We start from the raw sequence: 57,671 nt of genomic DNA, 5'->3' as shown, positions 1-57,671 counted from the left end.
AATTATGGTTTCAAAAGGTCAAAGTATTGAGGAAAATAGTCTGATAGCAACTATCTTACCGAAAGATTATACGCTTGAAGCAAATTTATTTATTCCCTCTAATTCTTTAGGATTTATTAAGTTAGGAATGCCCGTATTACTTAGATATCAAGCCTACCCTTATCAAAAATTTGGGCAACATAAAGGTACCATTACAGAAATAAGTAGTAATGCTGTACAAATAAATGAATTAAAATCGTTAGGAATATATTCTCAACAATTTAATAATGAAAAGGATGCTTATTATCGGGTAAAAGTTAAGTTAGAAAAACAAAATATACTAGTTTATGGTCAATATTATCCGCTAAAAATTGGAATGTCTCTTGAGGCAAATATAGTGTTAGAAGATAGAAAAATTTATGAGTGGATACTTGAATCACTATTTAGCATCAACGGCGACTTATGATGAAAGAAAAATTAGATCTTCAGTTTAAATACAGAAATCGATTGCCAATGCATTTACAAAATGAAGGTTCTGAATGCGGATTAGCATGTTTGACAATGATTGTAAATTATTGGGGTTTTAATTTAACTTTAATGGAGATGAGAAATAAGCACTCTTTTTCTTTGAGAGGTGCTTCACTAAAAAATATTATTCATATCGCAAATGAATTAAAATTTAGCAGTCGCCCACTTAGATTAGAATTGGATCAATTAAAAAACTTGAAGTGTCCTTGTATTCTTCATTGGGATCTTAATCATTTTGTTGTTTTAAAGAAGGTCAGAGGTCATTCAGTTTTTATTCATGACCCAGCAGTAGGAAAAGTTAAATTAAAAATTGATGAGGTATCTCACCATTTCACAGGTGTGGCAATAGAATTTACTCCTACCACAGAATTTTTACCCGAGAAAAAGTCACCTAAAATTTCTTTTAAATCTGTTATGGGTAATGTAATAGGTTTAAAAAAAGGATTATTCCAGTTGCTTGTATTAGGGATAATGATTCAAGTTTGTACACTTATATCTCCTTTGTATTTGCGGTGGATTGTTGACGATGTTATAGCCGTTTCAAATAGAGGTTTATTGACTGTATTGGGTATAGGATTTACTTTGCTTGTTTTACTGCGGATATCAGTTGAAGCAGTGAGATCTTGGTTTACTGCAGTATTCTCTACACAACTTAGCTATCAATGGAGAGGGAATGTTTTTAGCCATATTCTAAATTTGCCTTTAGAATGGTTTCAACGTAGACATCTCGCTGATATTGTATCTAGATTTCATTCAATTCAAGAAATACAGGATGGATTAACAACTAAGGTTGTCGCTAGTATAGTTGACGGTCTTTTAGTTATTACGACTTTTGCAATGATGTGTTCATATAATTTTACACTTGCTATGATTTCTGTTTTTTCAATTTTTCTTTATGTAATTTTACGATGGTTTACATTTAGTCAACAACGAAATATAACGTCCCAACATATAATAAGTAGAGCTAATCAAGAAAGTCACTTTCTAGAATCCATTAGAGGTATGCAAAGCATTCGCTTATATAATCATCATAAAGAACGCTATATAAATTGGATGAATTTATCTGCTAAAGAATTTAATGCACATCTACGATTAGAGAAGTTTAATATTTCTTTTCAATTTGCAAACACCTTAATTTTTAGTTTGGATCGAATCATAGTTATCTGGATCGCCGCTTCATTAATTCTAGATAATTTATTTTCTATTGGTATGCTTTTCGCTTTTATGAGCTATAAAGAACAACTGTCCGATAAAATAGTATCTTTAATAGATAAAATTTGTGATATTTCAATGTTAAAACTACATGTTGAGCGTTTAGCTGATATTGTTTTTAGCCCTGTGGAACGTAATGAAACAGGCGCACGAACAGTTGATAAAAGATTAATTTCTGATTTTACCATTGAACTAAAAAATATATCCTTTCGTTATTCAGACAATGACCCCTTTGTTTTGAAAAATATAAATTTAACTATACCTATGGGGCAGTGTCTAGCTATAACAGGTCCATCTGGGTGCGGAAAAACAACACTCTTAAAGATAGTTTTAGGTCTTTTGAAGCCAACCGAAGGGCAAATATTTATTGGTGAAACTCCTCTTTCTAATTTAGATATAAACTATTATAGAGGTTTAATAGGAACAGTAATGCAAGATGATCATTTATTTGCAGGAACAATAGCAGATAATATTTGTTTTTTTGATTCTGAACCTGAACAAGAAAAAATAGAACACTACGCCTTAAAGGCCGCAATTCATGAGGAAATAGTTAAAATGCCAATGAAATATAACACGATTATAGGTGATATAGGCACGGGATTATCAGGTGGCCAGAAGCAAAGAGTTTTATTCGCTAGAGCACTTTATAGAGAACCTAAAATTCTAGCGTTAGATGAAGCAACTAGCCATTTAGATATTGCAAATGAAAAAATAGTAAACACTTCTATAATAGGTTATCATTTTACTAAACTTGTTGTTGCACATAGAGCAGAAACTATTAATATGGCAGATAGAGTGGTATTATTAGACAATGGTTTGATCGTCGAAGACTCCTTAAACACTTGTGTTAAATAAGATTAAATCAAAAAATGCACTTGAGCGATACTTATACAATGAGAAAATTTATTATGAATAAAAGGCTATTATCTTTAATCATATTATTAATAAGTAACTTTGCACAGGGTAATGAAACCGTTTGGGATCTGACTTTTGATAACAAATATAATTTACCCATTGTAATAATAAACCTCGAAGGTGAAAAAATTGCATTAACATTAGATACTGGCACCAAAGAAGCCTTACACCTACCAATAAATTTAATTGATAAAATTCCAAATAAATCTGAAAATTTACAAAAAATAAAAAGTATTGATTTATCTGGTAATGTTTCAGAGGTTAGATCATTTATTATCAATAATTTAAAATTAAATTCCTTTATTTTTAAACGTGTGGGAGTCGTAGAATATAACAGTTGGGGATTAAGATTTTCTAGTGATAATTCTAATAATAACGAAAATGAAAATATAGAAAACCCAGTAATTGGACTAGGTTTGTTTGATGGTTATGTGTTAACTATTAATTATCCTGAAAGTAAAATAATAGTATCGGATGAAACGGATATTTCTGCTGACTTAGATAAAAAATGGATTCCAATTCCCTTTCATCTCAATGATGAAGGTTTAGCCATTGAGATGTCTGATGGCATAAAAGATTATAAAATGATTTTAGATAGTGGGGCCTCCATGTCAGTGATAAAAAAGCAATCCCTGTCCTTTAAAACGATTAAAATAAATGATGATGAAAGTGATTATAAATTTGTTTCACTTAAAGTAAATAATGTTGCTAATGATAATATCAAAGCTGTTATATTGGACTCCCTTCCTGCTGAGTTCCAGTCTGATGGATTGATTGGGTTTGATTTTCTTAGTAAAAATATAGTTAAAATTGATTTCAAAAATAAGAGACTCTGGATTCAAACAGTAGTAAAAAAATAATTTTATAGCGAACTTTAACATATTTAATTGAATTTTCGTATTTGATACCTACTAATAAATAGTTTCATGAACATCCAAAAATTAGAGTAAACATATTTAGCTGTAGAAATTCCTCGATTTGTTTACAGTAATTTGAGAAAATACTGTAAACAAATCGGCGTTTTCCTACAATTAACGCATTAAAATTGTAAATACCCCATTTTTAGCACAAAACTCACATAGAAAATTACGCTGCCTGTTTTAGTGTTTTAAATTCAATCGGCGTCATATTATTTAGTGCCTCATGCGGTCTTTCTGTATTATAAATGGTTAGCCATTCTTCAGTCATTCTCCTTGCTTGCTCTAGGTTGTTAAAAAGATATAAATCTAACACCTCGGTTCGATAAGTTCGGTTAAATCGTTCAATATAACCGTTTTGATATGGGCTACCAGGCTCAATATAATCAATAGTAATACCATGTAATTTTGCCCAATTAGTAAACGTTTTTCCAGTAAATTCTGGCCCATTATCGACCCGTATTTTTAACGGATAACCATGGTATTGAGCCAGTTTATCCAGATAACGAATGATTCTACCTGCAGGTAAACTAACCGCAATATCAATGCCTAATGCTTCTCGGTTAAAGTCATCAATGACGTTGAATGTTCTAAAACGGCGTTGATTTTGGCTACTATCACTCATAAAATCCATTGACCAACATTCACCTTGTTTATTAGGAACCGATAACTTTTTAGGGGTTCGGGGTGGAATACGCTGTTTACGATTCCATTGATAACCGAGCTTTCTAATGCGATGAAAACATTTAGGAAAACCCCAACGTAAATGTCTTTCTGCGATATTGCTCAATATCGCAATAATCATCGAGTCATCCGGCAACTTAGGTTGATAATAATAAGCACTGCGACTTAATCCCATTATTGCGCAACTCATTGCAATTGTAATTGCATGTGTTGCTTGTCGCTTTTCCGCCCACGTTTTACGTTCCTGCGTGGGCATTACAGCTTTTTTATAATTTCTTCCTGAAGTTGGGATTTTAAACTTAACTCAGCAAACATCTGTTTAAGTTTGCGATTTTCTGCCTCAAGCTCTTTTAAGCGTTTGATATCTGAGCTTTCCATTCCGCCATATTTTTCTCGCCACTTATAAAAAGTCGAGTTGCCCATGCCATATTTACGGCACAGTTCTTTAACCGGAATACCCGCTTCAGCTTCTTTTAATATCGATACAATTTGGTGTTCAGTTATTTTTTCATGTTTAAATCCTCTTTTACTTTTATTATGGAGAATTTTCTACTTTTTTGCTGTGCTATTTTAGGGGGGAGTTACAAAATTAATAGACTAAAAATTATTTTTTAAATTTAATTTGCGAAGGATATGCCCAGCTTTGTAACTCCTGTGAAGGAAATCCTCCGGGATCTTTGCCACCATTAATAAGTAGAGCGTGATAGTAAATTTCAGCCATTTCTTCAATATAAGCGGCTTTTAATACAGCTTCATAAGGGTCTTTATCTACAGCAATCGCACCATGTTTTTCCATCAAAATTGCATCAGCTCGTTTTATGGGTTCTATAACGCTATTTGAAAGATCTGGAGTTCCTGGTCGTCCATAGGGTGCAACAGGAATCACACCATCTTTTAAATTAAGAATTGCACATTCATAAACAACCGCTGGAATAGGTCTGGCTAATACGGCAAATGAAGTTGCAAAAATAGAATGAGTATGCGAAATAGCAAAAATATCTGGGCGAGCTTTATAAATCTCAAGATGCATTAAACATTCACTCGTTGGTCTCAATCCAGAATCTGCTTCAATAACATTTGCATCAAGATCCATCACAACAATATCCCGAATTGTTAACAACTTTTTATCAATTGTTGTTGGCGTAACAAGTACATACCCTGTTTCTTTATCACGAACACTAGAATTACCGGCTTTATGTTTACAAAGCCCCCACTCACTCGATTTTTTAGCCATATCCACAACATATTGTTTTTGTATCTCTAACATTTTCAACTCCTATTTTCACAAGATATTTCATTGATAATTGGCAAATAATTCCCAGATTTCATTGCTATTTTTGGCATTTCGTATGCGAGTTGCGCCGTCATTTAATTCTAATAATTCATTTAATTGGGCAAGTGCTTTAAGATGTTTTTGTGGATTATTTGTTGCTAAAACAACAATTAAATCAGCCTTCATATAACCACAAATATTGATTTTTTCAGATAACTTAAGTAGAGACATAGAAACTTTATTCACACCATCATCAATACCTGCATGAGCAATAATTAAGCCATTAACCAACATAATATAAGGTTGTTCGAATTGGATTTTATTAATCATTCTTTCAAGATAATAACTTTCTATGGCTTGGTTATTTAACAGAGGTTGAGCAGCTAATGCCAATGCTTCTTGCCATGCTATATCAACCTTTTCTGTAATATTGATGTGTTCTTTTTGCATTAAGTCAGCTAATGAGGGAACTTCCTGTTGTGTTATTCGCACTGGGTTATCATTTACTTCATCGTTATAAAGATATGCAGTTAATTCCTTTTGTAAGGCTTTTTGATCTTTGATATTGGTGTATTTTTCAATAATTAACATAAGTTCTTCTACTTGAATTATGCTCTGATCAATACCTTGTAAAGCACCAATCACTTGATTTCGAAAAGCATTTTTATGGGAATTATTAAGTAACGAATTGACAATAAATAACAATTTATCGGTAGATAAATATGAAGTAGAAAAAACAATATCGTAATAGTGATTATATTTTTCAAATTCACGTTTAGACATGGCATCAGAAAAATGTAATTCAGGAAGTAATACTTGTAAAGTTAAGTAAAGATAAGTTGAAACAGTTGCACTATTCTCACAAACAAAAATAGCTATCTTTTTAGTTTTAATTTGATTGATCAAACCTTCTCGAGTTAACCAACCACCAAATAATACAGTAATAAAAGCGACTTCTTCATCAGGCATATTACAATGTAAAATTTTTTCAAAAGGATTAATTGCTTTTCGAACCATTTCATGTAAATGACCAAACTCCTGTAATACGATGCTATATACACTATTAATATTGGTAATGTGATAACGAATACGATAATAAGCGGGTTTCCAATGCTGATATATACGTTCAATCAGTTCGCTTTTATCTTGAAAAGCGATACAACTAATCTGTTCAAAATTATTAATAACTTCAACGACACTTTCTAACAATACCGCATCTAAATGAAAATATTTATCAGATATTGTTTGTATATTGGAACTTTGAACTAATACCATTAAAAAAATTTGTTCATTCAGATCTGTAATACCGAATTTTTCGATCAACTTTTTCAATAATTGAAAATCACGACTATTGGCTGCTTCAGCATAATTTTCAGGTAACCGTTTAATTTTTTTATCTGTTTCTATTCGCTGTAGTATAAAACAAATAAAATAAGTCAACTCTTGCAACTGCTCATCAGTAAAAACAATTTTTAATTTTCTTTCTATTTCACTAAAAACCTGTCCTACTTGTTCTAAATGCCCTTGGGTAATAATCTCATTTTCTCTAAAAATCTTATCAGCTATTGGCATACTGATAATTTTACGAATTAATTTTAGTAACAAATAACGTTTGTCGATTTCATCACCGATGATACGATATCCATTCTCACGGTCATAGTTGATTTGTAAATGATATTGAACAATCATTGCTTGTACTTTTTTAATATCATTTATAACTGTATTTTGGCTGACAGTAAGAGACGAAGAAAGATGTATTAATGACAACCTTTCTGTTCTAATTAACAAGAAAAACAGAAGCAAATGAATACGTTCATCTTCTGAATAAATATAACGTCCAATAGCAAGAGATACAGGTTCATCCCTAAATGTTTCGATCACTAATTTTGGAACACTAAATTTACCAGTCTTAAATCGTCTAATTAACCCAAGATTAGATGATTCAAGGAAATCATTAATTTTCTTAACGGTGTAACTAAGCTGTTTACGGGTTAGCCCAAATTCAGATTGAAGTTCAACTCCACTAATGTTTGGATTATGAATTAATGCTTTTAATACAGCATGAACCCGCTTATCGACAACCATATAACAATTACCTTATTGTTCGTTGTCTGATGGTAATTAACATTACCATCAGATTTACTGCAAATTATGTTCAACGAATACTTTAACTTTCATTTATTTATTATTTTTTCTACTACATCTTGTATGACTTCTTTGCGTAGTTCACGTGCATAAAAGAAATAACCCACACACCAATAAACAGTAAAAATCAATGGTACAAAATAGCCTTGCAAACATTGCCAAATAAATGAAAAAGCATAGGTAAAAACAGGTGCATCGATAGAACTATTTGAAATTAACTGATTAGATGGAATGTCAATAGCTTTAGTAGCTAATCCCAAATCGGTAATAATCGGTGCAAATTGAGTTCCAACAAATAAAAAGAATGGCACTCCAATAATGGCCAAAATTACCATCCTCAATGTGTTTCCTTTAGTTAGGATATAAGCAGGAACAATAAGAGCAACATTAATAATACCAGCAAAAGGCAGAATTTTGTTACCAGGTAAAATAACAGCCCAAATTAAGGTAAAAGGAATAGCAACTATTACTGTAAACCAAATCTCGCTTGAACCACCCATAAATGGCCAATCCAAACCAACAAATAATTTACGCCCAGCAAATCGTTTATTCATATAATCACTAATCGCTTCAGAAATTGGCGATAGTGCTTGCATAAATAACTTAGAGATCATTGGAAATAACATAAGTGCAGTAGCAGCTTGCACACCAAGCATTAAGATAGCGGCAACATCATAACCTGCAATAATTCCAAAAGTCACACCTAATAAAAACCCAATAACATGATTTTCAGCAAATACGCCAATCTTTGAGCGTAATGTTGCTGCATCCATTGGTTTATTTAAAATAGGTATTTTGCGTAGTAATAGATCAAAAGGATAATAAATTGCACTAAAAAATAGCATTCTATGAGTACAAGTTACACCTGGAATACCTGTTAATTTTTCAATTCGATGTTGATTAATATCACCGGAATTAAGTTCTAGTATGATCTGCAAAGTAGCAATAATAAAAGCAACAGCTAAAGCCATAACAGAACCTAAAATTGGAGTAGTTACAGCAACAACAATAAAAGCTGTAAAAATTTTCCCCCACACATTCCATAAGTCAGCGTTAAAAGTATCGGTCTTTTTTAAGACTAGCATTAAAATATTAACTCCTACTTGCAAAGGAAACATAAGAAAAGCATACGGCCATGCCCAAGATACATTTGCCATAGTAGTCCAGCCACCATCAACAATGCTAAGTTCAATACCTGTTCGTTCCATCATAGTCTGCGCTGCTGAACCAATAGCGCCAACCATAAATCCAATTAGCATGCTCATACCGACAAATGCAACACCTAAAGTAATGGCAGCGGAAGCCCCATCTCTAAATTTCATGCGTACAATTAAACCAGCAATTAACATAATGAAGGGTACAAAAACAGGGGCACCTAAATTCAAAATATAATTTATAATTGTTCCTAAAAATTCCATATTCGTACTCCTATTTACAGGCATCGATAATTTTTTGTAGTTCCGCTTCCATATTTATCCCTGTTAAAAATGCAATACCATTGATAACAGGAATAGGATACTGTTTTTCAATTTTAGTTATCGCTATATAAGCAGCACTATTTTTAATGTGAGTATCAACAGATTTAAGATCAACAACTTCCACCTTTATCTCATCAAGATTGCGTTCTTTTAGTAAACGAGTAACCTTACTAGCCACAGTTTGTGATGTAGCCACTCCACTGCCACATGCAACAATAACTTTTTTCATAATGCCTCCTTATAAATTGATATTGGATGTCAATAGTGTAAAAATTTCATGTTCGGTTTCTGCGTGATAAAGTGCCTCTAAAAAATGTGAATTCACAAAACAGGTCATCAACTTTTGCAATAAATCAATATGCCCATTTTTTTGATTAAACCCGAGTAAAAAGACAAAATTAGCGCTTAATACATTGTCATTATTTGCCATTTCACACCATGGAATCGTACCTTTAGCTCGAGCAAAATAGATAAAGGGTCTAATAACATGCTCAACATCAGTATGGGGCATTGCAACTACATAAGGTTCTGTTGGTAGTGCGGTTGGGAATAATGATTCTCTTTGTTTAATTGCATCTAAAAAGGAATGATTCACATAACCACCACTTTTTAAAATAGGAAACGTAAAATCAAAAAATTGATTCGTATTTTGAAAGTTTTTATCTAAAAGGATCAAATTTTCAAAAAACATTTGGTCGTTAGATTCATTTCCCATTTCGTCCTCCATCATGATGTGATTTGCAAATTTATAAAAATAATACTCATTTGCTATTGCTTTAATTAAATCAGCGCTAATTCGATAGCGTTAATTTTAGAAAACTAAGGTAAAAGAAACGAATGGATTTGATACCAAATAATATCCATGATATTGCTCATCATAGGGATAATAATGTTTTAGCTTCTTTTTTAACGTTACAGCTAAAAAATGGAAAATTCGCTATGATGAATGGAAGAAATAATTTAAATTTGAAAGTAATGAAGGTTGATTATAGCTATGTGTTATTATTAGTTAGTTCGAAAATCATCCTTGATAAGAATTTAATTTGGTAAAAGCTTTGTGTTGATTGGATGTAAGAATATACATAAAAATTAACGCCCTATCACAGATAAAAAATAGGGCGCTTATATCATAGAAAATAGCTGTCACCTTTAACAGGTAAATAGACAAAACTCAAGATACAGTCCAAAATCCTGTCACATTAACTTTGTTCTGCTGTAACACTGCACGAATCGGCATTTGATTAACATCGTTATCTTTTTCGGCTTGTTCTAACACATGCAATTTACTTTCACCAACTAAATGTAGATAGATATTTTTACTATTTAAAATTGTTGGTAGTGTTAATGTAATACGATCAAGTGGTGCTGTTAATGGTGTCATGCCAATAACTTTTTGACCAGATTTCATATCTAAACCCGCAGCCAAATTAGCAGCGCCAGGAAATAATGAGGCGGTATGACCATCTTCGCCCATGCCTAAAATGACTACATCAAATGGCATTGGAATTTTATCCAACATTTTATTAGTTATTTCTGCACCATCAAATGGATTATTACAACTGTTTTTTAAACCGACAAAATTAGCCAATTTAGCATTATTTTGTAATAGATAAGTGTTCACTAACTTTTCGTTACTAGCATCATCAGTATCATCAACCCATCTATCATCCACCAACGTAATAAAAACTCTACTCCATGCTATATTTTGTTGACTAAGTGAAACAAACAGTGGAATAGGTGTTCTACCACCAGAAACCGCAATTGAAGCATGTCCTTTTTGTACAATGGCTTGTTTTAATTCATTGACGATATGTGAGGTTAAATCTTCGATCAATAATTGACTATTTTGATATTTATTTAACATAAACATAGTTATTTTTCCTTTATTCAAATTCGTGCCATGAATGCCCATCTTTAGTGATTAAGGCAACGGATGCAACTGGTCCCCAAGTTCCGGCTTGATAAGTTTTTGGTGGTTCGTGTTCTGTTTCCCAAGCGCTAATAATTGTATCAACCCATTTCCATGCAGCTTCGACCTCATCACGATGAACAAATAATGCTTGGCGTCCCTTCATAACTTCAAGCAATAAACGCTCATAGGCGTCAGCACTTTGTTGGTGAAAAGTTTCGCTGAAACTTAAATCAAGTTTTGTTGTTTGTAGATTATGAGTGCTATCTAATCCTGGTACTTTATTTAAAATTTCAATATCCATTCCTTCATCAGGTTGTAACCGGATCGTCAATTTGTTTTGTGGTAGTTCTGGATAAAATTCACTAAATAAATTAAGCGGTAATGGTTTGAAATAAACAACGACTTCAGAACATTTACTTGGTAAGCGCTTACCTGTACGTAAGTAAAACGGAACACCTGCCCAACGCCAGTTATCAATGTCAACACGAATCGCAATAAATGTTTCAGTATTACTTTTTTGATTCGCACCATCTTCTTCTAAATAGCCCGGCACTTTAATGCCATTAACAAATCCTGCTGTATATTGCCCTCGAACTACTTTTTCACGAATATTAGTTTTATCAATTGGCCTTAGGGCATTAAGTACGGCTATCTTTTCACTACGTATGCTATCATCTTCAAGGTTAGCTGGTGGTGACATGGCAATCATAGTTAAGATTTGCAATAAATGATTTTGCACCATGTCACGCATTTGACCGGCTTTATCAAAATATCCCCAACGACCTTCAATACCTACTTGTTCGGCTACCGTAATTTCAACATGATCAATAGAATTACGATCCCAAAATGACGCAAACACGGTATTAGCAAAACGTAAGGCTAATAGGTTTAATACTGATTCTTTACCTAGGTAATGATCAATACGATAAACTTGTGATTCGTTAAAGAACTTAGCCACTGAATCATTGATTTCACGAGATGACTTGAGATCTGTTCCAAGTGGTTTTTCCATCACAATACGGTTTTGCGATTGATTTAATCCTGCAGCAGCTAAACCTTGACAAATAGTCCCAAAAGTTCCTGGATGCATTGCAAAGTAAAAAATCGCAGGGTGATTTGAATCAAGTTTATTTTTTAATCCTTCAAAACCTACGCTATCATTGACATCTAATTTATGAAAATCTAATCGTTGAGAGAATCGTTGCCAAATATTATCGTCTAGCGGTTCTGGCATAAATGAAGTTAACGCATCTTTTGCTATCTCACAATAAGCAGCATGATCCCAATCAGCGCGTCCTACACCTAAAATCTTAGTTTTTTCAGGCAGTTTTCCATATTTTTCTAATTGATATAAAGACGGTAATAATTTACGTCTTGTCAAATCCCCTTTAGCACCAAAAATAACTAAATTGCAAGCTGGGATGTCAGACATGGTTCTCTCCTAGGATGGTATAATGTAATTATTCTATTATGTTCGATAGTTGGTGTATACCCTGTTAATAGGATAAATCATAGTAATAGGCATTATCCTTTATTTACTCTAAAACAAAAAGGCCACCTCAGGGTGACCTTTTGTTTGAAACAAATAATTGGATAATTTTCCAATAAATAAATTATGCTCGTACAAAATCCATATGAACTAATTTTGGTTTAAATGCATGACGTTGTACTGCTTGCACTTTTACTTTAACTGCTTTGCCGTCAACTTCAATAGTTAACACTTCAGAATAAAATTCTGGTTTTTCTTGCATATTAAAAACTTGGTTGTGATCAAGCACAACAGAGACTGCAGGTTCAGTTCCACCATAAATAATGGCTGGGAATTTACCAGCGTGACGCAGGCGGCGGCTCGCACCCTTACCATGCTCTTTTCTAACTTCAGCTTTGAATGTAAACATATTAATTTCTCTTAATTATTAAAAATAGAAACCAATTACAGGCGACCCAGTAATTGGCTATCAAACTAGTACTTTAAAAAGCGTTGGAGATTATAAAGTGTTATGCTCGTAAACGCAATCAATTAATCGTATTACAAGCCTGTGTAAATATTGATTGCATAATATAATTCGAACCGAATATTTAAATTAGCTCTATTTTAAAACCATAAGTTGATTTTTTATTCGGTAATAACTTTAATGGTTTTGTGATACAACCTGCTTCGACACAAACCATAGATTTATACTCATCATCACCAAAATCTGCCATTGATTTAGCTTTATTTATCCATGGATTCCAAGTAACAACATCACTTACATTAGTATTGGTTAATTGGATTGTTCGGTTGCCATCAGTTATTGTTATTCGATTACTTGCATTGGTATAAATTCGATCGACCTCTTGATTAAATATCAATTGACCTACAGTCGTTGGTTTGTTTTCAGCAGCAAGCCGTTCTTGATAAGCTTCACCTAAACCTTTGACTACAACACGATCAATATTATCAACTCCAAAATAGGTATGTAGAGCACTCGTTACATCAAAGTCTGCTGAGCAGCTTAAAGAAACTTCACAAGTTTTACCTAGATGAAGATTTAATGATGCCGAGAAAGGTTTGTTACAATAAGACTCTGTCTGCGGATTATTAGTGAGTGATAAAACAAGATCAACGCCATTTTCGTCTTCTTCACAAGAATCTAATTTCCATTCAACAAGACGCGCAAAACCATGAGATGGATTACCTAACTGACCAAACCAAGGCCAACAAACGGGCACTCCGCCTCGAATAGCTACTGTTTTTTTAAAATTAGTTTTGTTACTCAGCCAAACAACTGGTGTTTGTTCAGTAGAGGGGTGCCAAAATAATAAGTGTGCACCTTGTAATGCAACGGCAGCACAACAAGTGCTATGATTAATAACTAAAATTGGCAGTTCACCATAAATTGATTGTTTAACTGATGGGCTTAGGGATACACCTGATAAGCTACTATCTAAAATCTCTTTATATATACTCATACATACTCCTAAATAGCAAATTTGATTGATAATTAATATAGAAATTTATTAAGAATTGTACGCTTTTTAAGTTAATAATAAAAACACAATAGATGCCAAGAGCTTTTTTTTATAAATTGGAGTAAAATGCTACATTATAAAAAAATAAATCAACATACTGTCTGGTTATTTTTGTTAAAAAGTTTCAGGAAAGACCCTCGTTTATGTATAAAATCCCAATGAGTTTGTATATTCATATGCCATGGTGCGTACAAAAATGTCCCTATTGTGATTTTAATTCGCATACTGTAAAAAAAACACCAGATTATCAAGCTTATATAGCGAATTTAATTAAAGATCTACAGCAAGATGCTATTTTCTGTTCAAATCGTTCAATTCATTCAATCTTTATTGGTGGTGGTACACCTAGTCTATTTTCTGCCGAGTTGATTGATAAATTATTATCAAATATAAATAAGATAATACCGATAAATAAAGATGCTGAAATCACGATTGAAGCTAATCCAAACTCTGTTGATATAGAAAGATTTAATGGTTATCAACAAGCTGGCATAAACCGAATATCAATTGGTGTGCAAAGTTTTCAAGCCGATAAACTTGTTAAATTGGGACGGATACACGATCCCAAAGAAGCAATCACAGCCGGAAAACTAGCCAAAACATTAAATTTAAGAAGTTTTAATTTAGATTTAATGCATGGTTTGCCGAATCAAAGTATTGATGATGCCATATATGACCTAAAACAAGCCATTGCTATTGCACCACCGCATTTATCTTGGTATCAATTAACCATTGAGCCCAATACGCTATTTGGTTCAAAACCACCTGTTTTACCTGATGATGATAAACTTTGGGAAATTTATCAACAAGGTCATCAATTATTAACTCAGCATGGTTACCAGCAGTATGAAACCTCGGCTTATGCTAAAGAAGGTTCGCAATGCCAACATAATTTAAATTATTGGCGATTTGGCGACTATTTAGGCATCGGATGTGGTGCTCATGGTAAATTAACGCAACCTGACGGAAAAATTATTCGAACTATAAAAACTCGTCACCCAAAAGGGTATTTAGAAGGGCGTTATTTAGATAAATGTTATGATGTCTCAAAAGAAGAGTTACCTTTTGAGTTTTTTATGAATCGCTTTAGACTTTTTGAACCAACACCTAAACATGAATTTGAACAACGGACTTATTTACCTTTACACTCAGTTGAAAAACAGTTAGCAACTGCTATTGAAAAAAATTATTTAATTGAAAATAAAGAAAGTTGGCAAATAACAGATCATGGTAAACTATTTTTGAATTCGTTATTAGAGGTATTTCTATAGATAATTATTTTAAATATTTTAACTTAATTCAAATGATATTATTATTTACATTTATTTAACATGATAAATACAAACTATTTAATTAATCATTCAGATATCTTTACAGACTTTCTTCATAAAAAAGTACATACTATGTTTCGACAATGTATTATTTCATTGTTTTCCTATTCCTTATGTTTTCCCAATAACTTTGTTATTGGGTTTTTTTTGCCTTAAAATTTTAAATTGAGATAGAATTTACTTTCTTTTCAAGATAACTCGCAAATCATCACCCACCATAGCAATCGATTCAAATTGAAATTGTGGTGCTAATGAAAGCTTTTGCAGATTTGGCAATATACACATATCTAACGCATTATGACCAAGTAATTTTGGGGCATAATAAACAATCAATTCATCTACTAAATTTTGCTCTATCAATGCTCCTGCAAGATGAGCACCAGCTTCAACCCAAACCGAATTTATTTGTTTTTCAGCTAATAGTGCAAACAATTTAGATAAATCTATTTTTTTACAACTAGATGGCTCTATAATTAATTTGGTGTTTTGCTTTGCAATAAAGCTATTTTTTTTTCGTACTACCCATGTATCACCTGGCTGATTGAAAATATTTTCGCTACCCATTAACCGATCTTGACTGTCAATAATGACACGAATAGGTTGTCGGATTTTTTCTGGTAGGTAGATTTTTTTTATTTCATCAGGTAACTGATGATATCTAACTGTTAAACTTGCATTATCAGCTTGCACAGTCGCACGAGTACTTAAAATACAACTTGCTTGTGCTCTAAATTGTTGTACATCTTGCCTTGCCACGCTTGAGGTTATCCATTTGCTTTCACCTGATGCCATGGCAACTTTACCATCAAGAGACGTAGCGAGTTTAAGTTGTACATATGGCAAACCCGTCCGCATACGTTTTAAAAAGCCTTTATTAATCGCTTCGGCTTGCTCAGTTAAAACGCCAATGGTGACATCTATTCCGGCTTCTTTTAAGCGTTTAATACCATTACCTGCAACATTAGGGTTAGGATCTTGCATCGCAATAACTACGCGCGTAACACCGGCTTTAATAAGCGCATCAGCACATGGCGGCGTTCGACCAAAATGGCTACACGGTTCTAGCGTTACATAAGCTGTTGCATTTTTAGCATTATCACCAGCCATTTGTAGTGCATGAACTTCGGCATGAGGCTCACCGGCTTTTTGGTGGTATCCCTGACCAATAATTTGATTGTTTTTTACAATCACACAACCAACGTTAGGATTAGGAGATGTGGTAAAACGACCAAGCTTTGCTAGCTCAATCGCTTGTTGCATGTAAAAATGATCGTTATTGTGTATCATGTCATTTGGGTGATTATTTTTGTTGTAACTTGGCAATTTCATTACTAAATTGTTCAATATCATCAAAACTAAAATAGACTGAAGCAAAACGGATATAGGCAATTTTGTCTAGGTTTTTGAGTTCTTCAATTACATAGTCGCCAATTAATTTTGCAGGGACTTCTCGTTCACCAGTTGCTCTAAGTTTTGATTTTATACGCGTAATAGCATCTTCAATAGCATCAAAACTTACAGGGCGTTTTTCAAGAGCCCTTTTCATACCATTGCGTAATTTATCTTCATTAAATGGTTCACGAACTTTATTGCTTTTAATGACATTAGGCATAATTAATTCAGCAATTTCAAATGTAGTAAATCTTTCATTACATTCAACACATTGGCGACGACGACGGACTTGATATCCTTCACCGACAAGACGTGAATCGATCACCTTTGTATCATCTGCATTACAAAACGGACAGTACATAACAATATCCTTATAATGACATAATTAGGATTACAATAGCTGAAATTTTTAATTTAAACAAGATTGATTCGTATTTTCTATTTTTAGATAAGGTATAAGAAGTGCCAAAGTGTTGACACTTTTTGTGTTGAAAAAATTTTTTGAACACTGACTAAGTGTTGTACTCGAAAGGGTTTTATATGGTTTAACGGTATGATAATCGTTAATAAATTGCTTAAATTTGTGCTTTCTAATTTTTGTATTTTGAAATATTTGTTTAAATTCGATACAGCATTTTAGTTTTGGATATCTCGCCTACTTTATTACTGTAGGCGTGATAAACAAAGTGATAAATAAAATAGTTATTTTATTGAAAACTGATACATTAATTTTTAAATGAATGAATTGGTGCAGGAATTCGTCCACCACGATTAATAAAATCACATGAACTAAATTTATTTATTGGCATAACTGGTGCATGACCAAGTAGCCCTCCAAATTCAATATTGTCGCCAACGTTTAATCCTATAGCAGGAATTATGCGAACAGCAGTTGTTTTATGATTAATTACACCTATTGCTGCTTCGTCAGCGATAATCGCAGAAATAGTTTCAGCAGGTGTGTCACCTGGAATTGCTATCATATCAAGGCCAACCGAGCAAACACAGGTCATTGCCTCAAGTTTTTCAAGATTAAGTGCGCCATTATTTACTGCATCAATCATTCCTGCATCTTCAGAAACAGGAATAAATGCACCACTTAATCCACCAACATGACCGCAGGCCATTACGCCACCTTTTTTTACGGCATCATTGAGCATCGCTAGTGCAGCTGTAGTGCCATGGGTACCAACGGTTTGTAATCCCATTTCTTCGAGTATATGAGCAACCGAATCACCAATTGCAGGAGTTGGTGCTAATGATAAATCAACGATACCAAATTTAACGCCTAAACGTTCAGAAGCTTCTTTACCAACCAACTGTCCCATACGAGTGATTTTAAACGCTGTTTTTTTGATCGTTTCAGCAACAACATCAAATGGTTCCCCTTTAACTTTTTCAAGCGCACGTTTAACAACGCCAGGACCACTTACGCCGACATTAATCACACAATCGGCTTCGCCTACTCCATGAAAAGCACCAGCCATAAAAGGATTATCTTCAACTGCGTTGGCAAATACCACTAATTTAGCACACGCCATACTGCTGTTATCTGCCGTTAACTTTGCGGCTTCTTTGATGATTTTTCCCATCTGTTTTACTGCATCCATATTGATCCCAGTTTGTGTAGAACCAACATTGACCGATGAGCAAACACGTTCTGTTTGTGCAAGTGCTTGTGGAATTGATTTTATTAAAATCTCATCACCTTTATGGTAACCCTTTTGTACTAATGCCGAAAAACCACCAATAAAGTTGACACCAACCGCTTTGGCAGCTTCATCAAGTGTTTTGGCAAACTCAACATAATCTTTGTCATCACTTGCACCAGCGATTAACGAAATAGGGGTAACTGAAATACGTTTGTTAATAATTGGAATGCCAAATTCAGCTGCGATTTCATCACCAATTTTAACAAGGTTTTTGGCAAGATGAGTAATTTTGTTATAAATTTTTTGACGAGCTTTTTTTCCATCACTGTCAATGCAATCAAGCAATGAAATACCCATAGTTATTGTGCGAATATCGAGTTTTTCTTCCTCGATCATTGTAATGGTTTCGAGGATTTGCTTAGTTTCCATTGGTATTATCCTTATTAAAAAGTATAAAAATTAGATTATAAACGATGCATGGCTTCAAAAATTTCTTCTCGCTGTAGATTCACTTTTACTTTAAGGTTATCGCCTGTTTGAATAAGTGCTGTTTTTGCTTCATCAAATGAAATATTAACTTTGGATAAATCAAGTAACATAATCATTGTGAAATATTCATCCATGATAGTTTGGCTGACATCTAAAATATTAATGTCTAATTCATATAATTTCTGGCTAATACCTGCAATAATGCCGGTTTGATCCTTACCGATAACCGTTAGAATGGTTTTCATAACACCCCCTTGAATAAAAACTGGACAATTTAATAAGATTTATTGAGCTAACTATAATAGCATCTTCAAAAATTATCGAGTAAATTTTATCACTGCCAACATTAAAACAATTCTCTCTTTTTTTAAAATGATTTTTTAGCTCTAGCCGTTTTACCGATTACACGAATTTTATATAAGCCTATCTTTGGATGTTAAAGCAGATGTAATGCGTGTTTCACTATTTTGCTTTTATTATTTGTTTTTATTTTAGTTGCCTAGTTTTGTAAAAAATATTCAGGACTCTATACCGTTTCAATTTTAAATTCAGTGGCTAAAAACTTATTTCATAAGTTAAAACACAATGGATATCAGCATAAACTAAACATTATTGTTCAAGCTAAATTGATTATGCCTTTGATGGAATGATTAAGAACGTTTCAATTCTGCTGTAGTGTGCTGGTGCGCCAGTACATTTTTAATTGTGCAAAGAAATAGCTATTTAAAGACTGATTAAAATTAGCTTCTAAGTTAGTTAATGCCTACTTACTTAACTCAATGATAAAAAGCGAATAGTCAACTTTTACCCAACCACTCGTTTTCAAACTGGGCAACAAATTGAACTAAAAAGTGATGTCGCTGTTCAGCCATTTTTTTAGCAGCCGGTGTATTTATCATATCTTTAAGTAAAAAAAGTTTTTCGTAAAAGTGATTAATGACAGTATTAGGTTGTTTATAGCTCTGTTCTGTCATTGACGTTCTTGGTGGGATTGATGGATCGTGCATTACATTATGTTTATTTCCACCATAATAGAAAGTTCGCCCAATACCAATTGCCCCTAAGGCATCTAAACGGTCGGCGTCTTGCACAATTTGGCCTTCAAGCGATAACGTTTTCTTATTGGTAAGATTTTTTCGGTATGACATGTTTTCGATAATAGCAAAAATCAGCTCAATGTCGTTATCAGTCAAAGCTAGCGATATTAGATACTGACGTAGTTCAATCATAGCTTGGTTAACATCGTCAACCACTTTGTCATCAATAATATCATGTAAATAAGCACTTACAATCACAATAAAACAGTTAGCCTTGGGTTCATGTTGCAAAATTTGCTCAGCCAATCTCACCACTCGTTCAATATGCGCCATATCATGACCGGTAAAATCATCGGCAAGTTTTTGCTTTACAAAAGATTGGATATTCAAAACCATTTTTTGCTGTTGCTGAGTTAATTGCGTATTTGGTAATTTATTCATCTTATTTCGGTCCAAAAATAGTTAGTAAATACTTTACTAAACATAGTAACTCAATCCCCATTTAGGATGAATAACTCATCTTAGCTATTTGCATATTATTGTGATAGGGTTTTTATCGTTTTGATAGCATTTATTTATAGTTTCCTTTCTTGTCGTTTTAGGCTGATATCTCTATATTATATAAATAAACAAACTGTTAACTATTTATATTAAAAATGTCAAGAATCTGAAAACATAAATCAAAAGAAATTTAATGAGGCTATTTTTTATACATTCATGATTGTTTTAACGAGATTGGGCAGGTAAAATGCGCAGATAAAAATATTATTAAAGCAAATATTGGAGTTGATTAAGTGAAAATATCAGCGCGTAAAGTTTTGCCTTGGCAGTTCATAGAATACTTCACTCGCTATCGTCAATTTTTAGCTTTACTATTTGGCCTATCTATCTTTTTTATTGCACTTGTTGTGTGTTGGCACTTACTTAAGGAAATCAACCTTAACGAGTTAAAATATGCTATAAATCACCTGCCAGCACATGCAATTGTATTTTCAAGCCTATGTGCGATAGGCAGCTACTTAATGTTAATTTGTTACGAATGGTCGGCTGCCCGTTATGCCGGTGTTAAATTAAAACCTTCAACAATTATTAGTGGTGGAATTTGTGCTTCGGCCATTGGTAATGCAATCGGGCTATCGGCATTATCTGGTGGTGCGGTACGTTGTCGTCTTTACTTTAAACAAGGTTTAACCACCATCGACGTGGCTAGAATGTCGTTTTTTGTGACATTATCATTAGGCTTTTCATTACCATTATTTGCTGCAATCGCCGCTCTTATTCACCCCCATCAAACCATGTTAGCGCTTCATATAACAAAAAGTGGGGTATGGTTAACAGCAGGCAGCGTATTTAGCATCTATGCTTTATTACTCGCTTTTTTATATTGCCACCGATTGCCACAAGAGCCAAATAAAGACACCCGATTATTTAAATTATTTCGATGGACTATTCGTTTACCTAACATGCGTTTAGCAAGCTGCCAACTTGTTATTACATTATTTGATGCTATTTTAGCCGGCGCTATACTCTACTTTTTGTTGCCTATACAACCTAATTTCTTCACTTTTATTATGATTTATATCCTCGCATTAGTTGCAGGAGTATTAAGTCATGTGCCTGGTGGTGTAGGTGTATTTGAAGCCATTATGTTAGCGGCATTATCATCAGAAATTGGAACCGCATCATTAACAGTTGCCCTACTTATTTACCGTATTATTTATATTTTACTGCCTCTTATTCCTGCCACTATTTTATTACTCGCAAACGAAGGAAAAACCTTTTTAGTAGCGCCACAAGCTAAACAAACCGAAACAGGCATTGCCGCTACTTTTATGGCTGTGACAGTATTTTTTACCGGTGTTGTGATGATGTTTTCAAGTGTCTTACCTGAGTTTAATCATCAACTAGTCAGTACTTTTATACCCAAAAAAGTGATTAATATTGCGCACCTAAGTGCTAGCTTAATTGGTATTTTATGTTTATTACTTGCAATGGGGCTTCGCCGTCGATTGTTTTCAGCTTGGGGCGTGTCAGTCATATTATTACTGATCGGTAGTGTGCTTTCATTACTACGAGGATTACACTGGATAGAAGCAGGCATATTATTATTGGTTACCCTCTTATTAATCCATTTTAGACATGCTTTTTATCGAAAAAGTCGCTTGATTATCATACCGTTTTCTTTTCATTTTTTTGCTATTTGTTTTTGCATGATTGCCCTTTTTGTCTGGGTAATATTATTCATCTATCAAGATGTTCCTTATAGCCACTCATTATGGTGGCAATTTGAGTTAGATAGCAAAGTTCCTCGTGCGCTACGAGCAGCGTTAGGGAGCTTTATTTTATTAAGTTGCGTGATGCTATTTTGGATTTTCCGCCCTGCATTACCTATTTTAAACACACCAAGCGACGAACAGCTTAACAAAGCCTACAAAATTATTTTAGGTTCAAAACAGCCTGAAGGTGGGCTTGCTATGAGTGGTGATAAATCATTACTTTTCAATGCCAACCAAAGCGCATTTATTATGTACGCAAGACGTAGACGAAGCATGGTAGCGCTTTATGATCCAATAGGCGATAACGCCGAAAAAGCTGATTTGATTTGGTCGTTTCGTGATTTATGTGACGAACATCACCTGCGCCCTGTGTTTTATCAAGTCAAAGCAGCCAATCTGCCTTTTTATATGGATATTGGTTTGCGCACAGTTAAACTTGGTGAAGAAGCATTAGTTAACTTAAAAATATTTGATTTAACATCAAAAACTTATAAAGATCTTCGCTATACATGGAATCGTGGTCAACGCGATGGTCTTTCTTTAAAATTCTACCCACCAAAAACCGCACCACTTGATGAGTTAAAAGCGGTATCTGATGCTTGGCTTAAAAACAAAAATTCAAACGAAAAAGGCTTTTCGTTAGGGGCGTTTTCTAAACAATATTTAGATAATTTTACAATCGCAGCTATTGAATATGAAGGTCGAATTATTGCTTTTGTTAATTTGTTAGAAACAGAGCAAAATTATTCAGCCAGTATCGACTTAATGCGCGTTGTGCAAGATATACCCAAATTAACAATGGAATTTTTGATGGTCGGTTTGATTTTACACTATCAAGAAAAAGGCTTTAAATACTTTAGTTTAGGAATGGTACCACTTGCCGGAATGCAACGTCGTCGTGGTGCACCAATGATTCAAAGACTTGGAGCATTAGTGTTTCGTCGAGGTGGGCGTTTTTATAATTTCCAAGGATTACGGCGCTTTAAAGAGAAGTTTGCAACACATTGGGAACCCCGTTATATGGCCGTTCCAGCAGGGCTTGATCCTTTAGTTGCGATCATTGACACAACCATGCTCATTTCAGGTGGAATAACAGGACTAAAAAAAAGTAAGAAACCATAATATGAAAAAACTTTTACGCTATATTTTATTGCTAATAATCATAATACTCATAACATTACTGGCCTTTATTGGTTGGAATTGGGTAAAAAATCAAAGCAGCGCATCAGTAAAAACGATAACAATTAGCAATGATTTTTCACTAATATCAGCAACTCCTAAACAAACAGCTGAAGCCGCAGCGATAATTATTGCTACTAATGAAAATCATTTTACCGAACAAACTCTTTTAGAGTTATCTAAAAAAATGGGAGCAAAGCTAGTTCAATTTGAACTAAAACCACAAGCAAGTTGTGCCGAACAACAAAACCGATTTAACCAAGCAGTAAAAATATTAGGTGAGTCTGATTTTGCTGTTGCAGGAATGCGCGAGGGCGCTACTTTTGCTTATCGATGGTTGGCCGAGCAACAACGTGACGATGCAAAAGCGTTATCAATAGAATTTATATTAGATCATAAAGATTGTGATGATCCATTGCCAACTCAAGCAAACCATGGAATATGGCAAGTAATTTGGAATAATCCACCTGAAGAAGAAGTTGCAGTCTTTCCGCGGCAACAAAAGAAGATCGCTGTCACCACATCAATTGGCGAATATCAAGCATCACCAGTTGAACTATTAAGCCTGCATCTTGCATCAGTTCTATTTGGCAAACATGAGCAGCTACCTGTTATTGAATTACCTGCAACCACCAAAGAAGTGCATCCAAATACGGTGACGCTTTATTATTCAGGTGATGGTGGTTGGCGCGATTTAGATAAAGTATCAGCCGAATACATGGCTTCAAACGGTTACTCTGTTGTGGGTGTTGATGCATTAAAATTATTTTGGCAACATCGTTCAGTTGAGCGTAGCGCCAAAGATCTCAGCTATTTGATGCAACAATATCGTGAAAAGTGGGGAACAACTCGTTTTGTACTTACAGGCTATTCATTTGGAGGTGACATTTTACCGTCACTTTATAACCGGTTATCAATGACAGATCAAAATAGCATTCAAGCCATTGTGATGATCGCCTTTTCAAAAGATGCTAATTTTGAAATCGAAATCAGTGGTTGGCTTGGTCAATCAGGTACTGAAATGAAAACAGGTCCAGAAATCAGCAAAATCCCAGCTAGCAAACTATTTTGCATTTATGGTGAAGAAGAAAAAGACGAAACCGGATGTTTACAACCTGAAATGAAAGGTGAAGCATTCAAATTACCGGGGGGACATCATTTTGATGAAAATTACCAACACCTTGGGCAAATTATTATGAATGCAATCGATAAAAGGGCGCAATAATTAACTAACCATCTCAAATATAAAAACCGTTTTCAAACCCAAAGCTATCATGTGTCTTTGGGCTTTTTATAAGTATTAGTTTCTTTTTATGCGAATTTTACCTTCTGACAATAATACACCGCAGAGTGTAAAGAATGTGCCTATAGCTGCAATCCAAGTAAAAGGCTCATTCAAAATAACTACAGCCGCAATAATGGTAAGAATCGGCACTAAATATAAATAAATACTAATCTTAACTGCACCCACTAATTTAACAGCATAATTCCAAGAAGCAAAACAAATTGCTGAAGCACCAATACCCAAAAATAGCATGTTGAGCAAATTGATAGGAGAAGTAAAACGAGATAAATTCCATTCAAAATCAAAGAAAGACAACACAGGAAACATCAATATCAAACCATAAAAAAAGAATCGTCTTGTTAACAAAATCGTATTGTAACCATAATTACTACTTTTTTTTGTTAAAATCGAATAGCACGCCCAAAACAAACAAGCCAACATAGTGAGCAAATCGCCAAGAGGATTGAGCGAAAGTACAAACTGCCCATTAAAACTAATTAGGCCAACACCTACAACGGCAAATAAACAACCAATATAAAAACGCTTAGGTGGTGTTTCGACTTTTAAAAAAAATATTGATAATATGGCAGTAAATATTGGCGCTAAAGTGGTAATGATGCCAACGTTAGACGCTGTTGTGTAGGTTAATGCAATATTCTCACATAAAAAGTAACAAGTGACACCACAAAGCCCTGCACATAAAAACATAAATTCTTGCTTAATACCCTGCCAAGAAAAAAAATGTGGTGATAAGATCCAAAGAACAATATAACCCAAACTAAATCGAAAAAATAAAATTTCAATTGGCTTAAAATCGGTTAATAAAATTTTAGTCGCAATAAAGGTTGTTCCCCAAATAAACACTGTCATCAGTGCAATAAGATGCCCTTGTGTTCTTTTTGAAAATAACATGAAAATTCTCTCTGCTAGCTTATTAACTATTTGGTAACCAAAGCTTGTTGCTGCTTAATCGGTTGGAATTAAACGGGTTATTTATGTTTTAAATCGCAATACGATAATATGTATGTTTGTGATATCTACTGATATTATAGAGCTTTCCAATATGATTAAAGCATTTAAAAAAACTACTTGTGTAGATGCTTATCAATGATAGCGTTTAATACTCAAATAATCATTAAAACACCGGATAATTTTAATTGATAATAGTTAGTACAGAAGTTTAAGTCAATAATAACTTAACTTATGGCAATTAAGATTAAGTTGCTTGTGATTTTTATACACCATGTTTGGTGTACTTTAAATAGATAATACCGCTTTTTTATGATCGAATTATTTTTTATTTTGGGGTTGTACTATTTTATAGGTAGTTACAATAATAAACTGTTGCTTGACAGCAACACTAAATCGAGTAAGGATATTGTTAGATTTTCTTTATTTTAATGTTGTTATTATGAATGAAAAACGCTTATCTTACCTTATATCTCCGCTTGATTTTAGTGATGATCAAATAAATATTACTTATCTAAAACAGCAGCTTGAAGCCTTTCAACAATGGTCTATGGTGCAATTTAAGCAACAGGTTGATATTGATGTGCTAGTGCATTTACGTAGTCAATTTATTGATCAGCTACTTGAGCGATTATGGCGCTTTTACCAAATTCCTAAACATGTTTCCTCTTTTTTTAAACGCAATCGCATTGCATTGGTAGCGGTTGGTGGTTATGGTCGGGCTGAATTGCATCCATTATCAGATATCGATATTTTGATTCTTAGCGATTATCCATTAACCAAAGAAATTGAAAAACAGATTGGCAATTTGGTTCGTTTGTTATGGGACTTGCATTTAGATATAGGGCATAGTGTTAGAACATTAAGACTTTGCTTACAAGAAGCAAAAAATGATATATCAATTATGACCAATTTGATTGAATCAAGACTTATTTCTGGCAATCAATTACTATTAGATGAACTACACAAGCAAATTTTTAGCGATAAAATCTGGCCATCTCGAGAATTTTATAAAGCTAAAATTCAAGAACAACAAGAACGCCACAAGCAATATCATAGCACCTCTTATAATTTAGAGCCTGATTTAAAAAATAGCCCAGGTGGGTTGCGAGACATGCAGATCATTCAATGGATAGCAATCCGCCATTTTGGTGGCGAGTTTTTACAAAAAATAGCAGATTTCAACTATTTAACTCCTGAAGATATTGAAGACTTCAAAACGTGTCGTAAATTTTTATGGCGAATGCGTTTTGCGCTTCATTGTGTGATAACACGTTATGATAATCGTCTACTATTTGATCGTCAGTTAAGCATTGCCAATATGTTAGGCTATCAAGGAGAAGGTAATGCGCCTGTTGAAAAGATGATGCACGACTATTATCGCGTTGCTCACAATATTACCGAACTTAATCAAATGTTATTACAGCTATTTTATGAATCTATTCTTGAGCATAATTCAAAAAATAAACCTTATGATATTGATGAACATTTTCAAATTCGTGACAAACTCATTGATGTCAAAGATGATGAGATTTTTAAAAAAGATCCTGTTATGATTATGCAGCTTTTTTATACAATGTTGCTTAATCCGCAAATTACGGGGCTTTATTCAAATACTATTAGGCAGCTACGTTCTGCAAGAAAAAAATTGAATACTTTGCTATGCGAAGATCCTAAAGCTCGACAAATCTTTATGATGATCATCAAACATCCAGATGCAATAAAGAAAGCTATTTTACCAATGCACCAATATGGCATATTGGCCGTATATATTCCAGAATGGAAACATATTGCAGGAATGATGCAATTTGATCTTTTTCATGCCTATACGGTTGATGAACATACTATTCGATTGCTAATTGAATTAGATAATCTAAAAACAGATGATGGTAAACAAAAACATCCTAATAGTTCAACCGTATTTACTAAATTATCCAAACCAGAACTTCTAATTATCACCGGATTATTTCATGATATTGGTAAAGGTCGACATGGTGATCATTCCGAAATAGGCGCAAAGCTAGTTGAAAAATTTTGCCAATTACACCAGCTAGATGCCAAAGATACCGATTTAATTATTTGGTTAGTGCGTTATCACTTACTTATGTCTGTAACTGCGCAAAATCGCGATTTGCAAGATCCTGCCGTAATTCGAGAATTCATTCAACTAGTAAAAAGTAAGCGTCGTTTACAATATTTACTTTGTTTAACTATTGCCGATGTTTGTGCAACTAATGAAACACTTTGGAATAGTTGGAAGCAAAGCCTAATGCGTGAGCTTTATTTTACCGCAATGCGATCTTTTGATTCAGGTATTCACCAAATTCCAGAGCAACGAAATATCGCAAGACAACATAAACAAGAAGCATTAGCCATGTTACTAAAGCAAAATTATGATGAATGGCAAATCAAGAATTTTTGGCAAAACTATCGCGTTGACTACTTTCTGCGTTATACAACCGAACAAATTGTTGTACATGCCCAAAATTTATTACACCATGATTTAACTCAAACCTTAGTGTTAATTAATCCAAACCCATATCATGGTGGTAGCGAAATTTTTATTTATTCACCAGACAGGCCCTATCTATTTGCAACTGTCTGTAATATATTAAGTATGCATAATTTAACTATTCACGATGCCCTTATCATTACAAATAAAAAAGGATTTGCCCTTGATACATTTATTGTACTTGAACCAAATGGACAAACAGTGCAAGAAGATCGTCATCAAGACATTATAAAAGCGCTTGAAAAGGCACTGCAACGCCCTATTTATCAAGGTGTATCAATCAAACCACCAAAGAAAAAGTTGCAATCTTTTTGTGTACCAACGCAAGTTAATTTTTTATCTTCTTTTAATGAAAGACAAACGTATATGGAACTTATTGCATTAGATAGACCCGGATTACTAGCTTGTGTCGGTGAGATATTTGCTAATTTAGATTTATCACTGCGTAGTGCTAAAATTGCCACAATTGGTGAACATATTGAAGATTTATTTATCCTAACTAGTAAATATAATAATGCATTAGATGATATGACCTGTAATCAATTACGAGAATCAATAATAAATGCCATCGATGCAATGAGCTAATTATGTATAGGAAAATATCGAGTTGTTAAAATCACATTTTGTTAGGAGTACCAAACGTTAAAAAGCGGGTGTTGGCAAAGTTCATTATATGAATAAAAAAAGGACACAAACCGTGTCCTTTTTAGTATTGTTTGATATTAGTTAAAACTAAAGTGTTTTTAACCAAGCTTTAACATCGTTACCCAAACTTTTATGGCGCATTGCATATTGAACAAAAGTTTGTACATAACCTAATTTATTACCACAGTCATGACTACGGCCTTTTATGCAATAAGCATCAACAGGATCTTCTTCAAGTAACATGGCAATGGCATCAGTTAACTGAATTTCACCACCTGCGCCTAATGGCGTTTTAGCAAGTAAAGGCCAAATTTTTTCAGATAACACATAACGCCCAACAATAGATTGATTTGATGGTGCTTCGTCAACCGGTGGTTTTTCAACAACGCTATACATTTGTGTAACATTCCCGGCAGATAATGATTCACCATGGCAGTCAACAATACCATAAGAAGAAACTAACTCTTTTGGCACTGGCTCTACCATGATTTGGCTATGTTTGGTTTCATGATAATTATTGATCATGGCAGCTAAGTTATCTTTAGCCAAATCACTATCGTATTCGTCAATAATCACATCAGGTAAAACTACAGCAAAAGGTTCATTACCAACCAAAGGGTAAGCACATAATACTGCATGACCAAGCCCTTTTGCTAAACCTTGGCGAACACTTGTTATTGTGACATTTTTAGGCAAAATACCTTGTACTTCTTGCAATAACTGACGTTTAACACGCGCTTCTAGCATTGCTTCTAATTCAAAACTGGTGTCAAAGTGGTTTTCAATCGAGTTTTTTGATGAGTGAGTGACAAAAATAATTTCGGTTATGCCGGCGGCAATACATTCTTTAACCACATATTGAATTAGTGGTTTATCAACAACAGGAAGCATCTCTTTAGGAATGGCTTTAGTTGCAGGTAGCATACGCGTGCCTAAGCCAGCAACGGGAATAACCGCTTTTTTTACTTTTCCGTTTAAAGATGGTTCAAAAATAGATGTCATTTTTTTTCCTTCACATAAATTAACTAATTGTGTCACTATGGGGGACTTCATTACAACGCCCATTAACAAATGTATTTTTAACTCGAACTGATTTTAGCATATAAGGGATCCAAATACCTGCATGAATAACTGCTTTCGCGACGTTTTCTATCGTATCACCATTCATATTGAAAGATAATATACTATTGCAAAAAAATGAATTTAATAGAACAAATGCAATATTAATAATCTCAAAAGCAATAAAAATTGTCGGAAATTTATAATTTTTAGTAAAAAACAGATAAGTTAAATAGCCATTTACTATAAAAAATAAACTATTGCCTATTATTTCAAACAGAAAAATCCAAGCAAAATTAGGCGTGTAATCTTCTGAATTGGGATCAGTAAGTTGTGACCATAATCCACTAAAAACAATGGAATTTAAACCATCTAAAATGTGAACAGCAAGTAATACAAATGTCAAAATGAGACCTATAGCAACAATAATTAGCCATCCACCTAACCCTTTTAGCTCTTTTTGTTCTGCCATTTGTTTTATCCCCTTATTATTCTTAATCAATTAAATTGTATTAATAATTTTTAAAAACTTTAACAAAATACCACATTCTTAACGAATAAATCAATAATAGTATAGATAACTTGCTCTCTTTACAATACAACTTATTTTACTATAAATTTAGCCCCTGTTAAATTTGTGTATTTACCTATTTTTTGAACGACTCTAATTAATAAAAACAAGGTAAATATAAAATAGACAAACAAAAACTAAGAAAATGGCAACAGGACTGGATAAAAGCATAAAAATGTAGAAAGACTTAGGAAAACAAGCATTCTATCTGAGTATTTTTAGCCAATTCAGCGCTTACTCAAAAGATTTTTTATTTCAAAAAAGCGCTTTTGCTATCTAATCACAAAAGCGCAGCTTTATTGGTTTAACACTCATCTTATGCTAGGGTGGCTTTCTATTATTAGGATTAATGGCTAAAAACTAAGGTGTAACACAAATCACATATAGAGAAGCAGGATAATCATAGCCGCCTATATCACCAAAGCGTGGCCACACAGTGAGCTGGTACCTGTGGTCATCACTTTCGTCACTCGTCCAGTGAAACCCTTCTCTAAATCCTGCGCCATAAACTGAGAGTACCCCCCACTCTGCAATAAACCCAGCGCCTATTCGACGCTGATAATGATTACCATTTGAGGACGGCATAGCGCCAACAGCGCCTTTACACCAAGGTCCTGAGTTAAAATTGAAACAAACTGCGTTAGTGGCATCTTTTACTTTAATAAGTCGATAACCCAAACTACGGCACCAACTTACTTGATTAGGAAGAGTTTCGAGTTTATTAGGCCCTCCACTGACAAACCATTTCTGCAAAACAAATCCATATTTTACAACTTCACTACCTGAACTATCCCTACCCACTAGCTCAAATGTCTGTGGTAAATTTGGCACAGTAATTTTACCTGGATCTGTTGACTGTTTCTGACTATTATTTGCTATTGGCCCGGTTAACTTAACACGTGCTACAACTTTTCCTTTATCGGCAGGAGTAGTCATCCACCACTCATCAGCAACGACACTCGTCACTGTTGCTGTTATTCCCTCATGTGTGACAGGTTCCCATATTAATCCCCCCTCATATCCGTCTATCAATAAATCAAAATATAACCCATCAGCACCCGTTGTCGGAAAATTTTGACTGTATAACATCGGGTTAATTTGAACTAAGAATCCCTTATATGGATTCCATATTTCAGCTGGACCGGCCAGATAGTCGCCATCGTGAAAATCGTCAAGAACCCCACCACCAAATCGTAGACTCGGCCTTGCGTAATTGATAACTGGCGACGGAATCATTATTGCATCACTACGATTACCCGATCGTTCAATTTTACTTATTGATGCCTGTAAATTCCATGAAGACGACAATAATAATGCTAATACTAGCACGGCTTTTTGAGATAATTTCTGCAATAATGCCGATAATAATTTAAGTGATAACTTCGAGAATATAAACGAGGAAAGCGTAAAAAATTGCCTAAGGGCGTTATTTGATAAATTTAAGAGATAGGTTTGCCAGTGTTGGTGTTTGGTGTTTGGTGTTTAAAATTATACAACATAATATTCCGCCTGTCAATTAATTATTTGTTTTATTTGATTTTTTATTAGTTCACTAGTGAACTGAATTGGTTTTGATTATAACTATAAAAAAAATACTTGGCTAGTTTTTGCGTTTTTTTAGGATTGCTAATAACCTTCTGATTTATCAAAAGGATTATTTCAGGTATATGCTAGGTGATGTATTTAATAAAAATTCGATAGGTTTGAATATTGGCAATTTTCCATAATTAAAGGTGCAATTCGTAAATTTAACGAACCGCACCCAACAAGTAAAAATATAAAATACAAAACATTTTTACTCTAAAAATAGTTAAAAAACGGATATTTTGCTAGACATAGATAACCTTAGTTACATTTTATCACTCACTTTTTCGGCAGTATGTGAAATGGCTTTTCCGCCCGATTCGACATCTTGACCAACACCTTTAACGGTGTTACATCCAACAACTAGAGCCGTCATTGCTATACCTAATATTAACATTAACATTTTATGGAACATAAAAATACACTCCTTTATTAACATGATTGTTTTAGTGCAGCAAATGCTTCTGCCACACGTTCGATATTATGGTGATTTAAACCCGCCACACACATCCTTCCACTGCCCACCAAATAAACAGCAAAATTATCTTTTAATTGTGTGACTTGCTCTTTACTAAAACCAGTATAACTAAACATACCTCGCTGTTTAACTAGGTAATCAAAATTACGATTAGGTATAGCAGTTTTTAGTAGGTCGACAAGTATTGTTCGCATTGTCACAATACGGTTTTTCATCGCATCAACCTCTTTAAACCATTGTTCTTTAAGGACTGGATTATTTAGTATATAACTAACTAAATGGGCGCCATAAGCCGATGGGCTAGAATAATTACGGCGAACTGTTGCTTGCAATTGCCCTAATACGCGGTTGGCAGTATTATTGTTATCACACAAAACCGATAACCCACCAACACGTTCACCATAAAGTGAAAATGTTTTCGAAAACGAGTTACTAATTAAGCCACATAATCCCACATTTGCTACCTTTCGAATGGCATAAGCGTCATCATCAATGCTTTCGCCAAAACCTTGATAAGCAATATCCATAAAAGGAATTAGATTGCGTTCTTTTAATACTTCAATCACTTTATCCCATTGAGCATGAGTTAAATCAGCACCAGTTGGGTTGTGACAACAAGGGTGAAGTAATATGATGCTTTTAGCAGGCAATTGATTTAATGTTTCAAGCATTGCGTCAAATTTTACGCCACATGTTTGTTCATCAAAATAAGGATATTGGTTAACTTTAAAACCCGCACCACTAAAGATAGCGATATGATTATCCCAAGTTGGATCACTTACCCATACTTGAGAGTGTGGAAAATAGCGAAATAAAAAATCAGCGCCCACTTTAAGTGCGCCCGATCCGCCTAGTGTCTGTATTGTTGCGATACGTTTATCTTTATAAGCAGGGTGCTGTTCGCCAAATAATAAAGATTGGATCGCTTGGCAATAGGATGGTAATCCATTCATAGGCAAATAGAGCTGTGCCTCTTGATTGTGATGATAAATATAATCGCGAGCCGTTTTTATACATTCTAATTGAGGAACTACGCTGTTTTCATCATAATAATAACCAATGCTTAAATTAGTCTTATTTTCTCGATTATCATTAATAAATTCAGCGACTAACGATAAAATCGGGTCGCCTGCATATGGCTCTACTTTTTCAAACATATTTACAATCCAATTGATATAAGAATAACAATAAATAATTGTAGATTATTGCACCAACTCTATTGGCGATCAATCATTAAATAATAGTTTAATAGCAAATAATTAAGTTGATTTTTGGTTGGAAAATTGCCGTTTTTTAATAAGAGGAATAAAGAACAAAATAACCCAAAAAGTCATGTTTTTATATTAATTTTATACTGAAACACATAGTTACCTGAAACTTTTTGACAGAAATTAGCACCCATTGGTGCTAATCTGATAAGCAAATTTATTTAGCGGCAATAACTTCGATTTCGACTTTGGCATCTTTGGGAATTCGAGCTACTTGTACGCAAGAACGTGCAGGGAAAGATGCATTATTTTCAATAAAAAAGGCTTCGTATACTGCATTTACCGTAGCAAAGTCATTGATATCAGCTAAGAAAATAGTCGTTTTAACGATATTACTTACTTGATAGCCAGCCGCAGTGATGATCGCTTTAACATTCGCTAAACTCTGTTTGGCTTGCTCTTTAACACAAGTTGGCATTTCACCAGTTGTTGGATCTAATGGAATTTGTCCTGAGGCAAATAACATATTACCTAAATCTACTGCTTGAACATAAGGCCCAATAGCTGCTGGCGCTTTATCAGTACTAATTACTTTTGCCATGTCCGATTTTCTCCTTTTTAATCTATTGCATTATTTAGTTATCAATATGGTGAATATATTTGGTTTTTGTTTTATGTTCTCATTTCATCAGGAACACAATTTAGTGTCAAGCCAACGCAAAATTATGATCGTGGGACTTATTGAAATTTTCTGCTATCATAAACATAATTTTTTTATTCATTGAGAGTTAATATGTTCGAGAATTTAACCGACCGTTTATCACAAACATTTCGTAATATCAGTGGTCGTGGGCGACTATCTGAAGATAATATTAAAGACGCATTGCGCGATGTGCGTATGGCCTTACTTGAAGCTGATGTTGCCTTGCCTGTCGTTCGTGAATTTATTAATCAAGTTAAAGAAAAATCTGTTGGATTAGATGTCAGCAAAAGCTTAACACCTGGGCAAGAGTTTATCAAAATCGTTCAAGCGGAACTCACTGCCGCAATGGGCGAAGTTAATAGCTCGCTCAATCTTGCTACTCAACCACCTGCAGTTATGTTAATGGCGGGCTTACAAGGCGCAGGTAAAACAACCAGTGTTGCTAAATTAGCCAAATTTTTAAAAGAAAAGCAAAAAAAGAAAGTGTTGGTTGTTTCTGCCGATGTTTATCGCCCTGCTGCAATTAAACAACTTGAAACCTTAGCTAAAGCGATTGATGTTGAGTTTTTTCCATCTGATATTAACGAAAAGCCTATCAATATCGTTAATAAAGCGATTTCACATGCAAAATTGCAGTTTTTTGATGTGCTTATTGTCGATACTGCAGGTCGTTTGCATGTCGATAGCGACATGATGGATGAGATCAAGACGCTTCATCAAGCCATTAATCCAATCGAAACACTATTTGTGGTTGATGCAATGACAGGGCAAGATGCCGCCAATACCGCTAAAGCGTTTAACGATGCATTACCTCTTACTGGTGTAATTTTAACTAAAGTTGATGGCGATGCTCGTGGGGGAGCAGCATTATCTATTCGTCATATTACCGGCAAGCCAATTAAATTCCTTGGAATGGGCGAAAAAACGGATGCTTTAGAACCGTTCTTTCCTGATCGCATTGCTTCACGTATTTTAGGTATGGGAGACGTGCTTTCGTTGATCGAGGATCTACAGCATAATGTCGATCGCGAAAAAGCCGAGAAAATTGCCAAAAAACTAAAAAAAGGCGATAAGTTCGATTTTAATGACTTTCAAGACCAACTCAAGCAGATGCGTAATATGGGCGGAATGGGTGCTTTGCTAGCTAAATTACCCGGCGTTGGTCAGCTTCCTGATCATATCAAAGCTCAGATGGATGATAAAATTACCATCAAAATGGAAGCTATCATTGGTTCGATGACATTAAAAGAACGTGCTAACCCTGAAATCATTAAGGGATCACGTAAACGCCGTATTGCTAACGGTTCAGGCACACAAGTACAAGATGTTAATAAGCTATTAAAACAGTTTGAAGATATGCAAAAAATGATGAAAAAAATGAAAGGCGGTGGCATGATGAAAATGATGCGCCAAATGAAAGGAATAATGGGGGGAGGTATGGGATTCCCTCATCGTTAAAGTGTCATAAATTTAAATTTTCAATAGCGATAACTATTGCAATCTTTATATCAACTTTTCAAACAATATCGCACTGATAAACAGTGCGATATTGCTTTTAATCGCTTAATTTTTTTGCTGCGTTTCACTATCTGATTTAATCGGTTTAATCTTTACTGGATAGCTCATCGTAAGTACTGTGCCTATCGATGAAACGATAATAAACATAATAGCTAACCATTGATTAAAAGTTAACTGTTCGTGCAAAACCACTAATCCAAAAAGCGCGGCACAAACAGGTGATAAACTCATTAGTGTACTGAATGTTTGTGCAGATAATCTTGGTAGTGCAATCATGTCTAAGCCATAAGGGATTGCCGATGCTAATAATGAAACGACAAAAACAAGCGGAAGTAGTTCCAACGAAAACATTGTGCTACCACTTTGCCAAATACCAATGGGAAATAAAAAGCAGGCAGCAATAACCGATCCAACTGCTACGCTTGATGTCCCATAAATAGTGCTAGCTTTGCGTCCAAATAAAATGTAACACGCCCAACCACTTCCCGCTAACAACGCAAATAAAATCCCAATAGGATCTAAATTATCTGAAACTTGATAAAGCGGCAAAAGCATAGACAAACCAATAATCGCAATACCTAGCCAAATAAAATCAAGGAGTTTTCGTGATGAGCACATTGCCACCATAATAGGCCCTGTAAGTTCAATAGCAACAGCAACCCCCAATGGCACTCGTGCAATTGCGTTATAAAATGCTAAATTCATGCCACCAATTGAAATACCATACAAAAAAACGTATTTCAATGCCTGTTTTGTCATTGTTTTACGCCATGGTTTGAATATAAAAATCAATATAATGGATGAAAAAAACAATCGCCAAGCCGTCATTCCATCAGGCCCTAATACAGGAAACAGATATTTAGCAATTGATGCACTGCCTTGTACTGAAATCATCGAAATAAAAATTAATAAAACAGGCAAAGTCCTTTTAAGCATAAATAATTACCTTATTTGAAGTGATTGTATATAAAACTAATGACAAGAAGTTTCAGGAAACTTATGTATTTGAGCATAAAAATATCTGTTCAACTGATTTATTTATAAATTGATTAATTAGTTTTCCCTTTTTACTGACAATAAGGCTAGATCTTGTAATGCTTTTTTATAAGGTGAATCAGGTAAAATAGCAATAGAATCAAACGCTTTTTGTGCTTCTTTTTGAGCTGTTTGCAATGTAAAATCTAGCGATCCACATTCGTCCATGATTTGTAAAATACGATCTAACAAGTTACGTCCATTACCTTGTTCTATTGCTTGACGAATTAATTTTGCATCTTGAGTATTTTTTGTATGATGCATGGCGTGTAAAAGTGGTAAGGTTGGTTTACCTTCGTTAAGATCATCACCTAAATTTTTACCCAGTTTTTGATTGCTATCGGCGCTATAATCAAGCAGATCATCAATAATTTGAAAGGCTGTTCCTAAGTATTTTCCATATTCTTGTAAAGCTAACTCTTGTGCTTGATTAGCGCCAGCTAATACTGCAGCCGAATGCGAAGTTGCTTCAAATAAACGGGCTGTTTTACGATAAATGACTTCTAAATATTGTTCTTTGGTAATGTTGGGATCGTTACAATTGATGAGTTGTTGAACTTCACCTTCGGCAATAACATTGGTTGCTGCCGACATGATAGTTAAGACTTTAAACGATTCTGTGCGTACCATCATTTGAAATGAACGTGTATAAATATAATCACCAACCAGTACGCTTGCCGCATTACCAAAAAGCGCATTTGCTGTTGATTTGCCACGACGCAAATCAGATTCATCAACAACATCATCATGTAACAATGTAGCTGTATGAATAAATTCGATGAAAGCAGCAGTAATAATGTGCTTATCACCTTGATAATTTAGCGCTTTAGCAATTAACAATGCAATAACCGGACGAATACGTTTTCCACCACTACTAATAATGTAATTGCCTAATTGATTAATTAAAGCCACATCAGAATTGAGTTCTGATTGTATAGTCTGATTGACTTTGATTAGATCTTCTTTAACAAGATCGAGTATTTGATTCATTGATGGAGTATTCATCAGCCTAACCACTACAAATAATAGATATTTGTTTCTATTATCTGATAAATATCTTTATGCAACAAGGTGTCATCTATCATATTTTAAAAAACACTACAAATGATACTCATTTTCATTTAAGATGTATACCCTAAGTTGAAAATGATAATTGTTATGAAGATTAACTTTGATATAGACATCGATCATACCAAGGCTCCGCAAAGCCCGGCTAAAAAAAAACAAGAAAACACCTATCTATGCACATCGGCTTCTGTGCTGTCACATCTTGTGTTATTGGTAATGCTATTTAGTTCTGCTTTACTTGCCCAAAATATCGCGGTTGATGAGGGTGATAATTCCATTAAAGCGGTTATGGTTGATCTATCATTATTAGCGGCACCTGAACAATCCCTAGTAGAAAATACGCCAGGCATACAAGGCGCAGAAGACAGCTCAATTATTGATAATCAACAAATAGAAGAAATCCCAACCCAGCCAGAAGTGGTAAAAGAAGAAACACCCGATCCCATTATCGAAAAAGTTATTGATAAACCAACTCTTGATTCTGACAAGAAAATTGAAATCAAAAAAGAACCAAAACCAAAGAAAAAGCGCCGGCCTGTTCAAAAAGCCTCGCACAGACAAATGAGGCAAGAAGTAAATAGCCAAAATATAGCCAATAGTTCTGTTGCTCCTAAGATTTCTGACAATCGTCAATATTCAGCAAATCCGTCACCGATAAAGCGAAATCAACCTGAATATCCACGCCGAGCACTTGATATGCGCATAGAAGGTTATGTTGTAGCACAGTTTGATGTGAATAGTAATGGACGAGTTGAAAATATTCGTATTATTGAAGCAATCCCCAATAACATATTTAATCGCTCAGTAATCAGTGCTATGAAAACTTGGAAATATCAACCCATTGCCGCCAAAGACATGAAAATAAAAATTATCTTCAATCGTGATAAATCGATTCGTTTAGAATAACAATTAAATGATAAATAGTTAGGCATTAGCTGTTTGATGGTTAGCTAACTAGTAAGCCATAACCTTAAGCAAAGCGATTATGGCAAACCATTAATAATTTACTTATTTTTTCCCATTAGCTTTTCAATTTCGTGCGGTTCTTTAGGAACACCGCTGGTTAGAACTTCATTGCCTGATTGTGTAATTAAAATATTATCTTCAATCCGAATACCGATACCTTTATATTGCTCTGGCACATCGGCATCTTGATTAATATATAACCCTGGTTCTACTGTTAAAACCATACCTGGCTCTAATATTCTAGCTCGATTACTACCAACATCATGCACATCAATTCCTAACCAATGCCCTAAACCATGCATATAAAATTCAGTGTATGCTTTATTGGCAATTAACATATCAATATCGCCCTGCATAATGCCTAATTTAACTAAGCCTTCGACCATTGTTCTAATAACGTGCTGATTGACTTCCATAATAGAAGTACCCGGCTTAAATAATTTAATTGCTTGATATTGCGAGGCTAAAACGATGTCATAAATTTCACGTTGAGCTTGGCTAAATTGACCATTAACAGGAAATGTGCGAGTAATATCTCCCGCATAGTATTGATATTCACAACCTGCATCAATCAAGACTAAATCGCCCGCTTTTAACTGTTTATTATTATTTTCATAATGCAATATACAACCATTATTTCCACCGCCAACAATCGTGTTATAAGAGGGAGATCGAGCCCCATGCCAAGCAAATTCGTGTAAAATTTCGGCTTCTAGCTGGTACTCAAACATAGTTGGCTGACATTTTTGCATAGTGCGAACATGTGCTTTAGCACTAATTTGACAAGCTTGGCGTAAAATAGCCATTTCAAAGTCAGATTTAAACATGCGCATTTCATGAACTAGCGGTCGCCAATCAATCATGCAATTGGGTGCGGAAAGATTCAATTTATTACCTTTTCGCAACGTTTCCATCGCATTATCAACAATGTTATCAGCATAATCATATTGTTGATCAGCATGATAGATTGCTGTTTTACCATTCAATATATCAGGCAATATGGTAGCAATTTCATCAAATGCATAGGCTTCATCAACAAAAATAGCATCTAGCGCTGCTTGTTGTCCTAAGCGGTAACCAGTCCAAGTTTCGGCTAACGGATCTTTTTTGCGATTAAATAACACAAATTTAGTTGAATTATCTTGTTGTTTAACAATAATAAAAACTGCTTCTGGCTCAGCAAAAAGCGTAAAATACCAAAAATCACTATTTTGTCGATAGGGGTAATTTGTGTCATTACTGCGTGTCATTTCAGGGGCTGCAAAAAAAAGTGCAACGCTATTTGCCGTCATTTGGTCTAATAGTTTTTCCCGTCGTGTCAATAGTTCTGTTTTGATATTGCTGTTTATCATAGTTATGGCCTTATTTTATGGGATGTAATTATTAACATTAATTAATGAATCGTTGTAGCTATATCGGGCTCGTTAAACTCATCAAAACAGAGCATAGCAGTTATACGAACATACTCTTTAATTTCTTCAAATGCAAAACCAAGTTCTTGTTGATCTTCACTTTCATCATAACCCAATTTAACAATTTGGCGTAGATCATAGATTGCTTCACCAACATCACCTTTAAGGTGATTTATTTTTGGCTGTGCAAGTCCAATACCAAGCAAAAAGTGATTCACCCAGCCAACCAAATCATCAATTTGCGTAAACAAGTCATGATGACTAAGCAACAGCTCAAATTCAAAATTTTCATTAAAAAATTGTTGTTTTGTTAATTGATAAAGCTTTTTTATTTGCTCATCTAATCGCTCATCAATCTCTTGTCCATTATTCAACATATCTTTAACTAAGGAACGCCAACTTTCGTCATGATTACCACCGGCTAAAATTCCAGAAAGAAAACCATGAAACTCAGCAGCGGTAATACCGAATTTATTTTGAATTAGTTGACGATTAAATTCGTCGTAATTAATAGCATCAGACATAAACTCCACCTTAATTTTGTCATATCACTAAAAATGCACTCTGCACTTTCTTTGATTATTAGTATATAATCCGTATCCAATTGCAAATAATAAACAGGTTACTGTGCTTTATAAAGGAATTATTTTGAACATTGTTAGGTTAATTGCCAAATTACCTCTGCAACAATTAAGTCTATTATGTTTTTCAGGATTAGTGTTTTTGCTAGCATCCTGTAGTTCATTTTTACCTAATAAAGGTGTCATTATCCTTGATGTACAGGATAAAATACAGACCAATGTAACCAGTCAAGATTTACCTAAATCATATAAAATAGGTAATGGCGAACAAGAATTACAGCGATTTGAAACTTTCTGTAAAGAAGAAATTCACGCCTCACAACTTGATGGTAGTGAAGAAATTGTGTTTGAAAACATCAAACATGGAATCCATGGACAGGTAGAATTTAAAAAATGTAGTGATAAAATCACTCGCATCTACCGATATTAATAAAATGGTATTAATAAAAGATAGCTATCTTTATAAATTAAAGCTAATAAGATTGAGTTAATATAAAAGATATATGAAAAATCTTACTAGCCTTTCAGACAGTTTTTATTTATATTGGTCGCTAGAATGAAAATATTTTTGGGAGTAACAATAATATGTACAAACAAGATGTAACCATTACTGCATCTAATGGTCTTCATACTCGCCCTGCAGCACAATTTGTGAAAGAAGCCAAAAACTTTAATGCAGAAATTACTGTCACATCTAATGGTAAAAGTGCTAGTGCTAAAAGCCTATTTAAATTACAAACATTAGGTTTAACACAAGGTACAACCATTACCATCGCAGCCGAAGGTGAAGATGAAAAAGAAGCAGTTGATCATTTAGTAAAATTAATTCCTAAATTGGAATAATAACTCCCGATTAGCTATGAAAGGTTTTAAAATTGAATAAGGATTAAATGTTATGGTATCAGGTATACTTGTTTCCCCCGGCATCGCGTTTGCGAAAGCGTTATTACTAAAAGAAGAACCAATTGTTATTAACAATAGACAAGTTGTTGATAATAAAATTGACTCTGAAATCGAACGTTTTAAGGCAGCTCGAGAAAAATCAAGTGAACAGTTACACGCAATTATGGAGCGTGCAAAATCAACATTAGGCGAAGATAAAGCAGCCATTTTTGAAGGACATATTATGCTTCTTGAAGATGAAGATCTTGAACAAGAAGTGATTTCTCGTATTCAAAGCAAACATTCAAGTGCAGACGCTGCGGTTCAATCTGTTTTTGAAACTCAAGCTAAAGAATTAGAAAACTTAGATGATGAATATTTAAAAGAGCGTGCTGCCGATATTCGTGATATCGGTAAACGATTGCTTAAAAATATTTTAGGTATCGAAATTGTTGATTTGAGTGCAATAAGCCAACCATGTGTTTTAGTTGCCACTGACTTAACACCATCAGAAACAGCGCAATTAAACTTAGAGATGGTATTAGGTTTTATTACTGATGCAGGTGGTCGTACTTCGCACACATCAATTATGGCTCGCTCTTTAGAAATCCCAGCTATTGTCGGCACATCTAATGCCACTCAAAAGATCAAGCATGGTGATTTTATTATTTTAGATGCAATAAATAATGCCATTTATATTAATCCAGATCACAGCACTCAAGAAAAACTAAAACAAGTTCAGACAAAATACATTGCCGATAAAGAAGAATTGGCAAAATTAAAAGATTTACCTGCCGTCACACTTGATGGTCATCAAGTAGAAATTTGTAGTAACATCGGTACTGTTCGTGATATTGCTGGAGCTGAGCGTAATGGCTACGAAGGGGTTGGGCTTTATCGTACTGAATTTTTATTTATGGATCGTGAAGCATACCCAAATGAAGAAGAACAATTCAAAGCCTACAAAGAAGTTGCTGAAGCAGCTAATGGCCTATCAATTATTGTTCGAACCATGGATATTGGTGGTGATAAAGATGTACCTTATATGCACCTACCAAAAGAAGAAAATCCATTCTTAGGTTGGCGAGCTATTCGCATATGCTTAGATCGCAAAGAAATATTACACGCACAACTACGTGCAATATTACGAGCATCAGCATTTGGTAAACTTCGCATCATGTTCCCTATGATTATTTCTGTTGAAGAAATTCGCACCTTAAAATCTGAAATTAATATTCTTAAAGAACAATTAAGTGCCGAAGGTAAAGCATTTGACAAAAATATTGAAATCGGCGTTATGATCGAAACACCAGCAGCAGCTGTAATTGCGCATCATTTAGCTAAAGAGGTGGATTTCTTTAGTATTGGTACTAACGATTTAACACAATATACTTTAGCTGTTGACCGTGGCAATGAACTAATTTCTCACCTTTATAATCCGTTTTCACCTTCAGTGTTGGCACTGATTAAAAAAGTTATTGATGCTTCTCACCAAGAAGGTAAATGGACTGGCATGTGTGGTGAACTTGCTGGTGATGAAAGAGCTACTATCTTATTACTTGGTATGGGACTTGATGAATTTAGTATGAGTGCAGTATCTATTCCAAAAATTAAAAAATTAATTCGTAATACAAATTATGCAGAAGCGAAAAAATTTGCAGATACTGTACTTGAAAAAGCAACATCCAAAGAAATCATCGAGTTAATTGAAAATTATACTGCTGAAAAGCAAGTTTGTTAGGAGACAATAATGGGTCTATTCGATAAAATTAAGCAATTTGTATCTGATGATAATAAAAACAGCATCGAGATTATTGCCCCCCTAAGTGGCGAAATTGTCAAAATCGAAGATGTTCCAGATGTAGTTTTTGCTGAAAAAATTGTTGGTGATGGCGTTGCAATTAAACCATCTGGCAATAAAATTGTTGCACCATTAAATGGTAAAATTGGTAAAATTTTTGAAACGAACCACGCTTTTGCTATTGAATCAGACGAAGGAATCGAACTTTTTGTTCACTTTGGTATTGATACCGTAGAACTAAAAGGTGAAGGTTTTACTCGAATTGCAGAAGAAGGCCAACAAGTAAAAGTAGGCGATACAATCATTGAGATTGACCTGCCACTACTTGAAAGCAAAGCAAAATCAGTATTAACACCAGTGGTTATTTCTAATATGGAAACAGTTGTAGAACTAACCAAACTATCGGGGACAGTTGAGGCTGGTAAAACTCCAATAATGCGAATTAAAAAGTAACTCCATAAATATAAAAAAACCTTCGGCCAAGGCTGAAGGTTTTATTTTATCCTCTTATAATAACCGATTAACTAAAACAATCTAACGCCACTTTTTATATTGGTTGATCAAATTGTTGGTCGATTCATCATGAGAACTCACAGGCTTATCATCAGCTAATTCAGGTAGAATTCGCCCAGCTAATTGCTTACCAAGCTCCACCCCCCATTGATCAAAACTAAAGATATTTAAAATAACCCCTTGAGTAAAAATTTTATGCTCATACATCGCAACCAATGCGCCAAGTGTATAAGGAGTGATCTTCTTTACTAATATCGAATTAGTTGGCTTATTACCCTCAAAAACTTTAAATGGCACAATAGATTTGACCTGGTCAAGTATCTTACCTGCGGCAATAAACTCTTGCTCGACTTGCACTTTTGTTTTACCAAATGCTAATGCCTCGGTTTGAGCAAAAAAGTTAGAAAGCAACTTAGGATGATGGTCTCCTACAGGGTTATGGCTAATTGCTGGGGCAATAAAGTCACAAGGAATGAGCTTAGTTCCTTGATGAATTAATTGATAAAACGCATGTTGACCATTTGTTCCTGGCTCACCCCAAATAATTGGACCTGTAGTATAAGGCGTTTTATTTCCATTGCGATCAACACTCTTACCGTTCGACTCCATATTTCCTTGTTGGAAATAAGCTGCAAAACGATGCATATACTGATCATAAGGCAAAATTGCCTCGGTTTCAGCACCGCAAAAATTGTTATACCAAATACCAATTAACGCAAGCAAAGTTGGAATATTTTTATCGATCGGCGCATTTTGGAAGTGCTTATCCATTGCATGGCCACCAGCCAAAAATTGCTTAAAGTTATCAAATCCGATAGATAACACAATCGATAATCCTATCGCAGACCATGACGAATAACGTCCACCAACCCAATCCCAAAACTCAAACATATTGGCAGTATCAATACCAAATTTTTCAACCTCTTTGGCATTGGTTGATAATGCAACAAAATGCAACGCAACCGCTTTATCATCCTTAGCAGCATCAAGTAACCATGCTCGTGCTGTTTGTGCATTTGTCATAGTTTCTTGAGTGGTAAAAGTTTTGGATGCAACCAAAAATAAAGTGGTTTCAGGATTTAAACCTTTAAGCGCTTCAACAATATGTGTACCATCTACATTTGATACGAAATGCATGTTCAAGTGGTTTTTGTAAGGTCGTAGTGCTTCGGTAATCATTACCGGTCCTAGATCTGAACCACCAATACCGATGTTCACCACATCAGTAATTTTTTTACCGGTATAGCCTTTCCACTCACCATTGATCACTTTTTTACTGAATGATTCCATCTTGGCTAAAACCGCATTAACATCATCCATCACATTTTTACCGTCAACATAAATTGGCGTGTTTGATATGTTGCGTAACGCCACATGCAACACTGATCGATCTTCAGTGCGGTTAATCTTTTCGCCACTGTACATAGCCTGTATTGCGCCAGTCAGATCACATTCTTCAGCAAGTTTATAAAGCAATGTTAGCGTTTCTTGTGTGACACGGTTTTTTGATAAATCAACCAAAAACTCATCTTCAAAAGGAATACTGAGCTTTTCAACACGTTGCGGCTCTTCTTTTAAGATCTGAGCAATGGTTTTGGTGTGATTTTTTTCATAGCTAGCTTGAAGCGATTTCCAAGATGTGGTGGTAGTTGGATCAATTGACTTTAACATAATTTATTCCTTAAATAATATTATATTCATTTCATAATATAACTAAGCCTAAAATGATGCAAGTTAATGATCTTATCAGTAAAAATAAGTTTAATAGGAAATAATAGACGCTATGTTTTTTAATCAAAGAACATAAAATACGGCATTAAATTAAAATAGAACTTACCCTAAATTTTGTATCTATCAATTAAAGTTTAGCTGCAACTAAAAACTATTACCGTTATTAAAATATCTTTCTTATCGGCAATATCATATTTTATGATCTGAAAATAATGGATTAGCTGTAATGGATAATACCTTAACTAGATAAATTATTTTTACATTGTTATTTCATCTAATGACAAACTAAAGCTAGGAAGAAAAACATCTAAAAAATAGTCCATTTCAGGACTACTACGTTCAGATAAAGTTTTCTTTAAACGTTGTTCTGCTAATTTAAATTCATTATTACCAGCACTCAATTCTTCAATCGTTTTAAGATAGGCACATAATGCATCAGCCTGTTTTACGATACTTTTTTCTGCTTCGTTATAAAAATCATCATCAATTAGTGTTCTAAAATCTTCCTGTAGATCTTTTGGAAGCATATTAATGAGCTTGTGTTGGGCTATTTTTTCAATTTTTTTATATTCAACGGTAATTTGTGGGTTGTAGTATTTTGTCGGTGTTGGTAAATCGCCCGTGATAACCTCTGAAACATCATGGTACATTGCTAATAATGCAATTCGTTCGGGGTTTACATTGCCATTAAATTTTTTATTTTTAATTATAGCCAAAGCATGTGCAACAAAAGCAACTTGTAAACTATGTTCTGATACATTTTCTGTTCTTACATTACGCATTAAAGGCCAACGGTTAATAAGTTTTAATCGCGATAAATGAGCAAAAAAATGACTATTATTCATGTTATTATCTCTTTAATATAAAATAAAAACGCCCCCAAAAATAGGAGCGTTTATAATATATAATGATATTTTTATGGCGTTACGCTAAAATAAGCTGCTTAGTACCCAATGCAAGTGGTACAGTTTGTTCTTCTGTAAATGTCACATATTCCCACGCACTTTGTTTAGCTAACAATGCTTGTAATAATTGATTATTTAATGCATGGCCCGATTTATAACAAACAACTTCGCCAATCATATTATGGCCGCTCATATATAAATCACCAATAGTATCAAGCATTTTGTGACGTACAAATTCATCCTCAAAACGCAGTCCATCTTCATTAAGTACTTTATAATCATCAACGACAATGGCACAATCTAAACTACCACCTAAGCATAAACCTTTAGATTGCAATGCTTCAATATCGCGCATAAAACCAAACGTTCTAGCTCGACTAATTTGACGAATAAATGATTCAGATGAAAAATCCAATTGATAGCGCTGTGAACTACTATCAATAGCAGGATGATGGAAATCAATAGTAAAATCTAATCTAAAACCACTATAAGGCCTTACTTCAGCCCATTTATCACCATTTTCAACTCGAACTGTTTCCTTTATGCGTAAAAATTTTTTAAGTGCATTTTGTTCAGCAATGCCTGCATCAAGTAATAAATAAACAAAGGGGCTAGCACTACCATCCATAATTGGAATTTCAGGAGCATTAACTTCAATGATAATATTGTCAATGCCAAGTCCTGCTAAGGCAGAATTAATATGTTCGACAGTTGAAATTCGAACATTATCTTCGTTTACTAAACAAGTACAAAGCATCGTATCACGTACCGATTTTGCATCTACAGGAAAATCAACACATGGATTTAGATCAGTACGACGATAAATAATACCTGTATTTTCAGGCGCAGGGCGTAATGTCAAAGTAACTTTCTTGCCGGTATGTAAACCAACTCCAGTTGCTTGAATAGTCTTTTTTAATGTTCTTTGTTTCATTTTGCACCTAATTTTTATATATACCTATCGATTTTGACAATAAAAAATCAAATAAGTTCATTTTAATTTGCTTGCTTACGAATGAAAGCAGGAATATCTAAAATCTCACGATTATCAAGAGGAGAAACCGTTGGCTCATTAACAACTTTAGCTAATTTCTCTTCTGATTGTCCTAACTCATTATTTTGGCCAAATAATGCATTGTTTGGTGGAATTGTTTTAGGCATTTTAACTTCTGGACGTTTATCTATACCGATGCCGGTCGCAACCACTGTTACTCGTATTTCATCAGACATATCAGGATCAAAAGTTGTACCAACAACAACTGTCGCATTGTCAGAAGCAAACGCACGAACCGTACTACCAACAGTTTCAAACTCTTCTAAGCCAAGATCTAATCCTGCTGTTACATTTACCAATACGCCTCGGGCGCCCGATAAATCGATATCTTCAAGTAAAGGACTGGAAATTGCCATTTCAGCGGCTTCTTCTGCACGATTATCACCACTAGCTCGTCCAGACCCCATCATTGCATATCCCATTTCAGACATCACGGTTCTTACGTCAGCAAAGTCGACATTGATATGACCAGGTTTAGTAATAAGCTCAGCTATACCTTGTACTGCACCTTTTAAAACACCATTAGCTGCCGCAAAAGCATCAAGTAATTTAACACCGCGACCTAATACTTTTAATAATTTGTCATTTGGAATAGTTATTAGTGAATCAACATGCTTTGCTAATTCAGCAATGCCTTGTTCAGCAAAGGCCATACGCTTTTTACCTTCAAAACCAAAAGGCTTAGTAACAACAGCAACAGTTAGAATACCTAACTCTTTTGCTATTTCAGCAACGACTGGGGCAGCACCTGTTCCAGTTCCCCCCCCCATTCCTGCGGCAATAAAGACCATATCCGCACCTTCAATAGCACTACGGATGACCTCACGATCTTCTTCAGCTGAGTTCCTACCAACTTCTGGGTTAGCACCTGCGCCAAGCCCTTTAGTTACATTAGTACCAATTTGAATAGTTTGACCTACCTTAATTCTTTTTAATGCCTGCGCATCTGTATTTGCCGCAAAAAATTCAACACCTTCAATATGCTCGGCAATCATATGCTCGACGGCATTACCACCGCCACCACCGACACCAATAACTTTAATGACTGCTGCTGGTTCATCATCTGCAACCATAGGCTCAAACATAACTTATCTCCAAATTTACGATCTTGAAACATTGTACAGATAATCATCTACAATGTCCACGAAGTTCTTGAAATATATTAGCTAAAATTCTTTTTTAAACCAACCGGTCAATCGTTTAGCTATCCCTTTTAATGATGATTTATTACTATCTTTAGTATCATCATTTAATAAACTCTGTTTTCCATAATGTAATAACCCTATGGTTGTTGAACAATATGGTTTTTGTACATAATCAGTTAACCCTGATATATTTAGTGGTTGCCCAATACGAACTTGATTTTGAAAAACTTTTTCAGCACACTCAACCATTCCTTTGATTTGAGCAGCTCCGCCTGTTAACACAATTCCTGCGGCTAACTGATATTTGACATTCTGTTTTTTAAGCTCTTCTTGCAATGTAAGTAACTCTTTTTTTACCAACAAAAGCAATTCCGAATAGCGAGGCTCAATTACATCAACAAGGGTTTGCCGTTGCAATGAACGAGAAGGCCTACCGCCAACACTTGGTACATCAATAACTTCATCTTTACCAATTAATGAACCAACAGCGCATCCATAACGAATTTTAATATTTTCAGCATCCATCGGTGGTGCACCAAATGCATAGGCAATATCACTAGTAACCACATTACCTGCATATGGAATTACAACAGAATGACGTAAAGCACCACCAGTATAAACTGTCACATCCATTGTGCCACCGCCCATATCAATAACGCAGACACCTAATTCTTTTTCATCATCGGTTAAAACAGCATAACTAGAAGCTAACCCTGAAAAAATAAGTTGGTCAACTTTCAATCCACAACGTTCAACCGCTTTAACAATATTCCTAGCCATATCATTATGACAGGTGACTAAATGAACTTTGGCTTTCATTCTTACGCCAGATAAGCCGATAGGATTTTTAATTCCTTCTTGCAAATCAATAGAGTATTCTTGTGCAATAACGTGCAAAATACGATGCTCATCTAAAATTCTGACTGATTTTGCAGTATGAACAACATTATCAACGTCTTCCGCTGTTACTTCTTCATCCGCTATTGGCACCATACCTATTTCATTTTGACAACGAATATGTTTACCTGAAAGACTTAAATATACTGAAGATATTTGACAATCCGCCATTAGTTCAGCTTGTTCAATTGCTCGTTGGATCGATTTTACAACAGCCTCTAGATCGTTAACCCCTCCTTTATCAACCCCTTTTGATGGACAGTGTCCTACTCCAATAATATTAATAATACCATCGGGAAGAACCTCGCCAACAAGAGCAAGTACTTTAGAGGTACCAACTTCTAGTCCAACAACCAATTTTTTTTCTGTTGCTTTCATACTTCAGCCTTCATTTATTCCTTACTGCACCATTTTTGCTTTTTGCACTGAAATACCATTTTCGTAACGTAAATCAGCGACCATTATTCTTTCGTTTTCTGGCAACCTTGATTGAATTTCAGGAAATAATTTAATAAATTGTTGATATCGCTGTTCAATATTTTCATTGCCTAACAATAACTTTATTTCCTGATTTTCAATACAAAAACCAGATACGCACCGCTCTACCATTAATTGCCATGCATTTCGCTCATCAGTTATAGCCGCTTTAATTTGTAATGCTAACTGATTATTCGCTAGTTTTTTGGAAAGACCCTCTAATTTATAATAAGTCTCTAACGCTGATTTTGCTTTTCCCTCAGGTCCATATAGCCTTGGCAATTGTAATTTAGTAATACGGTCAAGTGGTACACTAAAAATATTGCCATTTTCATCAAGTAAAAATAGATCATTCCAATAAATTGCTGGTCTATACTCTTCCACATAAACAATTAACCTATTAGGCCACTGTTTACGCACACTTGTTTGCTTAACCCATGGAAATCGCATCACTTCTTGTTGGATATCATTCACATCTTGTCCAATATAAGTGTTAGGTAACCCTAATCCAAGAATAGCCTCACGAAGATCATTCTCAGTTGTATAAGTATAATCACCACTTAACGTTAATTGTGACAATACCATTTGTTCGGGATCATCCATCCAATTTTTGAAGCTTTGTACAACCCAAATACAAATAAAAATAATCATAATAAAAAACAAAAATCCTATTAATTGTTCAGTATTACGAAAGATAAGCAACCGCCTTCTATTTTTATCTTCTCGTCTATGCGCTGCCTGCCTAACTTGCTTCATAAAATAAGGTCAACTATAGTGTTGCCAAATTTAAGATTTTGGCCACAAGTTCATTAAATGACCAACCATATTGTTTGGCTGCCATTGGCACTAAACTATGATCTGTCATACCTGGCGCTGTATTAACTTCAAGCAAATACGGATTTTGATTAGCATCAAACATAATATCTACCCGTCCCCAACCTCTGCATCCCACAGCTTTATAAGCCTCTAATGCTAATTTACGAATCTCTTGCTCTTTATTATCTGACAATCCACTAGGGCAAAAGTATTGTGTTGAGTTTGATAAATACTTTGCATCATAATCATAAAATTCAGTAGTGGGTTGAATGCGAATTGTAGGTAAAACTTCTTCGCCTACAATTGCAACTGTAAATTCTGGACCTGCTAAAAATGACTCAACCATTACAATGCTATCATATTTGAAAGCTACATTAATAGCAGACTGTAATTCAGATGCTTCATTAACTCTGGTCATACCAACACTTGAACCTTCATGACTTGGTTTTACAAACAATGGTAAACCAAGTTGTTTAACAATAGCATCTGTATCAATTGATTGTGATTTGTCTATTATAACATAATCAGCAACAGGTAAATTAAGTGATTTCCAAACTAATTTAGTTTTTAACTTATCCATCGTTAACGCAGATGATAAAACATCACTACCTGTATAAGGGATATTTTGATAAGTCAAAATTGCTTGAATAATACCATCTTCGCCACCTCGCCCATGCAAAATAACAAAAGCTTTTGTATAACCTTGTTCTTTCAAATTGGTAACAAGAAGCTCTTTTGTATCAATAAGATGAGCATCAATACCATTTGCCAACAATCCTGCATGCACTGCTTTACCTGACTTAAGTGATACTTCTCGCTCAGCAGAAGTACCACCGTACAATACAGCAACTTTATCAACCATTTTTATAAATCCTCTTTTGAAAATAATTGAGTTTGGGCTAATTGGCGCGCAATACGACCAACACTACCGGCTCCTTGTGTAATTAACAAATCACCACCTTGTAATATTTCTTGCATAATTTCTGGCAATAAATTTAAATCAGAAACATAAATTGGATCAACTTTGCCTCGATTACGTATTGAACGGCACAAAGAGCGGCTGTCTGCACCAGCAATAGGTTGTTCCCCTGCTGAATAAACATCTAACATTACAAGTGCATCAACTTGAGAAAGTACTTGTGCGAAATCATCAAATAGATCGCGAGTACGTGTATATCGATGGGGTTGAAATAACATTACAAGCCGTCGATCTGGCCAACCATTTTTTGCAGCCTGAATTGTTGCATTAACCTCACTAGGATGATGACCATAATCATCAACCACCATAATATCACCACCATCAACATGAGGAAAAACACCTAATAAATCAAAACGTCGACTAGTACCAGCAAATTTAGCCAATGCATTGATAATTGATTCATCATCAATGCCATCTTCAGTTGCCGCAATAATTGCAGCTACCGAATTTAAGGCGTTATGTTTACCGGGTGCATTTAGTTCAATCTGCAAATCTGGGCAGTTTGGGCGACAAACGGTGTAATAACTGACTCCTTGTTTCTGACGATAATTTTTAATGACAACATCAGCATCTTCACTAAACCCATAAGTAATTATTTTACGTCCTACAATCGGTAATAATTCACGATTAATAGAATCGTCGTAACACATAATAGCTAAGCCATAAAATGGAAGATTACGTAAAAATGAAATAAATGTTTGTTTAAGATTATCAACACTTCCTTGATATGTATCCATATGGTCTGGCTCGATATTTGTTACAATAGAGACCATTGGTTGCAAATGAAGAAATGATGCATCGCTTTCATCTGCTTCAGCAATAAAATAACGACTATTACCTAATCTAGCATGTGTTCCTGCCGCCTTAACTAAGCCACCATTGACAAATGTTGGATCAAGTTTTGCTTCGGCATAAATAGCAGTAACCATTGCGGTAGTGGTAGTTTTTCCATGTGTACCAGCAATAGCTATTCCATAACGAAAACGCATTAGTTCAGCCAACATTTCAGCACGTTGAATCACAGGGATACGCGCTTCACGTGCTGCAATTACTTCAACGTTATCTTGTGAAATAGCCGAAGATATAACAACAACACTAGAGTTAAGCACGTTTTCAGCAGCATGACCAATAACAATTTTTGCACCTAATGTTTCAAGATGTTGAGTGACCGCATTTTCAGCGATGTCTGAACCACTGATTTTGTAACCTTCATTAGTTAGAACTTCAGCGATTCCCCCCATACCGGCGCCACCAATCCCCACAAAGTGGATATGATTGACTCGTTTCATTTGAGGAATAATTGCTCTTAACTCCGCTAACTCCCTTGTATTCACTATTGGACTCCTAAATTCTTCTTTTTATTGTGTAGTGTAATGCCTTATATCATCATGGCTTATTTGTATCGCAATTATTTTTCTTAGCTTACACAAATTATTGCTCCAACTACATAAGATTTATATCTAAATTCTACTATTTTATCACTGACTCAAGGTTTTTAGCTACTTTTTCAGTGGAATTTACAATAGATAGGCTTTTAGCTTTAATTGCCATTTCAAGTAACTTATTGCGATGCAAATTTAATAACAAATTTGATAGTGATTCAACGTTAAAATCTGGTTGCTCTATAATATGGGCAGCGCCTATATCCGCTAATGATTTTGCATTCCAAAACTGCTGGCGATCTTTATGCATAAATGGCACAAAAATAGCGCCAATACCAACGACCTCAATTTCACTAACAGTTAATGCACCACTGCGACAAATCACAACATCAGCCCAATTGTATGCATCTGCAATATCAGATATAAATTCCGTCACTTTATTATTGGTCATATCACAATTTTGATAAGACTGAGTTACCGAATCTAACATTCCTTTACCTGTTTGATGCCATACCTCATATTTATCGGACAATTTTGCCATCACTTGAGGTACAATATCATTAATAATTTTAGCTCCTTGGCTTCCCCCCATGACCAACACTCTAATTGATCCATTACGATTTTTAAATCTTTCTTCAGGTTTTGCAACCGTTAAAAGATCACTTCGTACAGGGTTACCAACTACTTCAGCCTTAGAAAAAGCGGTAGGAAATGCCTGCAAAACTTTAGTTGCAATTTTAGCTAGCCACTTGTTGGTTAAACCGGCTATACCATTTTGTTCATGCACTACAACCGGTATACCAAGTGTTTTGGCTGCAATCCCCCCTGGGCCTGAAACATATCCTCCCATGCCTAGAACAACATCGGGGCGATAAGTTTTTAAAATTTTTCTAGCTTGCAAAACTGCTTTTAAAATTTTATAAGGCGCTTTTAATAATGCCATCACACCTTTGCCTCGTAACCCTGATATTTCGATAAAATCAATATCAATACCATTTTCAGGAACTAAGTGTGCTTCCATTCGATCGGCAGTCCCTAACCATCTTACTTGCCAACCTTGCTTCATTAAATATTGCGCCACAGCAATACCAGGAAAAACATGCCCCCCAGTTCCACCTGCCATAACTAATAACTTTTTCATTATTTTATTAACCTTATTCGTGCTTGCGCTTGTTGTTGTCTAAATTCAAAATCTATTCTGAGCAGTATTGCAACTGCAATACTCATCACAATAAGGCTTGAACCACCATAACTGATAAATGGTAATGTTAATCCTTTAGTTGGTAACATACCGGATGTAACTCCGACGTTAACAAACGTTTGAAAACCAAACCATATACCTATTTCACAGGCTAAATAACCTGAAAACAGTGAGCCTTCATTCAACGCTCGATAACCAATTGCTAGCGCTTTAAATGTCAAAAAGAAAAGTAATGACAATAAAGCAACTACCCCTATATATCCATATTCTTCAGAAATAATCGAAAAAATAAAATCAGTATGACATTCAGGTAGGTAACCTAATTTTAAGATAGAATTCCCCATACCTTGCCCAGTAATACCGCCACTACCAATTGCCATTAATGATGCAACTAGTTGATAACCAGAACCTGTTGCATCTTGCCAAGGGTCAAGAAAAGTTAACAGCCTTGTTAAACGGTATGCTTCGTATAAAATCAAACAAATTACAACACCAACCCCCGTTAACAAAATAGCAATAAATTGCCACAATTGTGCACCAGCAATAAATAAAATACCGATAGTTACCATAAATAAGACGATAACTGTACCTAAATCAGGTTGTTTAAGTAACAAAACTGAGAGTATGGCCATAACAACCATTGGTTTAAAAAAGCCCCAAAAGCCATTTTTTACTTCTTCACATTTACGTGATAAATAACCGGCTAAAAATAAAAATAAAGCTAACTTTGAAAGCTCTGCAGGCTGAAAATTAAACACACCTAGAGGTATCCAACGAGATGCTCCGTTAATTGAAGCACCAATACCAAGTACAACAACTAACATAATAATAGCAACAATCAGTAATATTGAGCTAAACTGTTGCCAACGCTGCATCGGAATATACAATGTAATAAACATTAAAAATAACGATAGTCCTAACTGAATGAGCTCTCGTTGTGTATAAAAAAAAGGGTTACTTTCATTAAATGACATCGAAGCTGATGTCACCATAATCAAACCAAATATCATTAAACCTAGCACAGTCCAAAGTAGTTGGTTATCAAATGGTACATGTGGGTTAACTTGTTTTTTTAACCAAAAAAATGTCATTTTTTACCTCTTTGAGCATATTTTTTGGCTAATTTTGCAAATTGATTTCCTCGTTCAATATAATTTTTAAATTGATCTAAACTTGCACAAGCAGGAGAAAGTAATACTACATCATTTGATATTGCTTTTTGAGCAATGATTTGCATCGATTCAGCCATTGTTTCAGTTATTGTTGTTATATTAGGAGCTAATTTACCAAGCAAATAACGATCTCGCCCAAAACAGAAAACCTCAAGATTGTTATTTTGTAAGTAAGGTAATAGAGGAGAAAAATCAGCTGATTTGCCATCTCCCCCTAATAATAAGTATAGTTTACCGTGGCAAATCACACTTTTTAGCGCTGCTTGAGTACTACCTACATTGGTCGCTTTAGAATCATTAATCCACTTTACCCCGTTTTGCTCAAAAACAAGTTCAAAACGATGTGGCAAACCTTGAAACGAAGCAATTGTTGCTAAGCTTGATTGTCGTGGAATATTTAATTTATCAGCAATTGCTAAAGCTGCCAATGCATTAAGATAATTATGGCACCCAATTAGTTTTATTACTTTAGTTTCTAATACGCTTTGTTCTTGTGCAATTAGGTGTTCATAATAGATATCTAAATGATAATCACCTTTATTCACACCAAATGAAACACAGTTGCTTTGTTTATCAGTTGGAATAGTTAATTTATCATCATGGTTAATTACACAATATTTTGCATTATGATAAATACGTTGCTTAGCCTCGACATATTGCATTAAACCAAGAGGATACCGATCCATATGATCTTCTGAAATATTTAAAATTGTTGCAACAGTTGCTTGCAAATTATATGTTGTTTCTAGCTGGAAACTTGATAATTCAAGAACATATACATCGTATTCCTGCTTTAAAAGGGATAATGCAGGTTCGCCTATATTTCCGCCAACCCCAACTTTAATACCAGATGATTTGATTATATCACCAACCAACGTTGTCACCGTTGTTTTACCATTAGCTCCTGTGATCGCAACAATTTTTTTATTTGGTTGCAGATTAACTTCACGACAAAAAAGTTCTATATCACCAATAATTTCGATACCTTTTTCAGCTGCTTTTTTCAATTCTGGAGTTGATAATGCAATGCCTGGGCTAGTGATAATTAAATCAGCTTTTAACAACCAATCAATATTTAAGTCACCTAAATGATAATTAACACGATTATCTAATTGCTCTAATCCTTGTGGCTTTAAACGAGTATCAATTACCTTGGGGATAACGTTTTGATCAAGAAAATAATCAACACAAGAAAGACCTGTAATACCTAATCCAATAATTACAACATTTTTGCCCTGATAGCTAACCATGATTCAATCCTGATCTATGTTTAAATTAACGTAATTTTAGAGTTAATAATCCAATTAAAACTAACATTAATGAAATAATCCAAAAACGCACAATAACTCTAGGCTCTGGCCAACCTTTTAATTCATAGTGATGATGAATCGGTGCCATTTTAAATATCCGTTTACCTCGTAATTTATATGAACCTACTTGTAGAATCACAGATAAAGTTTCGATAACAAAAATTCCACCCATAATTAGTAATAAAAATTCTTGTCGTAATAAAACAGCAATAATTCCAAACACACCACCCAAAGCTAATGAGCCAACATCCCCCATAAAAACCATAGCAGGATAGGTGTTAAACCATAAAAAACCAAGTCCTGCGCCAATAATTGCGGTACAGACAATCATTAATTCGCCACTGAATTTGATATAAGGAATATGTAGGTAATCAGCAAAATTAACATTTCCTGTTGCCCAA

General features: G+C 34.5%; 51 protein-coding genes and 1 pseudogene (2 of these 52 cut by a window edge). 14 read left to right on the top strand and 38 right to left on the bottom strand.

What is annotated here, in order from left to right; genetic code table 11:
- The 3 genes in view from GQ590_RS01345 to GQ590_RS01335 are tightly spaced (at most 53 nt apart) and all read left to right on the top strand, a layout consistent with a single transcriptional unit that may run on beyond the window.
- On the top strand, positions 1-445 hold the 3' end of the coding sequence (locus GQ590_RS01345; RefSeq protein WP_160406025.1) for an HlyD family secretion protein. It extends 821 nt beyond the left edge of the window; only the last 445 of its 1,266 coding nucleotides appear in the window; its start codon lies off the left edge, out of view; it ends in the stop codon at positions 443-445.
- A complete protein-coding gene (locus GQ590_RS01340) occupies positions 442-2,574 on the top strand; it encodes a peptidase domain-containing ABC transporter (RefSeq protein WP_160406024.1) in 2,133 nt (710 codons plus the stop codon). The genes GQ590_RS01345 and GQ590_RS01340 overlap by 4 nt, the downstream gene beginning before the upstream one ends.
- Positions 2,575-2,627: 53 nt before the next feature.
- Positions 2,628-3,494, top strand: coding sequence for a hypothetical protein (locus tag GQ590_RS01335; protein ID WP_160406023.1), 867 nt, complete (start codon positions 2,628-2,630; stop codon positions 3,492-3,494).
- Between the two features lie 226 nt (positions 3,495-3,720).
- Here the strand turns inward: GQ590_RS01335 and GQ590_RS01330 are convergent.
- The 6 genes and pseudogenes from GQ590_RS01330 to GQ590_RS01305 all read right to left on the bottom strand — a co-directional run bounded on the left by GQ590_RS01330 (position 3,721) and on the right by GQ590_RS01305 (position 9,846).
- A pseudogene (locus GQ590_RS01330) lies at positions 3,721-4,781 on the bottom strand (IS3 family transposase).
- Positions 4,782-4,839: 58 nt separating this feature from the next.
- Positions 4,840-5,502 (bottom strand): class II aldolase/adducin family protein, encoded by a 663-nt coding sequence (locus GQ590_RS01325; RefSeq protein WP_160406022.1) that lies wholly within the window; start codon positions 5,500-5,502, stop codon positions 4,840-4,842.
- Between the two features lie 27 nt (positions 5,503-5,529).
- Positions 5,530-7,593 (bottom strand): BglG family transcription antiterminator, encoded by a 2,064-nt coding sequence (locus tag GQ590_RS01320; protein ID WP_160406021.1) that lies wholly within the window; start codon positions 7,591-7,593, stop codon positions 5,530-5,532.
- An 89-nt stretch (positions 7,594-7,682) separates the two neighbouring features.
- Positions 7,683-9,071, bottom strand: coding sequence for a PTS galactitol transporter subunit IIC (locus GQ590_RS01315; RefSeq protein ID WP_160406020.1), 1,389 nt, complete (start codon positions 9,069-9,071; stop codon positions 7,683-7,685).
- Between the two features lie 10 nt (positions 9,072-9,081).
- Positions 9,082-9,360: a PTS sugar transporter subunit IIB gene (locus GQ590_RS01310; RefSeq protein ID WP_065566501.1), complete on the bottom strand. Its 279-nt coding sequence runs from the start codon at positions 9,358-9,360 to the stop codon at positions 9,082-9,084.
- A 9-nt stretch (positions 9,361-9,369) separates the two neighbouring features.
- Positions 9,370-9,846 carry a PTS sugar transporter subunit IIA gene (locus GQ590_RS01305; RefSeq protein WP_160406019.1) on the bottom strand — a complete coding sequence of 159 codons (477 nt, stop codon included), beginning with the start codon at positions 9,844-9,846 and terminating at the stop codon, positions 9,370-9,372.
- 122 nt (positions 9,847-9,968) lie between these two features.
- Here GQ590_RS01305 and GQ590_RS01300 point away from each other — a divergent pair, with 122 nt between their 5' ends.
- Positions 9,969-10,181: a hypothetical protein gene (locus tag GQ590_RS01300; protein WP_160406018.1), complete on the top strand. Its 213-nt coding sequence runs from the start codon at positions 9,969-9,971 to the stop codon at positions 10,179-10,181.
- Positions 10,182-10,302: 121 nt separating this feature from the next.
- Here the strand turns inward: GQ590_RS01300 and pgl are convergent, their stop codons facing one another.
- The 4 genes from pgl to GQ590_RS01280 all read right to left on the bottom strand — a co-directional run bounded on the left by pgl (position 10,303) and on the right by GQ590_RS01280 (position 13,995).
- Positions 10,303-11,001, bottom strand: coding sequence for a 6-phosphogluconolactonase (pgl, locus tag GQ590_RS01295; protein WP_160406017.1), 699 nt, complete (start codon positions 10,999-11,001; stop codon positions 10,303-10,305).
- Between the two features lie 13 nt (positions 11,002-11,014).
- A complete protein-coding gene (zwf, locus tag GQ590_RS01290; RefSeq protein ID WP_160406016.1) occupies positions 11,015-12,475 on the bottom strand; it encodes a glucose-6-phosphate dehydrogenase in 1,461 nt (486 codons plus the stop codon).
- 181 nt (positions 12,476-12,656) lie between these two features.
- Entirely contained in the window at positions 12,657-12,941 is a 285-nt protein-coding gene (rplY, locus tag GQ590_RS01285; protein ID WP_034910200.1) for a 50S ribosomal protein L25, read from the bottom strand.
- A 181-nt stretch (positions 12,942-13,122) separates the two neighbouring features.
- Positions 13,123-13,995, bottom strand: coding sequence for a D-hexose-6-phosphate mutarotase (locus GQ590_RS01280; protein ID WP_160406015.1), 873 nt, complete (start codon positions 13,993-13,995; stop codon positions 13,123-13,125).
- A 203-nt stretch (positions 13,996-14,198) separates the two neighbouring features.
- On the opposite strand from GQ590_RS01280, the gene hemW reads away from it, so the two are divergent.
- Positions 14,199-15,326, top strand: a complete 1,128-nt coding sequence (gene hemW, locus GQ590_RS01275; protein ID WP_160406014.1) for a radical SAM family heme chaperone HemW — start codon at positions 14,199-14,201, stop codon at positions 15,324-15,326.
- A gap of 237 nt (positions 15,327-15,563) precedes the next feature.
- Here the strand turns inward: hemW and ribD are convergent, their stop codons facing one another.
- The 5 genes from ribD to GQ590_RS01250 form a co-directional block, all read right to left on the bottom strand.
- Positions 15,564-16,673: a bifunctional diaminohydroxyphosphoribosylaminopyrimidine deaminase/5-amino-6-(5-phosphoribosylamino)uracil reductase RibD gene (gene ribD / locus GQ590_RS01270; protein ID WP_160406066.1), complete on the bottom strand. Its 1,110-nt coding sequence runs from the start codon at positions 16,671-16,673 to the stop codon at positions 15,564-15,566.
- Positions 16,674-16,686: 13 nt separating this feature from the next.
- Entirely contained in the window at positions 16,687-17,139 is a 453-nt protein-coding gene (gene nrdR, locus GQ590_RS01265) for a transcriptional regulator NrdR (protein WP_160406013.1), read from the bottom strand.
- A 364-nt stretch (positions 17,140-17,503) separates the two neighbouring features.
- Positions 17,504-18,859, bottom strand: a complete 1,356-nt coding sequence (locus tag GQ590_RS01260) for a PFL family protein (protein ID WP_160406012.1) — start codon at positions 18,857-18,859, stop codon at positions 17,504-17,506.
- Between the two features lie 35 nt (positions 18,860-18,894).
- On the bottom strand, positions 18,895-19,164 hold the full coding sequence (locus GQ590_RS01255) for an ACT domain-containing protein (RefSeq protein ID WP_065637052.1): 270 nt from the start codon (positions 19,162-19,164) through the stop codon (positions 18,895-18,897).
- A gap of 552 nt (positions 19,165-19,716) precedes the next feature.
- Positions 19,717-20,397, bottom strand: a complete 681-nt coding sequence (locus tag GQ590_RS01250; protein ID WP_065637051.1) for an HD domain-containing protein — start codon at positions 20,395-20,397, stop codon at positions 19,717-19,719.
- Between the two features lie 353 nt (positions 20,398-20,750).
- Between GQ590_RS01250 and mprF the strand changes: the two genes are divergently transcribed.
- Positions 20,751-23,354 carry a bifunctional lysylphosphatidylglycerol flippase/synthetase MprF gene (gene mprF, locus GQ590_RS01245; RefSeq protein ID WP_202112825.1) on the top strand — a complete coding sequence of 868 codons (2,604 nt, stop codon included), beginning with the start codon at positions 20,751-20,753 and terminating at the stop codon, positions 23,352-23,354.
- Between the two features lies 1 nt (position 23,355).
- A complete protein-coding gene (locus tag GQ590_RS01240) occupies positions 23,356-24,636 on the top strand; it encodes a virulence factor family protein (RefSeq protein ID WP_160406011.1) in 1,281 nt (426 codons plus the stop codon).
- Between the two features lie 75 nt (positions 24,637-24,711).
- Here the strand turns inward: GQ590_RS01240 and GQ590_RS01235 are convergent, their stop codons facing one another.
- Positions 24,712-25,608 carry a DMT family transporter gene (locus tag GQ590_RS01235; protein ID WP_091123823.1) on the bottom strand — a complete coding sequence of 299 codons (897 nt, stop codon included), beginning with the start codon at positions 25,606-25,608 and terminating at the stop codon, positions 24,712-24,714.
- 499 nt (positions 25,609-26,107) lie between these two features.
- Between GQ590_RS01235 and glnD the strand changes: the two genes are divergently transcribed.
- Entirely contained in the window at positions 26,108-28,762 is a 2,655-nt protein-coding gene (gene glnD / locus GQ590_RS01230; protein ID WP_160406010.1) for a bifunctional uridylyltransferase/uridylyl-removing protein GlnD, read from the top strand.
- A 147-nt stretch (positions 28,763-28,909) separates the two neighbouring features.
- On the opposite strand, the gene galU is transcribed toward glnD, so the two are convergent.
- The 6 genes from galU to GQ590_RS01200 form a co-directional block, all read right to left on the bottom strand.
- A complete protein-coding gene (gene galU, locus GQ590_RS01225) occupies positions 28,910-29,824 on the bottom strand; it encodes a UTP--glucose-1-phosphate uridylyltransferase GalU (RefSeq protein WP_160406064.1) in 915 nt (304 codons plus the stop codon).
- A 19-nt stretch (positions 29,825-29,843) separates the two neighbouring features.
- On the bottom strand, positions 29,844-30,353 hold the full coding sequence (locus tag GQ590_RS01220) for a DUF2569 domain-containing protein (protein WP_160406009.1): 510 nt from the start codon (positions 30,351-30,353) through the stop codon (positions 29,844-29,846).
- A 459-nt stretch (positions 30,354-30,812) separates the two neighbouring features.
- Positions 30,813-31,805 (bottom strand): hypothetical protein, encoded by a 993-nt coding sequence (locus tag GQ590_RS01215; RefSeq protein ID WP_160406008.1) that lies wholly within the window; start codon positions 31,803-31,805, stop codon positions 30,813-30,815.
- Between the two features lie 496 nt (positions 31,806-32,301).
- The gene (locus GQ590_RS01210; protein ID WP_237397791.1) at positions 32,302-32,451 is read right to left on the bottom strand and encodes an entericidin A/B family lipoprotein; all 150 of its coding nucleotides are present in this window, start codon (positions 32,449-32,451) and stop codon (positions 32,302-32,304) included.
- Between the two features lie 17 nt (positions 32,452-32,468).
- A complete protein-coding gene (locus tag GQ590_RS01205; protein ID WP_160406007.1) occupies positions 32,469-33,671 on the bottom strand; it encodes an amino acid aminotransferase in 1,203 nt (400 codons plus the stop codon).
- Between the two features lie 268 nt (positions 33,672-33,939).
- A complete protein-coding gene (locus tag GQ590_RS01200) occupies positions 33,940-34,323 on the bottom strand; it encodes a RidA family protein (RefSeq protein WP_034915311.1) in 384 nt (127 codons plus the stop codon).
- A 192-nt stretch (positions 34,324-34,515) separates the two neighbouring features.
- Here GQ590_RS01200 and ffh point away from each other — a divergent pair, with 192 nt between their 5' ends.
- The gene (gene ffh, locus GQ590_RS01195; RefSeq protein WP_160406006.1) at positions 34,516-35,883 is read left to right on the top strand and encodes a signal recognition particle protein; all 1,368 of its coding nucleotides are present in this window, start codon (positions 34,516-34,518) and stop codon (positions 35,881-35,883) included.
- Positions 35,884-35,988: 105 nt separating this feature from the next.
- On the opposite strand, the gene GQ590_RS01190 is transcribed toward ffh, so the two are convergent.
- Positions 35,989-36,879 (bottom strand): EamA family transporter, encoded by an 891-nt coding sequence (locus tag GQ590_RS01190; protein WP_160406005.1) that lies wholly within the window; start codon positions 36,877-36,879, stop codon positions 35,989-35,991.
- A 117-nt stretch (positions 36,880-36,996) separates the two neighbouring features.
- Positions 36,997-37,983, bottom strand: coding sequence for an octaprenyl diphosphate synthase (ispB, locus tag GQ590_RS01185; protein WP_160406004.1), 987 nt, complete (start codon positions 37,981-37,983; stop codon positions 36,997-36,999).
- Positions 37,984-38,136: 153 nt separating this feature from the next.
- Here ispB and GQ590_RS01180 point away from each other — a divergent pair, with 153 nt between their 5' ends.
- Positions 38,137-38,952, top strand: coding sequence for a TonB family protein (locus GQ590_RS01180; RefSeq protein WP_160406003.1), 816 nt, complete (start codon positions 38,137-38,139; stop codon positions 38,950-38,952).
- 98 nt (positions 38,953-39,050) lie between these two features.
- Here the strand turns inward: GQ590_RS01180 and pepP are convergent, their stop codons facing one another.
- Positions 39,051-40,364 carry a Xaa-Pro aminopeptidase gene (gene pepP, locus GQ590_RS01175; RefSeq protein WP_160406002.1) on the bottom strand — a complete coding sequence of 438 codons (1,314 nt, stop codon included), beginning with the start codon at positions 40,362-40,364 and terminating at the stop codon, positions 39,051-39,053.
- A gap of 41 nt (positions 40,365-40,405) precedes the next feature.
- Complete coding sequence (locus GQ590_RS01170) at positions 40,406-40,948, bottom strand: UPF0149 family protein (protein ID WP_160406001.1); 543 nt, start codon at positions 40,946-40,948, stop codon at positions 40,406-40,408.
- A gap of 124 nt (positions 40,949-41,072) precedes the next feature.
- On the opposite strand from GQ590_RS01170, the gene GQ590_RS01165 reads away from it, so the two are divergent.
- From GQ590_RS01165 to crr, 4 genes are all read left to right on the top strand, one after another.
- Positions 41,073-41,435: a hypothetical protein gene (locus GQ590_RS01165; protein ID WP_160406000.1), complete on the top strand. Its 363-nt coding sequence runs from the start codon at positions 41,073-41,075 to the stop codon at positions 41,433-41,435.
- Between the two features lie 155 nt (positions 41,436-41,590).
- A complete protein-coding gene (ptsH, locus tag GQ590_RS01160; RefSeq protein ID WP_091120528.1) occupies positions 41,591-41,848 on the top strand; it encodes a phosphocarrier protein Hpr in 258 nt (85 codons plus the stop codon).
- 52 nt (positions 41,849-41,900) lie between these two features.
- A complete protein-coding gene (gene ptsI / locus GQ590_RS01155) occupies positions 41,901-43,628 on the top strand; it encodes a phosphoenolpyruvate-protein phosphotransferase PtsI (RefSeq protein ID WP_160405999.1) in 1,728 nt (575 codons plus the stop codon).
- Positions 43,629-43,637: 9 nt separating this feature from the next.
- Complete coding sequence (gene crr, locus GQ590_RS01150) at positions 43,638-44,141, top strand: PTS glucose transporter subunit IIA (RefSeq protein WP_160405998.1); 504 nt, start codon at positions 43,638-43,640, stop codon at positions 44,139-44,141.
- A gap of 81 nt (positions 44,142-44,222) precedes the next feature.
- On the opposite strand, the gene pgi is transcribed toward crr, so the two are convergent.
- From pgi to mraY, 12 genes are all read right to left on the bottom strand, one after another.
- The gene (gene pgi / locus GQ590_RS01145) at positions 44,223-45,872 is read right to left on the bottom strand and encodes a glucose-6-phosphate isomerase (RefSeq protein ID WP_160405997.1); all 1,650 of its coding nucleotides are present in this window, start codon (positions 45,870-45,872) and stop codon (positions 44,223-44,225) included.
- A gap of 317 nt (positions 45,873-46,189) precedes the next feature.
- On the bottom strand, positions 46,190-46,777 hold the full coding sequence (gene yfbR, locus GQ590_RS01140) for a 5'-deoxynucleotidase (RefSeq protein WP_160405996.1): 588 nt from the start codon (positions 46,775-46,777) through the stop codon (positions 46,190-46,192).
- A 79-nt stretch (positions 46,778-46,856) separates the two neighbouring features.
- Complete coding sequence (gene lpxC, locus GQ590_RS01135) at positions 46,857-47,771, bottom strand: UDP-3-O-acyl-N-acetylglucosamine deacetylase (protein ID WP_160405995.1); 915 nt, start codon at positions 47,769-47,771, stop codon at positions 46,857-46,859.
- Positions 47,772-47,833: 62 nt separating this feature from the next.
- Positions 47,834-48,976 (bottom strand): cell division protein FtsZ, encoded by a 1,143-nt coding sequence (ftsZ, locus tag GQ590_RS01130; protein ID WP_160405994.1) that lies wholly within the window; start codon positions 48,974-48,976, stop codon positions 47,834-47,836.
- 81 nt (positions 48,977-49,057) lie between these two features.
- A complete protein-coding gene (gene ftsA, locus GQ590_RS01125; RefSeq protein ID WP_160405993.1) occupies positions 49,058-50,311 on the bottom strand; it encodes a cell division protein FtsA in 1,254 nt (417 codons plus the stop codon).
- A gap of 21 nt (positions 50,312-50,332) precedes the next feature.
- Positions 50,333-51,166, bottom strand: a complete 834-nt coding sequence (locus GQ590_RS01120; RefSeq protein WP_160405992.1) for an FtsQ-type POTRA domain-containing protein — start codon at positions 51,164-51,166, stop codon at positions 50,333-50,335.
- 13 nt (positions 51,167-51,179) lie between these two features.
- A complete protein-coding gene (locus GQ590_RS01115; protein ID WP_160405991.1) occupies positions 51,180-52,088 on the bottom strand; it encodes a D-alanine--D-alanine ligase in 909 nt (302 codons plus the stop codon).
- Positions 52,089-52,090: 2 nt separating this feature from the next.
- Complete coding sequence (gene murC, locus GQ590_RS01110) at positions 52,091-53,539, bottom strand: UDP-N-acetylmuramate--L-alanine ligase (protein ID WP_160405990.1); 1,449 nt, start codon at positions 53,537-53,539, stop codon at positions 52,091-52,093.
- Between the two features lie 136 nt (positions 53,540-53,675).
- Positions 53,676-54,728: an undecaprenyldiphospho-muramoylpentapeptide beta-N-acetylglucosaminyltransferase gene (gene murG, locus GQ590_RS01105; protein WP_160405989.1), complete on the bottom strand. Its 1,053-nt coding sequence runs from the start codon at positions 54,726-54,728 to the stop codon at positions 53,676-53,678.
- The gene (ftsW, locus tag GQ590_RS01100; protein WP_160405988.1) at positions 54,728-55,879 is read right to left on the bottom strand and encodes a cell division protein FtsW; all 1,152 of its coding nucleotides are present in this window, start codon (positions 55,877-55,879) and stop codon (positions 54,728-54,730) included. Before ftsW ends, murG begins: the two co-directional genes overlap by 1 nt.
- A complete protein-coding gene (gene murD / locus GQ590_RS01095; protein ID WP_160405987.1) occupies positions 55,876-57,210 on the bottom strand; it encodes a UDP-N-acetylmuramoyl-L-alanine--D-glutamate ligase in 1,335 nt (444 codons plus the stop codon). The genes ftsW and murD overlap by 4 nt, the downstream gene beginning before the upstream one ends.
- A gap of 25 nt (positions 57,211-57,235) precedes the next feature.
- Positions 57,236-57,671, bottom strand: partial view of a phospho-N-acetylmuramoyl-pentapeptide-transferase gene (gene mraY, locus GQ590_RS01090; RefSeq protein WP_160405986.1) — the 3' end only. The gene runs 647 nt beyond the window's last position; 436 of the gene's 1,083 nt are visible here — the last part of the coding sequence; its start codon lies beyond the right edge, outside the window; its stop codon occupies positions 57,236-57,238.

The sequence above is a fragment of the Gilliamella sp. Lep-s35 genome (assembly GCF_009795845.1).
In the GTDB taxonomy this organism is placed as follows: Bacteria; Pseudomonadota; Gammaproteobacteria; order Enterobacterales; family Orbaceae; genus Gilliamella.
The sequence above is the reverse complement of the archived record's forward strand: the minus strand, read 5'-3'. Positions and strand labels throughout refer to the sequence as shown.

Bases quoted from the DNA above. Each gene is read 5' to 3' on its own strand.
- GQ590_RS01340 (WP_160406024.1), top strand. From the start codon at position 442: ATGATGAAAGAAAAATTAGATCTTCAGTTTAAATACAGAAATCGATTG.
- GQ590_RS01335 (WP_160406023.1), top strand. From the start codon at position 2,628: ATGAATAAAAGGCTATTATCTTTAATCATATTATTAATAAGTAACTTT.
- GQ590_RS01325 (WP_160406022.1), bottom strand. From the start codon at position 5,502: ATGTTAGAGATACAAAAACAATATGTTGTGGATATGGCTAAAAAATCG.
- GQ590_RS01320 (WP_160406021.1), bottom strand. From the start codon at position 7,593: ATGGTTGTCGATAAGCGGGTTCATGCTGTATTAAAAGCATTAATTCAT.
- GQ590_RS01315 (WP_160406020.1), bottom strand. From the start codon at position 9,071: ATGGAATTTTTAGGAACAATTATAAATTATATTTTGAATTTAGGTGCC.
- GQ590_RS01310 (WP_065566501.1), bottom strand. From the start codon at position 9,360: ATGAAAAAAGTTATTGTTGCATGTGGCAGTGGAGTGGCTACATCACAA.
- GQ590_RS01305 (WP_160406019.1), bottom strand. From the start codon at position 9,846: ATGGGAAATGAATCTAACGACCAAATGTTTTTTGAAAATTTGATCCTT.
- GQ590_RS01300 (WP_160406018.1), top strand. From the start codon at position 9,969: ATGGATTTGATACCAAATAATATCCATGATATTGCTCATCATAGGGAT.
- pgl (WP_160406017.1), bottom strand. From the start codon at position 11,001: ATGTTTATGTTAAATAAATATCAAAATAGTCAATTATTGATCGAAGAT.
- zwf (WP_160406016.1), bottom strand. From the start codon at position 12,475: ATGTCTGACATCCCAGCTTGCAATTTAGTTATTTTTGGTGCTAAAGGG.
- rplY (WP_034910200.1), bottom strand. From the start codon at position 12,941: ATGTTTACATTCAAAGCTGAAGTTAGAAAAGAGCATGGTAAGGGTGCG.
- GQ590_RS01280 (WP_160406015.1), bottom strand. From the start codon at position 13,995: ATGAGTATATATAAAGAGATTTTAGATAGTAGCTTATCAGGTGTATCC.
- hemW (WP_160406014.1), top strand. From the start codon at position 14,199: ATGTATAAAATCCCAATGAGTTTGTATATTCATATGCCATGGTGCGTA.
- ribD (WP_160406066.1), bottom strand. From the start codon at position 16,673: ATGATACACAATAACGATCATTTTTACATGCAACAAGCGATTGAGCTA.
- nrdR (WP_160406013.1), bottom strand. From the start codon at position 17,139: ATGTACTGTCCGTTTTGTAATGCAGATGATACAAAGGTGATCGATTCA.
- GQ590_RS01260 (WP_160406012.1), bottom strand. From the start codon at position 18,859: ATGGAAACTAAGCAAATCCTCGAAACCATTACAATGATCGAGGAAGAA.
- GQ590_RS01255 (WP_065637052.1), bottom strand. From the start codon at position 19,164: ATGAAAACCATTCTAACGGTTATCGGTAAGGATCAAACCGGCATTATT.
- GQ590_RS01250 (WP_065637051.1), bottom strand. From the start codon at position 20,397: ATGAATAAATTACCAAATACGCAATTAACTCAGCAACAGCAAAAAATG.
- GQ590_RS01240 (WP_160406011.1), top strand. From the start codon at position 23,356: ATGAAAAAACTTTTACGCTATATTTTATTGCTAATAATCATAATACTC.
- GQ590_RS01235 (WP_091123823.1), bottom strand. From the start codon at position 25,608: ATGTTATTTTCAAAAAGAACACAAGGGCATCTTATTGCACTGATGACA.
- glnD (WP_160406010.1), top strand. From the start codon at position 26,108: ATGAATGAAAAACGCTTATCTTACCTTATATCTCCGCTTGATTTTAGT.
- galU (WP_160406064.1), bottom strand. From the start codon at position 29,824: ATGACATCTATTTTTGAACCATCTTTAAACGGAAAAGTAAAAAAAGCG.
- GQ590_RS01220 (WP_160406009.1), bottom strand. From the start codon at position 30,353: ATGGCAGAACAAAAAGAGCTAAAAGGGTTAGGTGGATGGCTAATTATT.
- GQ590_RS01210 (WP_237397791.1), bottom strand. From the start codon at position 32,451: ATGTTCCATAAAATGTTAATGTTAATATTAGGTATAGCAATGACGGCT.
- GQ590_RS01205 (WP_160406007.1), bottom strand. From the start codon at position 33,671: ATGTTTGAAAAAGTAGAGCCATATGCAGGCGACCCGATTTTATCGTTA.
- GQ590_RS01200 (WP_034915311.1), bottom strand. From the start codon at position 34,323: ATGGCAAAAGTAATTAGTACTGATAAAGCGCCAGCAGCTATTGGGCCT.
- ffh (WP_160406006.1), top strand. From the start codon at position 34,516: ATGTTCGAGAATTTAACCGACCGTTTATCACAAACATTTCGTAATATC.
- GQ590_RS01190 (WP_160406005.1), bottom strand. From the start codon at position 36,879: ATGCTTAAAAGGACTTTGCCTGTTTTATTAATTTTTATTTCGATGATT.
- ispB (WP_160406004.1), bottom strand. From the start codon at position 37,983: ATGAATACTCCATCAATGAATCAAATACTCGATCTTGTTAAAGAAGAT.
- GQ590_RS01180 (WP_160406003.1), top strand. From the start codon at position 38,137: ATGAAGATTAACTTTGATATAGACATCGATCATACCAAGGCTCCGCAA.
- pepP (WP_160406002.1), bottom strand. From the start codon at position 40,364: ATGATAAACAGCAATATCAAAACAGAACTATTGACACGACGGGAAAAA.
- GQ590_RS01170 (WP_160406001.1), bottom strand. From the start codon at position 40,948: ATGTCTGATGCTATTAATTACGACGAATTTAATCGTCAACTAATTCAA.
- ptsH (WP_091120528.1), top strand. From the start codon at position 41,591: ATGTACAAACAAGATGTAACCATTACTGCATCTAATGGTCTTCATACT.
- ptsI (WP_160405999.1), top strand. From the start codon at position 41,901: ATGGTATCAGGTATACTTGTTTCCCCCGGCATCGCGTTTGCGAAAGCG.
- crr (WP_160405998.1), top strand. From the start codon at position 43,638: ATGGGTCTATTCGATAAAATTAAGCAATTTGTATCTGATGATAATAAA.
- pgi (WP_160405997.1), bottom strand. From the start codon at position 45,872: ATGTTAAAGTCAATTGATCCAACTACCACCACATCTTGGAAATCGCTT.
- yfbR (WP_160405996.1), bottom strand. From the start codon at position 46,777: ATGAATAATAGTCATTTTTTTGCTCATTTATCGCGATTAAAACTTATT.
- lpxC (WP_160405995.1), bottom strand. From the start codon at position 47,771: ATGAAACAAAGAACATTAAAAAAGACTATTCAAGCAACTGGAGTTGGT.
- ftsZ (WP_160405994.1), bottom strand. From the start codon at position 48,976: ATGTTTGAGCCTATGGTTGCAGATGATGAACCAGCAGCAGTCATTAAA.
- ftsA (WP_160405993.1), bottom strand. From the start codon at position 50,311: ATGAAAGCAACAGAAAAAAAATTGGTTGTTGGACTAGAAGTTGGTACC.
- GQ590_RS01120 (WP_160405992.1), bottom strand. From the start codon at position 51,166: ATGAAGCAAGTTAGGCAGGCAGCGCATAGACGAGAAGATAAAAATAGA.
- GQ590_RS01115 (WP_160405991.1), bottom strand. From the start codon at position 52,088: ATGGTTGATAAAGTTGCTGTATTGTACGGTGGTACTTCTGCTGAGCGA.
- murG (WP_160405989.1), bottom strand. From the start codon at position 54,728: ATGAAAAAGTTATTAGTTATGGCAGGTGGAACTGGGGGGCATGTTTTT.
- ftsW (WP_160405988.1), bottom strand. From the start codon at position 55,879: ATGACATTTTTTTGGTTAAAAAAACAAGTTAACCCACATGTACCATTT.
- murD (WP_160405987.1), bottom strand. From the start codon at position 57,210: ATGGTTAGCTATCAGGGCAAAAATGTTGTAATTATTGGATTAGGTATT.